The sequence below is a fragment of the Undibacterium paludis genome, assembly GCF_022568815.1.
Classification (GTDB): Bacteria; Pseudomonadota; Gammaproteobacteria; order Burkholderiales; family Burkholderiaceae_D; genus Undibacterium.
The window spans coordinates 56630-113524 of the sequence record NZ_JAKZHX010000011.1; the positions used below are offsets into that span (position 1 = coordinate 56630).

Below are 56895 nucleotides of genomic sequence, written 5' to 3' on the forward strand. Positions count from 1 at the left end.
CATCTTCTGTCGCCAGCAAGGCCTGATATTGCCGTGTCAGACAGGCATCAGTACTGGTCAGTATGCGTTCAAAATCGGCAATCGACAGCGACTCCAGCTCTACCCGTATGGGGAAGCGGCCTTGCAGTTCTGGTATCAGGTCCGATGGTTTGGCCAGGTGGAAAGCGCCGGAAGCAATGAACAGGATGTGGTCAGTCTTGATCATGCCGTACTTGGTATTGACCGTCGTACCTTCTACCAGCGGCAGCAGATCACGTTGTACACCGGCGCGTGAGACTTCGGCGCCACCTGTCTCTGAGCGCGAGGCAATCTTGTCAATTTCGTCAAGGAAGACGATACCATTCTGTTCTACGTTGCGAATCGCATCCTGCTTCAGTTCTTCTTCATTGACCAGTTTGCCTGCTTCTTCTTCGATCAACAGCTTCATGGCTTCCTTGATCTTGAGTTTGCGTGCCTTCTTGCGACCATTGCCCATGCCTGAGAACATGGTCTTGATCTGTTCAGTCATCTCCTCCATGCCGGGTGGCGCCATGATTTCCATATGGGTCACGCCTTCGGCAACTTCAATTTCTATTTCCTTGTCATCGAGCGCACCTTCGCGCAGACGCTTGCGGAATGTCTGACGAGTAGTGTTGTCATTCGGTGCTGTTTCAGTTTCGTGCGGTTGGAAACCAAAATCACGCGCCGGCGGCAGCAGGATATCGAGTACCCGGTCTTCAGCCGCATCTTCGGCGCGGGCACGCACCTTGCGGGTTGCGGTTTCGCGGGTTTGCTTGATTCCGATATCCACCAGGTCACGGATGATGGTGTCGACATCACGGCCGACATAGCCGACTTCAGTGAACTTGGTCGCCTCTATCTTGATGAAGGGGGCATCGGCCAGCTTGGCCAGGCGGCGGGCGATTTCGGTCTTGCCTACACCGGTCGGGCCTATCATCAGGATGTTCTTGGGTGTGATTTCATGGCGCAGCGGTTCCTGCACCTGCTGACGGCGCCAGCGGTTGCGCAGGGCGATGGCGACGGCACGCTTGGCCCTGGCTTGGCCCACCACATGTTTATCCAGTTCCGAAACGATTTCTTGTGGGGTCATGTTCATTGCTTATTCCAATTCATTCCAGGGTTTCTATGGTGTGCGACAAGTTGGTATAAATACACAACTCGCCAGCTATTGTCAGCGACTTTTTGACAATATCAACCGGTGAGAGATCCGTATTTTCAAACAGGGCGATAGCGGCAGACTGGGCATAAGTACCCCCAGAGCCTATCGCGCCTATGCCCTGGTTGGGTTCGAGTACGTCACCATTGCCGGTAATGACCAGGGTAGTTTCTTTATCCGCCACCAGCAACATCGCTTCCAGGCGGCGCAACATGCGGTCAGTGCGCCAGTCCTTGGCCAGTTCAACCGATGCACGCATCAGGTGTCCCTGGTGTTTTTCCAGCTTGGCTTCAAAACGTTCGATCAGGGTGAACGCATCGGCCGTACCGCCGGCAAAACCTGCCAGCACCTTGTTGTGATACAGCTTGCGCACCTTGCGGGCAGTTCCCTTCATGACGATGTTACCCAGCGTAACCTGGCCATCGCCGCCCAGGGCAACCTGGTTGCCGCGTCGCACCGTCAATATTGTGGTGCCGTGAAATTGTTCCATATATACCTCTGAAAATGGGGCCATGGCTGTCACTTTCCTTCAAAGAAGGTGACCAGCCCACGACAGGCCAGATTGCCTGTTTTTTAGAAAATGGGGTGTTTCTTCTGAATTGCAAGCGTCATGCGACAAGCCCTGAAGGGCTTGCACAGCTGTCTTATCAGTCTAGTGCTTGCGGGGGACGATGCTGGCAATGTTTTTCAAGCCCATGGCATTGAATAACATCAGGATCAGGTAGTTGACACCTTCAAAGCGTATGCTCATGCCCGGCTTGCTGGCGATGGGCGCCAGGCCATTGAGCAATTGTGCCGATGCACCGAATTCCACACGTTCCAGACGTGTGCAATCAAGGATCAGTGGATTGTGCTGCTCTGCCTGCGTGGCAATATTGGAAATCAGGAATTCTGTTTTACCTTCAACCACTTTTGGCATCATATAGCGATCAGATACCTCTTCCTGTGCCTGAGCTTCAGGGAGGGCGCTGGTCACGTTGTTCTTTGGCGCTTCAAAAGACGGGGGGGAGACTTCGAAAGTAATGCAGTAATCCATACTGACTTCTTCGAAGGCTTGCTCAAAATGCAATAATTGCAGGATTTCCAGCAACAGCAGCCAGGGGGCTTCGGTTTCATCGCGACGGCCAACCAACAAGATGGATCGGATTTTGTCAGCGAGGTCCTTGGCACCAACCAGTAACAGGTCGTGGCCGGATTTTTTCAAGCCTTTCAGGGCGCGCAGCAACAGGCCGCAGCCTATGGGGTCGACTTCCTTGACGCGAGAAAAATCCAGACGCAGGCTCTTGCTCTTGCCTGCCGCTGTCTGCAATTTTTCCAGTGACTTGATGGTGCCGCTATCGAGCTTGGCCGGGAAGCTGACATTGGCAACAGTGGTATCGCCCTGAGATTCTGCATCATTGTCATTGCTCGCCTGGTTTTCTGGCCACAACGGCGGCGAGGTTTCAAACTTGTTGGCATAGTCCAGCGACAGACTTTCAAACCTGTGCTGATCATTGGTGATGCGATACAGGTCAAACAGCATCTGCCAGCCGATTTCAGTCGCACCGCCAAGTTCCTGATTATGTACTGCAGCGGAGAGCATTTGCTCGGCGACTTCGTTCTGGCCGCTGGCGAACAGGATCGCGGCTTCTTCCAGTACCGGTACCGTTTCACTATAGGCCAGTGCCGACCCCGACATTTCCGAATTCTGCCCGAGCAGGTAATCGGTCGGCATCATCATCGGCAGGGTGGTCTGGAATTCTACCGGTGGATTTTTTCTTTCCATCGGCTCGGTATGGGCGCCAAGATCGGTCTTGGTCACAGTCGGCGGGCGGGTCTTGACGATGTCGCGCGACATCTCGAATTCTATGGCGTCGATTTTTCTTTCGGTAGCGCGGGCAATATGACGCTGAGCAATGATGGAATTGCTAAAGATCTCACTATCCTGGAAACCGCCAATGACGGTATTACCATTCTTGGAGCGCGTCTTTCTCGAAGAAGATTTCTCGGTGGAGCGATCTTCTTGCTTGACACCTTTTTTACCGAAAAGAGAAAAAATCCCCACTTTGTTCCCGAATTAGAATTGAAGCGCTGACAGCCGGGCAGCGAATTAGACGAGTGCTTAGTATATTCTGAATTCAGACTGAATGGTTGACTGGGCTCAACTTCGGGAAACAGTTTTTTTTGAAATGTTCTTTTAATTGCTAGGGAAGATCGCGCAAAACCTTTCAAATAAGCAGCTTTTTTGCAGAAAATGGAGGTGGATACCACCTCCTATGCAAACAGGTTATGAATTAATAACTTAAACGTCAATTACATCTGCTTACATTTTTCTTGCAATTCTTAGCTGACTTTTTAACATTAAAAGCTGACTCTGAGTCCGGCCATCACATTTCTGCCCGGCTGGGGCACGGTTTCCCGCAGGACAGAAGTGGACAGGCGTATGTCTTGATTCAGTAGATTCTTCGCCATCAGGAACCAGGTCAACTGGGCATTCTGGTAGGGATGGGTGTATGTCAGACTGGCGTCCACCTTGGTATAAGCCGGCGTGACAAAATTCTCGAAACTGGCCAGACTATCCTGACGCAGGGCATGCAGGATATTGAGGTTGCCACGCCAGGCACCGCTACGGTAGCCAAGATCAATACCGGTACGGGTGGCCGGTTGCAGCGGCAGGTTGCCAAGATTGTCGAGCTTGCCGCGCGAGTGATCAACAAAGGCGCGAGTGGACCAGCCTTCGCCCAGCAGGTTGTAACTGATCTCCGCTTCGCCGCCGCGTATGGTAGCGGCGGCCTGCGACCAGTTACGCAGCAGGAATTCTGCATCGGCGTCGGGCAAGCCCCCTTCATCTACCCGGGTGCCATTGGTATGGCCATAGATATAGTTATTGACCTTGTTGATGAAGGCATTGACCTTCCAGCGCACCAGGCCATGGTTTTTTTGCAGGCTCAGTTCCAGGTTGCGTGAAGACTCTTTCTTCATATTGGCGTCGCCTATGTCGAAAGTGGCAGTCGACTCATGCGGTCCGGCTGAATACAGCTCTTCCGTCGCCGGCGCCCGCTGCGCCCAGGACAGGCTGAGTCCGGCGCCATAGGATTTATCAAACTGCCAGAGGCCGCCGAGCGAGGCAGAAAACAGGTTGAATTCACGCTCTTTCAGGCCGGTACTGGCGTCGGGTGTCCGTTTGACGTTTTCAAAACGCATGCCGGTACTGGCCATGACATCATCAAACTGCTTCTGTTCAACAAAGAAGGCTGCCAGTGAGGTTGATTTGGTGCTGGGTACTGTATCGGCACGACCAGTAGTCGCCGACAGGGCAGAAAATTTCACCTGCTCGGTTTGCAGACCCCAGCTGCCTTGCCAGCCAGCCCAGGATGGATGGGACAACAGGATGCGGCTTTCCAGCATGCGGTTCTTGAAATTGGTGATGGGGCTGCCGTTTTCCGATTTCTCGGTATGCTGATAGTCCGTTGCACTGAGTTTGTATTTGAGGCTGTCAAATCCACTGAAAGGGCGATTGAGCAAGCCATCGAGATCGAAACGGTTCTGGCGCAGGTCAATAAAAGAGCGTTCCGCCGTGGGAATGCCGTAATGGTCATTCAGGGTTTGTACTGCTGCGCCGACGTAGCCCCAGGGCTGTATGACCGACGCACCAAAAGCCAGCGTCGATTCGCGGGTAAAACTTGATGGCAGACGACCACTGGCTGAAGCCGGGTTATCCAGCCCGGCATTGCCGGGAATCTTGTAGTTGCCGGTATCGCGGCTGCTGCCATCGGTATGCAGGCCTATCACACCGCTTGAGCCATCTAGCGAGAAAGACAGGCTCTTTTCCTGATTGACCGTCCCCAGCCTGATTTCGGCTTCACCGGTGACTTTTTTATTCAATACAGTGGGGATGCGGTTGTCGATCACATTGACCAGGCCGCCAATGGCGCCGCTGCCATATAGCAGTGCAGCCGGGCCACGCAGCACCTCAATTTGCTGGGCAGTTGCACTTTCACTGGCGACTGCATGGTCATTCGACAGGCTGGAGACGTCGGCAACGCCCATGCCATTTTGCAATATCTTGACGCGCGGTCCTTCCAGTCCACGGATGATGGGGCGCGATGCGCCGGCGCCAAAACCGGATGCTGATACGCCAAGTTCACTACCCAGGGTATCGCCAAGCGAAGTGCCAATCTTGGCGCGTAATTCAGGACCCGCCAGCACTTTGGCCGGGGTGAGCACTTGCATGCTCTCGTCGTTGCTGATCGGGTTTGATGTGACAGTGACGGTGTTGATGGGGGCGCTTTCAGCCATTGCCTGATGGACAGGCGTCAAAAGTACCAGCACAGCGCTGGTGATCAGAGTGCGTTGAAAAACCATGTTTATTCCTGTTTGCGAGATGGTGCAGTTTCAGTCCCCGCCATTTTTTGCAGCGCGACTGAAAATGAATGGGCCAGACTTGCCCGGCTATTTCAGATGCAAAACGGGCAGAGTCAGCGGAAAATCAGGCAAACAGGGAAGGTGGGGCGCGTGAAGAGAAGGGCAGGCGCAGCAATGCCAGCCAGCTCAGTATGATCTGGCTGTCGGCGATGATGGCTTTGCCGTCGATAAGATGAATGATGTCCGGAATGTGGTGCAGATATTCGCTGCCGGTGGCAGCGTCATACAGGGCGCAAGAGTGCAGACTGCTGTCATCCTGACTGCCAAACAGGAAGGAACTGACAGGGCTACCATGCTGTATCAGACTGGCAGGGGCTGTGACGCCAGTCCAGCCGCCATGTGAAAGACGATGTGCCAGCCCCATCCATTGCGCAAATATCAGCGCAGGCAACAGGAAACACAGCAACCATCGTTTGCCGTTGTGACTGTTGAATGAAAAAGGACCAGGCATTTTGCTTAAGGTAAATTGTTTAGCTTGTTTGGTTTCAATATTGTGAAACGCGGTTGTTCAAAAATGTCGTAAAAAACCGACAGTAACACGCCGGCATGACACCCAAATGAAATACGCCCCCGCGCTTTGAGCCAGTAGGTGCATGAAAGTTCAAGATTTTGCAACTATGTTGCATGCGGTTGCAACAAAAAAGCGCGCAGTCGATAACCGCACGCTTTTGACCTCCAGAAGCGTTACAGGGAGAGTTGCTGCTCAGTCACCGTACAATTTTTGCTTCATTTCACGTCTTTGCTGTGCTTCCAGCGACAGGGTTGCTGTCGGACGCGCCAGCAGACGTGGGACGCCTATGGGTTCACCGGTTTCTTCGCACCAGCCGTAATCACCTTCGTCAATACTGACGATGGCTTGCTGCACTTTCTTCAGCAACTTGCGTTCACGATCGCGGGTGCGCAGTTCAAGCGCATGTTCTTCCTCTATCGTGGCGCGGTCTGCCGGGTCTGGTACCAATACGGTTTCACGAAGATGCTCGGTGGTTTCGTCGGCGTTCTTCAATAAATCCTTCTCAAGCTGCTGCAAACGGGCCTTGAAAAATGCCAGTTGTGCAGCGTTCATATAGTCCTTCTCGCCCATCTTGAGGATTTCTTCCTCGGTGAGCAGAGCTTCGGGTGCGCTGACTGTAGCAGTCGATTTAGGTGATTTAGTTGCCACTTCGCTTACTTTCGATACGACGGGTTAATACATAGAACAAATCTGAAGCAATTTGCTCCCAGATAATTATCCTCCCCTTATTGATAAAGTAAATGACATTTGCATGAATGCCACTTGCACGACAGACAAGGTCTGACTTCAATAGCCCGCTAGTTTATACCAAACAATGCTCCAAACCTTGAATAAATATGTCTTTAGGTAGATTTTTACCAATAAATACCATCTTGCTTTCACGCAATTCATTTTCCCCCCATTTGGCGCCGATGTCTGTTCCCATGATCTGGTGGACACCCTGGAAGATCACTTTACGGTCTGCACCCTCCATCAGCAAGACGCCCTTATAGCGCAACATGCGCGGCCCAAACACTTGTACCAGGCCACCAAGGAATTCATCAAGCTGGCCGGTATTGAAGGGGCGGGTACTCTTGAAGACGAAGGCAGCAATGTCGTCAGAATGATGGGCATGGTGATGGTTGTGCGCATGCTTGTCACCATGATGGCCGTCATGATGATGGTGCTCATGTGTGCAATGTTCATCGCAATGCCCTTCTTCGTGGTGATGTTCTTCTTCCTCAGCACGTAAAAAATCCGGGTCCAGATCCAGCTTAGCATTCAGGTTGAAACCTTTCAAATCCAGCACTTCGCTGATGGCTATCTTGCCAAAGTCCACTGGCGAAATTGGCGCGCGCGGGTTCATGCGGGCCAGGCGGGTGCGCAGCATGGCTATTTGCTCGGCATCGACCAGATCGGTTTTGGAGAGCAATATCTTGTCGGCAAAACCAACCTGGCGCTGGGCTTCTTCATGCTCGTCAAGCTGCTGCATGCCATGGCGGGCATCGACAACGGTGACCACGGCATCAAGCATATAGTAGGTGCCGATTTCTTCATCGACAAAGAAAGTCTGGGCTACCGGGCCAGGATTGGCCAGGCCCGTGGTTTCTATGATGACGCGGTCAAAGCTGAGCTTGCCGGCATTTTTCTGTTCTATCAGTTTGGAGAGGGCAACGATAAGATCGCCGCGTACCGTGCAACAGACGCAGCCATTATTCATCTCCACGATCTGCTCATTACTGTCCTGTACCAGGATTTCATTGTCGATGTTCTCCTGGCCGAATTCATTTTCGATGACAGCGATCTTGTGGCCGTGATCTTCTTGCAGGATGCGGTTGAGCAGGGTAGTTTTGCCGGCACCCAAAAAACCGGTCAGTATGGTGGTGGGGATCAATGCCATGATGCTTTCTCTTTCGTTTACTTGCTACAGTCTGCACACCAACCCTTGATGGTCAGTTCTATGTCGTGACTTTGAAAACCGCGCCCCAGGGTTGCCTGCAAGGTGGCTTGCAATTGTTCGCCGAGGGTGGCTGGCTGCTGCGCATCATCGAGGCAAAAGACCCGGGCGCAACGTGTACATTTGAAATGCCCATGCTGGTGCTGCACGGCCTTTTCTTTACTGGTGACAGCATCACTGCCTGTGCTATAGCGAAATACCCTGTCATCACCAGAAATCTTGTGTGCCAGACCGGCATCGGTCAGGCAGTCAAGTGCCCTGTACAGTGTCACCCTGTCCATATCGGGCAGGGCGTCGTGCACTTCCAGGTGGGACAGTGCACGCTGGCTGAACAACAGCTCCGACAACACGCTGAGACGGGCATCGGTTGCACGAATGCCTGCTTCGGACAGCATGACAGATGCTTGATGGCGGCTCTGGCTGGCAGGCAATTTTGCGATAGCTGACTGAGATTTCATAAATCCTTGCTGAATCCTTCTATGGTGGTCTGGCACGGGTTTGCACGGGCAGCGCACAGATACAGACATTATTATGCCTCAAAAATGCAATTCAGTTGCAAAATGGCTCTGTGCACAATTCGCTGACAAATACAGAGAAATGCGTCGTGTCTGTGGATTGTTTGCTGCGTTTCACTTGCCTGTCATATTCGCTTTTTATACTCCTGCCCGAACTTGCCTTGCGTGGCAAGCGCTCAGGCAGGCTGTAAACCCATTACCCCAGCGGCGTAATTGCTCCTCTAACTGGCGCATTTTGTTGCAATCAACTATTGGAATTAGAATCATGTCAGATCAACCTCAACTCGGTCGCCGTCAGGCACTTAAATTCCTGGCTGGCGCTCCTTTGCTGCCGCTGGGCGCGATGTCCACAGCGTCATTATTGTCTGCCTGCGGCGGCAGCAGCAATACCGCGGTGACACCACAAGTGCCGGTTGCCGTCAATTTTACCAGTGCTGAATTTACCGCAATGCCTGCGCCATCACTGGCAAATGCTGCAGCAATGGCGACCACTTCGGTCGGCTCCAGCCTGAGTGTGAATTTCAGTGACAATAGCTCGCAGGCGTTCAAGCTTGCTTATCAGCCTTTCTTTACGACAGGCGATATGGTTTCCAATGGCAATGGCGGTACTATCCTGGCCGGTGGTTATGTCGACATTAATAACAAGCCGATTATTGATAAAACTGTTGCAGGTAAAGAGCGTCAATTCTTCTCTGATTCGCCTGACGGTACTTCGCTGCTGTCGGTTGCCAATCCCACTGTTGCCGGCATCAAGGGCAAGGCAGTTTTCGCCGTTGTGCAATTTGAATATACGACCTGGGCACAGGATGAAAAGACCGATATGTATGGCAAACTGCCTTCACCTATCGCTGTCCTGACCCTGGACCAGGACCAGACTACCGGCAAGCTGAGCCTCGTGAAATACCACAATGTCGATACCTCCAAGGTCAATGGCCTGTGGATTACCTGCGGCGCCAGCCTGTCGCCATGGGGTACGCACCTGTCCAGCGAAGAATACGAGCCAGACGCCTACACGATTTCCAGCAACACACAGTTCAAGGCTTATAGCACCAATCTGTTTGGCGATGAGAACAAGGCCAATCCTTACCACTATGGCCATCTGCCTGAAGTGACAGTCAACCCTGACGGTACAGGTACCATCAAGAAGCACTACTGCATGGGGCGTATCTCGCATGAACTGATACAGGTCATGCCCGACAACCGCACCGCCCTGATGGGTGATGATGCAACCAATGGCGGTATCTTCATTTTCGTTGCTGACAAAGAAAAAGACCTGTCTTCCGGTTCCCTGTATGTCGCCAAGATCGGTTCTGGCTTCTCCATTGATCCTGCCGCTGCAGGTGCTTCGCTGACCTGGATCAAGCTCGGTTCCGCTACCAGTGCAGAAATCGAAAACATGGCGAATACCATCAAGCCTGCCGACATCATGGAAGTGGCGACAACCGATCCTAAAGACGCCAGCTTCACCAAGATTTTCTACAGCGGCAAACCGCAGTGGATCAAGATCAAGCCAGGAATGGAAAAAGCAGCAGCCTTCCTGGAAACACATCGTTACGCATCTTACGTCGGAGGCAGCATGGCCTTGACCAAACTGGAAGGTACAACGGTTAATGCCAAGGACAAGATTGCCTATTCTGCCTTGCAGAACATGCAGGCATCCATGGTACGCGGCAATGCAGGCTGGAACGAAGCCTATGGTGTGACGTTAGAAAAAGTCGTGACAGCCGGTGCCGTGCTGGCCCACACCCTGACTGGCGGGCAAAAAGACACCAGCGGCGGCGCCATCAATAGTGAATGGGTGCCAACACAAACCAAGGTACTGTTGATTGGTGAGGACTATCTGGATGCCAGTGGCAAGCTTGCTCCGGATACGCTGGGCAATACCGCCAATCCTGATAAGGTTGCCAATCCTGATAATCTGAAGTTCTCGGAAAAACTGCGCACCTTGTTCATCGGTGAAGACAGCAGCCAGCACGTGAATAATTTCTTGTGGGCCTATAACGTCGATACGAAAAAACTGTCACGCCTGGCATCCATGCCTGCCGGTGCAGAATCGACAGGCCTGTCCGTTGTCGATGACCTCAATGGCTGGACTTACATCACAAGTAATTTCCAGCATGCGGGTGACTGGTTGTCACCTCTGCACAGCAACGTGCAGTCCACACTGGACCCTCTGGTACGTGCCAACTACAAAAACCGCTTCGCAGCTGCGGTTGGCTATCTGACTGCCGATGCCACCAGCCTGAAACTGGTCAAAGCATAAAGAAATCAAATACAGTACAAAAAAGCAGCGAATTCGCTGCTTTTTTTGTTTTTTTATGGGGCAAATCAAGGAAAGCAATTACTTGTATTTGTAAGCAAATATGGAAATTGCTGAACTCCTTTGTGCTTATGCTACATTAACTGGCTGTTGTAAAAAACTATATTCTCCAGGGAGGCCGGTGTCGTGATGCGTACATTAATGAAACCTTTGCTGTTGAGCCTGATCGTGGCAAGTGCCCAGTTCGCGCAGGCTGCCGTCAACCCGGCTTATGAAAAAGTCCTGACCACGGATGCGCCCAATGCCAAAGACCATCCTCTGACCGGCCGTTACCAGGGTTCCACCATATTGCTGCAGACACAAAAAGCCTTTGATGAAATCAGTTTTCCGGCTGGTCCGGCAACTGAACCCGATTACAGCAGCAACAAGAAATTTTCCAAAGTGCAAAAAGCCGAGGGAACGCTGACACGTACCGTTTATGTGGCGCCCAAAGGCCGCTCTTCGCTGGAAGTGTTTCGTAACTTCACGGACAGTCTGGGCAGCAAAGGTTTCAAGCCGGCATTCCAGTGCGACAACGAAAGTTGCGGTCCTTCTTTCAAAAGCCTGAAATATAACTGGAATGAAAAGCGTACCCATGTCCAGGGTGAAGGTTACGATGTTAACCGTAACCGTTTTGTCTCTGGCGTCTTCGATGGCGCCAAGGACTTGCGCTATGCCTTGCTGCAAAAGGGCAGCGGCGCCGCCACGACCTATGTGGGTGTGTATGCGGCACTGAATTCCGGCGGTACCATGGGCGACCTGACCGACAGCCTCAGTGATCGTGTCACCGTCTTGGTGGAAGTGCTTGAACCCAGGGCCATGGAACAGAATATTGTCACCGTTGATGCCGACGCCATCAGCAAGGAACTGGCGGCCAATGGCGCAGTCAGTTTTTATGGCCTGTACTTTGACACTGACAAGGCCGTCATCAAGCCGGAATCCAAACCGCAGCTTGATGAAATGGCGAAATACCTGAAAGCCAATAGTGCTGCAGTCTATATCGTCGGCCATACCGACACCCAGGGTGTGCTTGACTACAACATGACTTTGTCAGGCAAGCGCGCCCAGGCTGTGGTCGATGCACTCAAAGGCTATGGCATTGCCGACGCGCGATTGATTGCCAAGGGTGTAGGCCCGCTGGCACCGCGGGCTTCGAATGCGGCTGAGGCAGGTCGTTCCAAGAACAGGCGTGTGGAAATGGTCTTGCGCTAAGAACCTGCTTACGATCTTACTGCGCGAACGTGATCGGGGCTCATTTGCTGCTCAAAATGCTCATGTACTTCAGTACACTCCGCTTTTTGCGCTGCTCTTCGCCCGCTGATGCTCGCTCGCTACAGATCGTAATCAGGTTCTAAATATTTTGCTGCTTATTTCTTGGCACGCGGATGTGCCTGGTCATACACCTTGGCCAGATGCTGGAAATCCAGAGAAGTGTAAACCTGGGTCGCTGCAATCGAGCTGTGACCAAGCATCTCCTGCACGGCACGCAGATCGCCGGATGATTGCAGAACATGGGAGGCAAAAGAATGCCGCAACATGTGCGGGTGCACATTGGCAGGTATGTCGAGACTCTGCGCATGTGCCTTTATGCGCAGCTGTATCAGCCGGGTAGAAATGCGGCTGCCGCGTCCACTGAGGAATAGGGGATGCGGATCGCTTTTCAGCAAGCTGCCACGGACAGCCAGCCAGTCCTGCAAGGCTTCCAGAGCTGGATTACCCACCGGGACGATGCGCTCTTTGCCACCCTTGCCGGTGACATGCACTTCGCCTTCCCGCATATCGACCCAGCCAGCCGAACTGTAGCCGGTTTCAGTCACCGGGGCGATATCCAGTCCGGCCAGTTCCGATACCCGCAAACCGCTGGAATACAAGAGTTCAAACATGGCGCGGTTGGCACGTGCAGTGGGTTGATCGCTGCCCTTGTGTGCGACCAGTCTTACCGCATCATCTGCGCCCAGAGCCTTGGGAAGTGGCTTGCCTTTCTTGGGCGCACGCACGCCTTCTACAGGATTGGCTGGCAGATCATGGTTTTCGACTAGCCAGCGGTAAAAACTGCGCCAGCTGGACAGTTTGCGTGCGATGGTGCGGGCGCTTTGCCCGGCACCGTGCATCTGTGCTGCAAAACGCCGAATCTGGTGGGTGTTCAGTGACTTCAATTCGGTAGGACCGGCCAGCCTGATCAGTTCCTGCAAGTCCAGCAGGTAGCTGTCCAGCGTATGTGGGGACAACTGTCGCTGGCTACGCAGTATCTCCAGATAGTCGCCGATATCGCTTTGCTGTCGCTGTCCTGGAGTATCCATGAGCGCGTCGTCTGCTTACATATCCACCAGGCAACTGAGTGCTGCACTGCTGGTGTCGGCGATCTTGCTCAGGAAGTCGGTCGCCATGTCCTTGGTGTAGCGGTTGGGGTCAGGTGAACCCAATACCAACAGGCCAAAGGTCGGCCCGGTTACAGACAGGCGCAGGGGCAGCATGGCCAGGGACTGTACTGGTTCAGCGGTCTCCAGCCAGCCAGCGGCTTCAAAATCATGGTTTTTGCCACAATATGGTGTACTCAACCCCTTGGCGAACAGGCGGGCATCATCAGATGTTGTTCTGGCAAACCAGGTGTGCGCAAAGTCCGGGGCTACATCCCACAGACGCAGGGTGGCATGCGGCAAATCAAAAATGTCCTGCAAGCCTTGTGTCAGTGCATGCGGCAGGTCAACATCATTGCGTGCCAGCAGGAGGGCGCGGGTCCAGCTCTGGAACTTCTGGCTGATGTCATGGTTTTCCTGGGCTATCCTGAGCAGGTCGGCCATACGCAGTTCCAGGCCACGGTATTTTTCGCGTACCACTTCCATCTGGCGTTCTTGCAAGGAAATGGCACGGCCCATGACGGGGCTGGTGAGTTTGATGCTACCCAGTAACTCAGCATGCTCTTCAAAAAAGTGCGGATGTTGTATCAGGTAGGTCGCGATGTCGTTGGAATTCATTGTATTTCTGAAAGATTAATTTCGCCTTCGAAGACGGTCACGGCAGGGCCGCTGAGGAAAACCGGATGGCCTTCACCTTTCCAGGCGATGGAGAGTTCTCCGCCACGCATGCTGACACGCACCGGGCTGTCAAGCAAGCCACGGTGTATGCCGGTTACGGCGGCGGCACAGGCGCCGGTGCCGCAAGCCAGGGTTTCACCTGCGCCGCGTTCAAAGACGCGCAAACGTATGTGGCGGCGATCAAGAATCTGCATGAACCCGGCATTGACCCGTTTGGGAAAGCGCGGATGGTTTTCTATCAGGGGACCATCAACCTGCACCGGATAGTCATCGACTGAGGCCACGACCTGCACAGCATGCGGGTTGCCCATGGATACGGCCGAAATCCAGGCCTGTTTGCCATTGATTTCGAGCGGCCACAGGCTGTCATCACCCTGATGACTGGCAGTCAGGCTTTCGCTGAGGAAAGGGACTCTGGACGGTTCCAGCACGGGTGCACCCATATTGACGGTGATCTTGCCATCGGCTTCCAGGCGCGGCTCGATGATGCCGGACATGGTCTCTACCCGTATGCTGGTCTTGTCTGTCAGGCCTTTTTCTATGACAAATTGAACAAACGCACGTGAGCCATTGCCGCATTGTTCGACTTCGCCGCCATCGGCATTGTAAATACGGTAACGAAAATCGACATCTGGCTGGACCGGGCGTTCTACCACCAGAATCTGGTCGGCGCCGATGCCAAAACGGCGGTCAGCGATGAAACGCCATTGTGCAGGCGTGAAATTGATGTGCTGGTTGATTGCATCAATGACGACAAAATCATTGCCTGCACCATGCATTTTGGTGAATTTGAGTTTCATACTTGCGATTATAGCCTCAGTCGAGGGCTGTCACGTGCTTCTGCTGCATTCAGCCAACCTGGTATACCCCACAACCGAGTACCAGATTGTCGTCAACCGCTTCTATGTAGGAAGTCTTGGCTTCGGTCTTTTTGGAGACAGGATTGACAATTTTGTAGTTGATCCAGCCACCGCTTGCCGGTAATTCAAAAGCATCTCTGACCAGTTTGCGGCCATCGAGGCCATCGACATGGAAGAGATTGACTTTCAGTTTGGCGGCATTGCCAGCAAAGGCAAGGTAATCGCCGTTTCTGTCAAAGGCAAATACATACATGTCGCGGTCGGCAAACAATTTGTCTGTATTGGCCGTGATGATCTGCAGTGCTCCACGCCCCTTGGCCTGGTAGACTGCCACGGCTTTTTTGACCATGGCGTAGGCTTCGTCTGCCGTACCTTGCAACAGGCGGAAAGTCGATACCGCCCGTGACAATGCCTGGGCTTTTTCTTCCAGACTGATGGAGGCATGTTTGGCCTGCTCTGCCATTTGTCCATTGCTTTGGGTGATACTGTCCAGATGGCGCAGGGCTTCAGATATCTGTGACAGGCCGTTGCTTTGCTCAGCCGATGCGGTGGAAATGGCATTAATGTTATTGGCCAGGCCACGTATTCCATCGACGATTTCTGTCAGTGTCTGGTTGACGTTACTGATCTGGGTCACTCCATCATCCACCCTGTGTACGGCATCATCGATCAGGTGCCTGATCTGGCGTGCAGAATCGGCACTGCGTTGCGCCAGGCTGCGCACTTCGCTGGCGACGACGGCAAAGCCGCGGCCATGCTCGCCTGCGCGTGAAGCCTCCACTGCGGCATTCAGGGCGAGGATGTCGGTCTGGAAAGAAATGCCATCGATCAGGCTGACTATCTCCTGTACCTTGCGTGCGCTCTGATGTATGCCATTCATGGAGTCCACTGCTGAGCGCATGGCGTCACCGGTGGATTCGGTAATGATGCGCAGATTGGCCGCCAGGTTATCAACGGCTTTGGCGCTGTCGGCGTTCTTTTTCACGGTATCGGCGAGGTCATCGACACTGGCCGAAGTCTGTTCCAGGCTTGATGCCTGTTGTTCTGTCCTGACGGTTAGGTCACTGATGCTGGTCGCCAGTCCCTCGCCAAGTTGCGCCACCATGCTGGCATTGCTGCGTACATTGGCAACCAGTCTGGATAGATTGCTGTTCATGCTTTCGAGCAAGTGACCGGTTTCTGCGAGTTCATCACGACCATTGATATGGACTTTATTGGTCAGGTCGCCGGCTGCCACGGCTTTGGCAGAGTTGCCAACCTCATTGAGGGCAAGCATGAAGCCCTGATTGAAGCCCAGCGCCAGGTAACAGCTAAGTATCACCATCAACAAGATGGCTGTGCTGACCACAGCCTGATATTGATCAAGCCGATTCGCTCTGTCCGTTAGCAATTGACCTAGTTTGCCATTCATCTGTGCTTGCAGGGCCAGGGCTTTCTCTATTGCCTGCGTGCCCTGGGCAAAGAAGGCACTGGCATCACCAGTGATGCTTTCACCGAGCAGGTTTTTCCTGGCCAGCTCAGAAAACGCCCTGGTGGCATCCAGGGTAGCCTGCTCTGCATCCCCCATGCTCAGGCTGGCGCGCTTGATGGCCTCATCCATGTCAGTGAGCGCAATACTGGCCGCCTGTATTGCATCAAGCCGAGAAACGATGCCGGCTTTTTCCGGAAATTCCATACTCCCGGTCTTGATATAGGTAGAGCCCAGGCCACGCAACAGGGCCAGGTGTTCTATCCACCCTGGCATCTTGCGCAATGAGATATCAAGCAGCAAGAAGCTGGCATTGTCGGTATCGGTCAGCAGGCCGGTTTTTTCGCTGGACAGGCTGGAAAACAACAAAGCCTGTCTGATCAGGCGGCTGTGCTGGGCAACATTGTCCTTGACGCTGGCGGCGGTCTGACCCGATGCCAGTTGCTGTAACTCGTCTCCGCTGGCTTGCCATGCTGTCTGCAAACTCAACTCAGGATGATCTGCCATGAATTTTGCCAATTGCTCAAGGCTGCTCTTGAGTTCGCCCCTGGTTTTGCCCAGTTCTTCATCAAGGTTCTGGCCGGACAGCTTGAGATTGACCTGGCCGCGGTGCTTCTGTGTCTGTATCACCACTTTCATGACAAGATTGTTGAGTTCTATGCCAACAAGACCGGCATGTGCACGTGCCGAATCTGCGTGGATTTGTTGTATGACTATGCTGGCTAAAAACAACATAGGGGCGAGCAGGATAATAAATATGCCCAGCAGTTTGGTGCGCAAACTGAGTTTACTCATCAAGGCCGTACAGGGGAGCATGATCTTTTCTGCAAAAGTCGATTTATTGCCAGACATGGTTATCCTTGCTAATAAATAGCTAATAAATAGCTGATCCTGAAGCTCACAAGCTATTTTCGCAGATTCTGCAACTTGATACGACAGAAATTAAATATATAAAAAACAAGTATGAGCAATCCCCCGTTCTTATGGGACCAGTACACTTTTGCAAAGTGTCAGTCATACTGTACTGGTCTTATTCTGAGACACTGTCCATTGGGTCGGCCAGTACAGCATGGTAATGTGCGAGCCGTATCTTGCTGGCTTGAGATCGCATACCCATTGCAATGCCAAGCTAGATTAATAAGTATATGATTCACTCACAAGGTGATTCTGTTTTGTTGCGCACACCATTGCCACACGATAAAAAGCACGGAGACCCCATGAATGCACCCCTGAAAGCCGAGCAGCAGGCGCTGATCGACAATAATATTTCCCTCGACGACAAATTCACGCTGGAGCGCGGCCGCGCCTTCATGACCGGCACCCAGGCCCTGATACGCCTGATGATGTTGCAGCGCCAGGCAGATGAAAAAGCAGGCCTCAATACCGGTGGCTACATCAGCGGCTATCGTGGCTCACCGTTGGGGAATGTCGATCTGACCGCCGCCAAGGCAAAAAAACACCTGGCCAAACACCATGTCAAATTCCACCCCGGTGTGAATGAAGACCTGGCGGCGACCACTGTGTGGGGTACGCAACAGGTCAACATGTTCCCTGGTGCGAAGTACGATGGCGTGTTCGCCATGTGGTATGGCAAGGGTCCGGGTGTAGATCGTTGCGGCGACGTATTCAAGCATGCCAATCTGGCAGGCACTTCAAAACATGGCGGTGTGCTGGTCGTGGCAGGTGACGATCATGCTGCCAAATCGTCTACTGCTGCGCATCAGAGTGAACATATACTCAAGGCTTGCGGCATCCCGGTTTTGTATCCATCCACAGTACAAGAGTATCTGGATTATGGTCTGCATGGCATCGCCATGTCGCGCTATACCGGCCTGTGGGTATCGATGAAATGCGTGACTGACATTGTGGAATCCGGTGCGGTCGTTGATATCGACCCTGAGCGTGTCCAACCAATTATTCCTGCCGATTTTGTCTTGCCTGCCGATGGCGTGAACATCCGCACACCAGACCCGGTACTGGCGCAAGAAATCCGCATGAATAACTACAAATGGTATGCGGCCCTGGCATATGCACGTGCCAACAAGCTCAATAAAATCATCTGGGACAGCCCACACGCCAAGATCGGTATCATCACAGCCGGTAAATCCTACCTTGATACCCGCCAGGCCTTGGCTGATCTCGGCATCGATGAACAGGTCGCAAGGGACATAGGCATACGGCTGTACAAGATAGGTCTGACCTGGCCGCTGGAATCTGAAGGTGTGCGTGAATTCGCCACTGGTCTCGAAGAAATCCTGGTCGTCGAAGAAAAACGTCAGATCCTTGAATACGCTTTAAAAGAAGAACTGTATAACTGGGAAGACAAAGTTCGCCCACGCGTGGTCGGCAAATTTGACGACAGTGGCGAATGGAGCAATCTGCATGGTTCAGGCCATGGTGAATGGCTGCTGCCCGCGACCTATGAACTGAGCCCGGCACAGATCGCCAGGGCGATTGCTTCCCGCATCAGCCGTTACTTCGCCGGTCATCCGGTAGAGCAGCGCGTGAAAGAGCGTGTGGCTTATCTGGAAGCCAAGGAAGCGATGCTCAACACCGTTTCCAAACCTGATCCCAACAAAGACCGCGTACCGCATTTCTGTTCCGGCTGCCCGCATAATACCTCCACCAAAGTACCAGAAGGCAGCCGTGCCCTGGCCGGTATCGGTTGCCACTACATGGTCACCTGGATGGACCGCGAAACCTCCACCTTTACCCACATGGGCGCAGAGGGCGTGACCTGGGTAGGCCAGGCACCGTTCACGACTGAGAACCATGTGTTCTGTAATCTCGGCGATGGTACTTACTATCACTCGGGTTTGCTGGCGATACGCGCTGCAGTATCGGGTGAAGTCAATATCACCTACAAGATTTTGTTCAATGATGCTGTTGCCATGACAGGTGGGCAGGAATTCGATGGCCCGCTGGACCCCGGCATGATTTCGCGCCAGATTGCTGCCGAAGGTGTATCACCAATCATCGTCGTTACCGACGAGCCAGAAAAATATGGAGCAGGCTATCCATGGGCTGCTGGCGTCACTGTACGTCACCGTAGCGAACTCGATGCCGTGCAGCGCGAACTGCGCCAGGCCAAGGGTGTGTCTGCGATGATCTATGACCAGACCTGTGCTTCTGAAAAACGCCGCCGCAGGAAAAAAATAGACAAGGATGGCAAACCTGGCTTCCCTGACCCGGCCAAACGCGCAGTCATCAATGAAGCTGTGTGTGAAGGCTGTGGCGATTGCTCGGTGCAATCGAACTGCCTGTCTGTCGAGCCGCTGGAAACCGAATTCGGTCGCAAGCGCCAGATCAACCAGTCTTCATGCAACAAGGATTTTTCTTGCGTTACAGGTTTCTGCCCCAGCTTTGTTACTGTTGAAGGCGGCAAACTCAAAAAACCGGCAAAAACAAAAATTGAGCCAGGCAATGCACTCGACGTGAATGCCCTGCCTTATCCAGCCCTGCCTGACACCAAGACACCTTTCGGTGTACTGGTGACTGGTGTTGGTGGTACTGGCGTCATCACCATAGGCCAGATCATGGCGATGGCGGCACATTTGCAGGGCAAAGCCTGTTCTGTGCTGGACATGACAGGTCTGGCGCAAAAAGGCGGCGCTGTGATGTCACATGTACGCCTGGCTGACAAGGCGGAAGACATACAATCTACACGCGTAGGCACAGGCATGGCTGACCTGGTCATAGGCTGTGACCTCATTGTGACGGCAGGCAAGGATGCCCTGTCACGCATGGGCGAAGGCCGTACCCACGCCGCCATCAATGCCAATGGTTCACCTACATCCACTTTCATCAAGAACCCGAACTGGCAATTCCCGGCTGAGTCAGCCGAAGGTGATATCCGCAAAGCCTGCGGTGCGGACCGTGTTGACCTGATCGACGCTGCTTCGATAGCCACGGCCTTGATGGGCGACAATATTGCCACCAACATGTTCATCCTTGGTTATTCCTGGCAAAAAGGCTGGGTGCCGCTGGAAGAAGTCGCCCTGATGCGTGCGATTGAACTCAATGGCGTCTCTATCGACTTCAACAAGCAGGCCTTTAACTGGGGCCGTCTGGCTGCGCATGACCTGGCAGCGGTACAACGCCTGGTGACACCGGCACAAGTCATAGAACTCAAACGTGCACCTACGCTGGATGACACCATCAACAAGCGCGTGGCTTTCCTGACAGATTACCAGGACGCCGCCTACGCCAGCCAGTACAGTGACTTTGTGGCCCAGGTCAAAGCCGCAGAAAGCAAACTCGTCGATGGCAACAAGCCCTTGCGCCTGACAGAAGCAGTTGCCAAATACCTGTTCAAACTGATGGCTTACAAAGATGAGTACGAAGTCGCGCGCCTGTACACCGATGGCAAATTCCAGAAGAAAATTGCCGACATGTTTGAAGGTGACTATGCCATCAACTTCCATCTCGCACCACCGCTGCTGGCCAAGCGCGATGACAAGGGCCATCTGATCAAGCAGCAGTTTGGTCCATGGATGATGAAGGCATTCGGTGTACTGGCCAAGTTCAAGTCCCTGCGTGGCGGTACTTTCGATATCTTCGGTTATACTGAAGAACGCAGGATGGAACGTGCCCTGCCAGTCGAGTACAAGCAAACCCTGAACAAGCTATTGCCTTTGCTTAATGCTGACAATCTGTCCAAGGCAGTCGCAATTGCCAGCATTCCTGAAGACATACGCGGTTATGGTCATGTCAAGGAAAGGCATTTCAAGGCAGCCAAAGCCAAGGAAGCAACGCTGATTGCTGAATTCAATACGGCACAGTCTGCGCAAAAAGCTGCTTAAAGTCATGTAAACCAGACTTTGGTATAAAAAACAGGTCGCTCATCGGCGACCTGTTTTGTTTCGCGTAATAGTCAGGTTTTTTGCTTGAATTTTCTCTCTACATCATCCAGATAGGTCCGCATGGTTTTTTCATGCGAAAACACATAAGTGGCAAAGAAACGCATCAGGGGATTGGGTACACTGCCGGTTTCCGTGATGCGCAACTGGCTGCTGCCGTGATTGCCGCTGATCTCAAAGGTCCAGGTGCCGGAAAACGGCAGCTCAGGGTCATCGATTCTTGACACCAGGCGTTTGTCAGGCTGGTCTTCTATGATTCTGTAGGGGATTTTTCCATGGCCCGATTCTTCTATGTAGCGCAGCTCACCATCCCTTTGCATGGATTTAATACCGGTGCGCCAGCCAGGGTAAGCCTCGTAATTGCGCACCAGTTGATACAGGGTGCTGGCCGGGACGGGGTAGTCCTGACTCAGGCTGAGCTGATGATCTTTTGGCGCCAGCATGCCCATGACGACGATCACGATACCCAGTAAGACAATGATGGCAAGGCTCAGCAAGGCAAACTTCATTCTGCATCCTTTCTTTTGTCGACTAGCCTGAAACAGGCTTGTGCCAATATTTCCAGACCCGCCAGGGCCTTGTTGATTTCTGCTGCACTCATTTCTGCCAGTAGTGCGGCAAGTTTGTCTGCTTCCAGTACTGAACTCCTGCTCATGATGTCCTGGCCCTGAGCTGTCAGCCGTAGCAGGCGGACCCGTTTGTCACTGGACAACTGTGCGTCGATCAGTTCCAGTCCGCTCAGGTATTTGATGGCCTCGGACATGGTGGATTTGGTGATACCCAGGTGCCTGGCCAGTTGTGCCTGCGTCATGGGCCTGCTCGTGCTCAGGTGAGCCAAGATCGTTGCATCACGCTGGGAGATAGCCACTGCTTTGTCAGGTGAAGGCTGGTGATCTGCATGACATGCATGGTAAATGCGCGGGTAAGCGGACTGTATGCGGTAAATGATGTCAAATGTATTCATGGTGCATAGTGTAGGCAACAGAATGCAGGTTCGTCAAAACGAACTACTTCATGATTATTTTCAACTGCTCAGGCAATTTGTCTTTTCTTGTTAGCTTGCTTGGCGCACGCGGAAAAGTTTCTTCAAACCCGACAGTATCACGGTCTTCTTTTGTAATGAAGGTTGTTCGATGATGTGCCAGGATGCTGCTGCGAACAGCAAGGTGATGAGTGTGGACCAGCAGGCCATATTCAGTATGGATATGCCCGGATACATGGCGACGAGTGCTTGCTGCACGGGAAAGGCGTAAATGTAGACGCCGTAAGAATAGTCGCCCAGTTTATTGATTGCGCGGATTTTTCCAGTGGGGACAAACGCCAGGTAAAGCAAAAGATAAGCTACAAACAGGTAATAGGCAAGCGCAAACCAGCGTGCACTGAGCAGCCCGGCGATGATCAACGCGGTCGTGCCAGCCAGAAACAGGCCATGACTGAAGACGATACGTCCTTTCATCAGGTAAAAGAAGGTGCCGCTAAAAAACATGAAAATAAATTGTGTCAAATGACTCCTTGCTGTGCCCTGGCCGATGGCAAGGTAAATCGCAGCGCCTGTTACCAGGCAGATAACCAGCTGGGGCATGCCCAGGTGTTTATCCGGGGATTTTTCGTCACCTGCTTTTGGCCGGGGTTTGCACAGCCACCAGATAAACAGCAAAAGCCAATACATTTTTAATTCGTAGAGTAAAGTCCACAATGAACCATTCACGGCTTTCTTATAAGGGTTGGTTTCAAATACACCGGGCAAGACATAGTCTATGCCAAACAGCAAGCTGGAGTTCCTGAGCAGGTAAGTGTAGGTGCTACTGTCGAGCAGATAAGCCTGACACGATAATGCAGTGAAGAATGGCCCGAGCAAAAAGACAGAAAGAAACGTCATCACGATCAGACCGGGGAAAATGCGCAGTCCACGGCAGACCAGATATTCCATAACGTTGTCGCACCTGATCAGGCTGCCGGTAACCAGAAAGCCACTGGCAATAAAGAAGACATCGACGGCGATACTACCGATGGTCATACCCAGATTGTGATGAAACGGTTCTGTTTGTCCGGTCAAGGGGAAGCAATGATTGATCATGACGGCCATGGCCGCAGTGATCCGTATCAGATTGAAGTTATTATCCCGGCTTGCGGTGAAATCCGATAAACGCATCAATTTATTTTTGCCTAAGGAATAAGCAAGGGATTCTCTTGCCTTAGCCAGGACAAGTAAATCGTGTTTTATGAAGCATTCTTATGTGGTACCGCAGGTCCAGCAAGAAAGCACTTTGCTTTAAAAACCCTGCCCATGTCAGGTATGGTCTGGATCTGATGCCGCTTTTCTTTTTCTCTTGCCTGCTTCAAGTGAACCGGTATGCCAACGCCAGCGTGAGTACATCAGCTTGTACAGCGTCTGGTATTCCTCAGCCTCAGCCGTGCTTCGCTGTCCAAGTTCATGTAATTGCACGAAACGGGCAGAGAGGGCATTGGGATTGGCCGCAGTTTTGACATGAGCAATTTCCTTTGATATGAATTCTTCAGGTGTCATGACGGAGATCAGTTGGGTACCTGGTCGCTGGGGAATTGCACGATGGCGCGCAACATCTGGCCCATGGGCATGTTCATGTTGATATTGCCGGGGGTGATAGCCTGCCTGAACCATTTGTCGTAGAGCGGGTATATTTCGCGGTCTAGCATGACCCTGGCAATTTCACGGTCCACCATGGATTTGAATGCAGGATCATCCTTGCGTAATATCAGCGCATAGGGTTCAGCCGACAGCGGATCGCCAACGATACGAAATGCGTCCGGATTGCTGTCTTTGGCACGCAAGCCTGACAGCAGGACGTCATCCATGGCAAAAGCATCTGCCCGCCGGTCCTTGACCATGGCAAAGGCTTCAGCATGATCTTTGCTTTCCAGCATGGTGATGTGCAATGAACGTATCTTGTCGCGACTGGCCAGTGTCTGGGCATTGGTGGTTCCCCTGGTCGTGACGATAGTTTTGCCTTGCAGGTCAGGCCAGTTCTTGATTGCAGAATCATCACGTACCAGCATCCTGGCGTAAGCAACAAAATAGGGAATGGAAAAAGCCACCTGAAGGCGCCTTTCCTGTGTGTTGGTGGTGGAGCCACATTCGATGTCTGCGCGCCCTTCAGCAATGGCCTGTATCCGCGTGAACGGGGTGATGGGCAGGTACTGTATGTCAAGCCGGGGCAGATGCAGTTCACGCTTGATTGCTTGTGCGACTTTCATGCAGAGATCGATGGCGTAACCCATGGGTTTGCCCTTGTCGTCGGTATACGAGAAAGGGATGGACGATGCGCGATAGGCGATCGTCAGGGTTTGCGTCTCCCTGATTTTATCCAGCGTAGCGGCAGTTGAAGCGGGGGAGAATGTGATCAGCATGCCGCATACAAGGTAACAGCAAAGGCAGCAAAGACATTGAATCATCATGGTATAGAACCTGGTTGCGTACATGTGAGACTCCTTTTGCACTGTTGTAGTGCTGCTGTTGATGGACAGGGTTTTCATCGCAGGTACTGGAACATCCCTGCTGTCAGTCAAGATAGCAAGCTGTCTGCGCAGGTTTATGCAAATACACACTGGAGCTATGCCGCAACGGAATACCTGATTTTCCTGTCTGTGGGAAACAGCAAACAAAGAGGGGGAGCAGAAGCTTCTGTGAGGCATGGCAGCAACGCCGTCACGGCAAGCCAGGCTTTGGGCCTATACTGTCGATGCTAATGAATCAGCTTTTCAGGATGTAGGGGGCAGGTATGGATATCAAATGGATAGAAGATTTTCTCAATCTCGCGCATACGCGCAATTTTTCGCGCTCCGCTGATCATCGCAATGTGACGCAGTCTGCATTGAGCCGTCGCATACGTGCGCTGGAAGCCTGGGTAGGCACTGACCTGATAGACCGCAGCACTTATCCGCTGACGCTGACAGCCGCCGGCAAGATGTTCAGCGAATCCGCACGGGAATCTCTGCGCATACTCGACGATACGCGGGCCGTGTTGCGTGGCCAGAATGACGAAAAAAATATCCTCAGAATATCGGCAGGGCATACGTTGTCGCTGAATTTCCTGCCCATGTGGATAGACAGCATACAAAAGGTGCATGGCGAGTTCAAGACTAAAATCGTGCCGGCCAATGTACACGAATCTGTGCTGTCGCTCGTGGAAGGCAATTGTGATTTACTGCTGTGCTACCACCATCATTCCCTGCCCATAGACCTGGACCCGGACCGTTATGAATACATCAGCCTGGGGACGGAAAATGTGATACCGGTGTCCATACCCGGCCGCGATGGCGGGCCAGCGTTTTCGCTGCCAGGCAGCAAAAGCAAGCCTGTGCCGCGACTGAAATATTCTTCTGTCTCTTTTTTTGGCCGTGTTGTTGACCTCATACAATTAAAGACGGAGCAAAAAAGCTATTTTGTCGACACGTATGAATCCGACATGGCTGAGCTATTGAAAAAAATGGCATTGGCTGGCAGGGGTATTGCCTGGTTGCCGGAAAGCTGCATCGTCAAAGAGCTGGCAGAGGGGAAATTGATCTGGGCCGGCTCAGAGCGCTGGTCGCTGACCATAGACATACGCCTGTTCCGCGCGATAGAAGGACAGAATCCCCTGCTCAACGACATCTGGAAAACCCTGACCAACCAAATAAAAAAGCGCTGAGCATCCGTTACAGGATATGCTCAGCGCTAAGCTCATAGACCAGTCTTGTCGTCGTCAGGCTGCCATGCGCTTGACTTGTACAGTCTCAACTTCTGGCTCTGGAACTGTGCTCAATTCACCTTCCCATTTCGCGATGACGCTGGTGGCAATGCCGTTGCCGACGATATTGGTGGCGGTACGACCCATGTCCAGGAACTGGTCTATGCCCATGATCAGCAGCAGACCTGCCTCTGGCAAACCAAACATGGGCAGTACTGCAGCAACCACCACCAGCGAGCCGCGCGGCACACCCGCCATGCCCTTGCTACTGACCATCAGCACCAGCAGCATGGTGATTTGCTGGGTAAGCGACATATCGATGTTATAAGCCTGGGCGATGAACAGGGCGGCAAAAGCCTGGAACATCATGGAGCCATCAAGATTGAAAGAATAACCGAGCGGCAGTACGAAGCTGGTGATTTTTTCATTGATGCCAAATTTACCGAGTTGTTCCATCATCTTGGGATAAGCAGCTTCACTGCTGGCAGTGGAAAACGCCAGCAAGAGCGGTTCGCGCAACAGTTTGAGCAGTGTAAATACCGCGCTGCCAAGAAAGACAAAACCCACCATTATCAGGATGCTCCACAAAGCACCCAGACCCAGGAAGAAGCTGCCAAGGAATTTGCCGTAGATAGCCAGTACGCCAAAACCCTGTACCGTAATCGCCGCGGCCATCGAGGCAAACACACCTATAGGAGCAAAACGCATGACATAGCCGGTCAGTTTCAGCATGATGTGAACGACTTCATCAATGGTTTTTGTCAGCGTACTGACTGTATCCCCTTTGAAGGAGGCGATAGCAAAGCCAAAGAAGAGTGAGAACACCAGGATCTGCAAAATCTCGTTCTGTCCCATGGCTTCGAAGATGCTCTTCGGCACCAGGTGCGTGGTGAAATCTTTCAGGTTAAAGGCTGCCGTATTGAGCTTTGTGGCTGTGCCCAGTTCCGGCAAAGGCAGGCTCAGGGCATGGCCCGGCGCCAGCAGGTTGCAGAACAGCAGGCCGAGGAACAGTGACAGAAAAGACGCCGTGACAAACCAGGCGAAAGCGCGAAAACCTATGCGCCCCATGACTTTGCCGTCTTTCATCCCGGCGATGCCAGACACCAGGGTACAGAAAACCAGGGGAGCGATAATCATCTTGATCAGGCGCAGGAAGATGTCGCTGAGGATGGAAAAATAGCCTGCTACATTTTTTGCATCCGCTGCATTCGGGAATTGCTGATGACAAATGGCGCCGACGATGACACCTAGTAACATGCCGGTGATGATCCAGATGGTCAGTTTGTTTTTCTGCATTGTTGTCTCCTCGTTCAAGATAAGGGTTTTGATTGATAAGGGGTCAGGCCTGGCGCGAGCGTGGCGAAGTCAGTGCTTCGGGATCAAGAATGCTGTCCAGTTGAGCTTTGCTCAGCAGATTTTTTTTCAGCACCAGTTGGTACACGCTTTGCCCGGTTTCCAGTGCCTCCTGCGCGACCTCCGTGGCGTTGGTGTAGCCTATATAGGGATTGAGGGCGGTGACCATGCCTATGGAGTTATCCATGATGAACCTGAGCCGCTCACGATTGGCCGTGATGCCGGAGACGCATTTGTCAGCCAGGGTGATGCAGGCTGCACGCAGATGTTTGACACTTTTGAACAGGCTGTGGGCGATGATGGGTTCAAAGGCATTCAATTGCAACTGGCCAGCCTCTGCCGCCATGGTGATGGTCATGTCATTGCCGATGACTTCAAAGGCGACCTGGTTGACGACTTCAGGTATGACAGGATTGACTTTGCCCGGCATGATGCTGGAGCCAGCCTGCACTGGCGGCAAATTGATTTCGCCAAAACCCGCACGCGGGCCACTTGATAACAGACGCAAATCATTGCAGGTCTTGGATAATTTGACGGCGACACGTTTCAGTACACCAGACAATTGCACGAAAGAGCCGACATCCTGGGTTGCTTCTATCAGGTTCGGTGCTGTCAGCAAGGGGATGCCGGTAATCCGGGCCAGATGGCGGCAAACCAGCGCCGCATAATCGGGGTGGGCATTGATGCCCGTTCCTATGGCGGTGGCGCCCAGGTTGATTTCGCAGATCAGTTGCGCTGCTTCGCGCAGTCTGTCCTGGTCTTCCGACAGCATCACTGCATAGACAGCAAATTCCTGTCCCAGGGTCATTGGTACTGCATCCTGCAACTGGGTGCGCCCCATCTTCAGGTCAGCCTTGAATTCCGCTGCCTTGGCTTCGAAAGATTTTTGCAGATACGCCATGGCATCGACCAAGGGGAAGATGCTCATATAGGTAGCTATCTTCAGGGCCGTCGGATAGACGTCATTGGTGCTCTGGCTCAGGTTGACATGCTCGTTCGGATGCAGGTGAGCATACTCGCCTGGTGCGTGTCCCAGATAGCTGAGCGCCATGTTGGCAATGACTTCATTGGCGTTCATATTGGTTGACGTACCGGCGCCTCCCTGTATGACGTCAACGACGAACTGATCATGCTTTTCGCCATTACGTATCTGTTTGCACGCATGGACGATGGCTTGCATGTGTTCTGAACTCAGCAGGCCCAGTTCAAAATTGGCCATGGCGGCAGCTTCTTTCACACTCGCCAGCGCATTCACCAGTTCCGTATAGGCAGAAATTGCCACGCCCGAGATAGGAAAATTTTCTATCGCACGCAAAGTATGCACGCCGTAGTATGCATCACCCGGGACATGACGGTCGCCGAGCAAGTCGTGTTCTGTTCTTGGAGAAAGGGATGACATGATTAATCCTTATCGGTGGTTGAGATCAGATGAGCTGATTCCATCAAATTGCTATTGCCCGAGCGGAGTCTAGGTGAAGATGGTGGCGGCTTGATGCAAGTTCGGTATGCAGGTATTCCCAAAACGCATAGATCAACTGTTATGCGTCTGCTGCATGAAGTCAGGCCAAATATGCATAAACCTGGACCTGTATTTCTGTATGATCTGGCTCTATACGGACAAGGCATGCTTTCACGCATCCGGTTTGAACATGACAGCAAGGAGAAGACGGGATGACTGGCAATGCTGGTAAGAAGAATCTGGGTATCGTTGGTGGCCTGGGAGCAATAGGTGGCGCCGATATCTTTTTCAAGATTGCCGAATCAGTATCAAAGGAGGGCAAGAGCGATCAGTTCAATATCGTGCTGGAGCAGCATCCCTTCAATGAGGGCCCGACGCCCGGGGCAGAAAATGCCCTGTGCAATGCCCGCAAGCTTTACATCTTTGACATGATCCGCCGTTTTGAAAAATCACAGGTGGAAAGCGTCTTGCTACCCTGCTTCATCAGCCATACCTTCATCGATGAGTTGAAATCAGAAGTCAGTCTGCCCATACTCGATATCATGCAAGCCCTGCGTCTTCATCTGGAACGCAATTACCCAACAGCGGGCAAACTCGGTGTGTTGACATCTGACTATGTCAAGAAAAATGCCTTGTTCGAAAGATACTTCAAGCCACCGGCATATGCATTGATCTACCCCGGTCAGGCAGTGCAGGAAAACTGCGTCATGCAAGCCATTTATGGTGAGCGCGGCATCAAGGCCGGTCATATCCGCGGTGAAGCGGTTGAGTTGATGCACCAGGCCTGTCTGGATCTGCTGAACCAGGGCGCAGAAGTCATCGTCCCCGGCACCACTGAGGTGTCCATCGTCACGGAAGTCTTGCGTGAGCGTGGCATACCCATACTTGACGCCAACCGCATCTATGCGCAATACGCCACGGTAGCGCAGGGACAAGCCAGCGAGAAAGCCTACAAGATAGGTATCGTCGGCGGTGTCGGCCCGGCTGCGACGGTTGATTTCATGAACAAGATAGTCAGGCATACCGCGGCCGAGCGCGATCAGGATCATATCAAGATCGTTGTCGAACATAATCCGAATATTCCTGACCGCACTGCCAGCCTGACAGGTAACGGCACCGACCCTACCATTGCACTGTATTCGGCCTGCAAGAAACTGGAAGAAAGCGATGCCAGTATCATTGCCATTCCCTGCAATACGGCCCACGCCTTTGTTGAACGCATACAGTCGCATTTGCAGATTCCCATCGTCAATATGCTCAATGAGACGGTAGACTATATTGTCCGCCATTACAGTGACAGAACGACGATAGGCTTGCTGGCAACCTCAGGTACGATCAGCAGCCGGGTCTATCATGAAGCAGTGGCGGGTACGGCGTTTCAGATGATCACCCCCGAACCAGCCTGTCAGCAAAAAGTCATGGATGCGATCTATGGTGAACATGGTGTGAAATCCAGTGGCGTTACAGAACAGGCTTATCAGAATTTGTTGTGTGCGCTCGAGCATCTGGTAGCGCGAGGCGCAGAAGTCATTATTCTGGGCTGTACAGAATTGCCGCTATTGCTGGAGCAGACAGAACATTTTGCCGTGCAGGGCAAAGAGGTGGCCGTGCTTGATCCCACCACTATCCTGGCAAAAAAATGCGTGCAACTATCTGGTCGCGCACGACCAGAAGCGTGAATGAAACGTCCTGGTTTACAATGGCAGGATATCTAATTCATGGGTGACCTATGCAAGCACGTTCCCTGGCAGCTGCCGGTGCCATCAATATGTTCATTGCCGTTGCCGCCGGCGCCTTTGGTGCGCATGGCCTCAAGCAAGTCCTGAGTCCCGAGATGCTGGCGATCTGGCAAACGGCGGTGCTGTACCAGATGGTGCATGCACTGGGCTTGCTGATGCTGGGAGCCTTGCAGCAGCAATGGAACAGCGCACTGCTGCGTCGTGCCGGCTGGGCCATGCTGGCAGGCATCGTGATTTTCAGCGGCAGCCTGTATGCACTGGCATTGAGCGGTGTGCGCATGCTGGGGGCGATCACACCTGTTGGCGGTGTGGCATTCCTGGTCGCCTGGGCCATGCTGGCCTGGGACGCTATACGTCGACCACGTTGAAGGCTGCGAATTATTCCGGCTTTGCGGGCCAGTTGATCTGCTCAAAAATCGTTTGCAGTTTTGTTGCACGTGCGGCATTGATCATGTGCAAATGCGCAAGTTTTCCTGCAAGGTGGACGCGGAAGTCAGCGTGATGATCACGATTTTGCGTAGCCGGACCATTGCGGACACAGTTGGTCAGGATAGCTTTCATCCTGTCAAATTCGCTGCGGCGTATATTGCAATGACGATTGATCACAATACCTGTTACTTGCTGCCTGCCAGTGGCACGCATGATGCGTGTTTTCTTATGGTTCAGACTGAAACCTTCTTCAATCGCGATGGCGCCAGCCTGGATGATGAAGCGCTGCAAAGCCCGCGCAAGCTCTTCATCACCTGAGAACGTCAGGTCATCCGCATAACGGCTATACGTGGCTTGCATGCTGGCCGCCAGGGTATGCAGCCGCATATCGAGCCTGAAGGCACACAGATTGGCCAGGGCCGGTGAAGTCGGTGCGCCTTGCGGCAAATGCCGGCTGCGCAACATGTGTCGCACTTGCCATGGCGCCCCCTGACGTGCCATGATTTCATCAAGTACAGTGTTGGGTGTGCGGTGCGTGCACAGGCGTGCCAGGATTGCAGCCACAGACTGAGGATAGCCAAGTTTGGCAAACAGGCTGTGGATACGTGAACCGGGTATGCTGGAAAAAAAATCTTTCAAGTCCAGGCGTAGCACGACTTGTTTTCCGGTATGTAGTGAAGCATGCGACAGGCAGGAATGTCGTTTCCGAAAAGCCTGTGCCGCAGCATGGGGCGGCACGCGATCCAGTATCTGGCGCAGTATTTTTCTTTGTATATTACGCAGGCGCTGTTTGGGCATTTCCAGCAAACGCACGCCACCTGTTGGTTTATCCAGCCAGCGATAACGGTAATGCCGCAAGCCTGTTGATTCAGGTGCGCTGTCGCGCCATTGATCGGCGAACCAGGCCAGTTCACCATGGGGCAGGTTCAGGTAGTTTGCCAGTTCATCGGAATTAGCCAGTGATGGCAAGTTCAGCATCTCCAGCCACACAGGCCTGTCAGGTGCGACAGGAGGCAATAGGCAGTAATGCCTGATCACAGGTGGGGATTCACTACGGAACCAGGCATTGTCAAAGCCATTGTCTGCAAGAATCATGTCTGCCACCTCATGGCGGCTGTAATGATAAAAATGATCCCCGGTATGCCGATGTATCTTCTTGCATAAAGCAGGTATCCAGGGCCATTTCCTGCCCATTACCCAACGCATGTTTTTCATCATGATCACAGGATCACATGGCCCCGCCAGCAAGGCATCAGCCAAGGCAAGTGCGACCTGTTCGGGTTTGTCCATGGAAATATAGTGCAGGAAAAAAGGGGCGGCGCAGAGCCTTCAACCAGTCTTGTGAAGTGTGAGCCTGTTTGCACGTCAGTGCAAGGCGGCTCACGCGATGAAATACCAGGTCTGTCTGTCCTGCGGGGTAACCCCGCAGAGGTGCATTTGATTTGCGGTGAACTGCATCTGTGCACCAGGCTTGAAGGGTACGCCGCGTTGCGACAATAAGCCAGACTGCAACGGCTGTCAATTAGCAATATAGAGAGTAGTGCAGCAAATACCTACTCGCCGTTCTTTGCAACCGCTTTTTGATACGCCGGGCGCGCTTCGACCATGGCGACAAAACGGCTCAGGTTGGGAAATGCATCCGGTCCGGCGCCGCGTACGCCAGCCTGGGCAACGAAGGACAGTTGAATATCTGCACCGGTCAGGCTGTTGCCGACGAAATAATCACGGCCTTCGAGTTCCCTGTTCAGGTAACCAAGATGATTGGCGATCTCGCCATTGATGCGTGGGTGCAAAGGTGCACCGGCTTCGCCAAGGCGGCTGACATACAGCTTCAACAGCAAAGGCAGCATGGCCGAACCTTCGGCATAGTGCAGGAATTGTACGTAGCGGTTGTAATCTGTGCTGTCAGTGGCAGGTGCAAAGCGGCCTTTGCCGTAAGTGCGCAACAGGTAGTCAATAATTGCGCCCGACTCTATCAGCACCTGCTCACCATCACGGACGACCGGGGCCTTGCCCAGCGGGTGGATTTTTTGCAGTTCAGGCGGCGCCAGGCGGGTTTTGGGGTCGCGATCGTAAGAGATGACGGTGTAATCCAACTCTAGTTCTTCCAGTAACCAGGTGATGCGACGTGAGCGTGATTCTTTTAAGTGGTGGACTTCTATCATGATAATACCTCCGGTATTGTTAGCGGACTATTATGCCCATGTTCTGTAATTTTAGTTTTCTGCGCAGTTGACTAGACTATTGCGGCGCGGTGTCAAGAATGCATGCCGTTGTCTCGGTGGCACTAAATGGATATTTAAGCTCGGCTGCTTGTTCCATTTGTCTTTTTATACTATTGGAATCAATTGACTTGGATGCAAATTTTAGATTATCGAGTTCGTCCCGTACGATAAGGTAGTCGCGGTCATGCGAAGTATCATATTGTTTTCTGCAAATCGTTCTGCCTGATTTGAAGTGATAACGCAGTATGGTAGTGGTTTGATCCAAAGACCGACGTTTTGCCCTGGTCTTGACACGTATGTCATGCGACGCTACTAACTCCTTCAATTTGTCAGTGTCAGCTGTATCAAGAATGCCTATAACTTCAAAGCGCTTTCCTGAGTTCATTTGATCAAAACGAAAACGATAGAAATGACCATCATCCATTGATAACAGGGTGTCAGTACGTTCTCCGTAAGGAAAAAATGGATTGGAATAACTTATTTCTATTGCATCCACCACGTCGCCAGGTGCTAACTGTAGCGCTTTTGGATGCCAATGGCTGGTGTACCACGGCTCTTCACATTGCCAAATTGCGCCCATGAAATAGGCAATGCTACAGATGAAGAGCGTCATGAACCACAAAGACATGCCTGCATGACTGCAAAATGGCGTATGAAAGTCTTGGTTAGTCGCGGAAGTCAAAGGGTTCTCAATATTTTTGTCGTCGACCACGTGCTAGTGGCTGGTGTGCGGATTTGTCTCAGTCTTTAACAATATAGGGATGAATTAGAGTGGTGCTACTAAATTAGGTGCATGCAAATTCTCTTGCCGTCACACCAATGACACATCAAATCAATAGACTCATCGATTTTTGGGGAAGATGGCATATGGAAAAGAAAGATAGAAGCGAGCAATTGATGGACTCACCCACGCCTGCCAATACAGGTCGCCGTGGTTTTGTCATCAAGATGTCCTCCGTTGCTGCCGTCATGGCATCGGGTGGTGTGCTGACTGCTTGCGGTGGATCATCCCCAGTCTTGAATGGTGAGATGGCAGCTTTCAATTATGGTGTCGCCAGCGGTGATCCTTTATCTGATCGCATTATTTTGTGGACCCATGCCAAGATTTCGACCGATGCCAGTGTCGACCTGACCTGGCAAATGGCGGCGGATGCGAGTTTTGCCAGCGTGCTGTTCTCAGGCAAGGTGACGACCAGCGCGGCGACAGGTTTTACCGCCAAGGTCGATGCTACGGGCTTGGCCGCCAATACCGAATATTATTATCGCTTTGTCGCGCCCAATAACAGCATTTCACCTGTGGGGCGCACCCGTACCCTGCCCGTTGGCAACGTGGACCAGGTCAAGCTGGCGGTATTTTCTTGTAGTGATTATCCGGCCGGTTACTTCAATGCCTATGACAGTGCGGTGTCATCCGGCGCGCAGTTTGCCCTGCATCTGGGTGACTATATCTATGAATACAAAGATGGCGTCTTCCCTCCGGTGGCTGCACAGGTGGCGGGCCGGGTGTCTGCACCTGCCAGCGAAATCGTCACCGTCGCCGATTATCGTGCGCGCCATGCCCTGCACAAGGCCGACCCTTACCTGAAAGCCCTGCATGCCCGCATGCCCATGATCGCCATCTGGGATGATCATGAATTTGCCAATAATGCCTGGATGGACAATGCTGAAAATCATAATCCGGCGACCCAGGGTACATGGGCAGCGCGCAAGGCTGCAGCCAGCCAGGTCTATCATGAATGGATGCCGATACGTACACCGGATACCAGCAACCTGCTGAAGATTTACCGTTCGTTTGACTTTGGCAATCTGCTGTCACTGCACATGCTTGACACCCGCATCATCGGTCGTGAACAGGCGCCGGACCGCACGCTTGATGCGCAGGGCCGTGACATTGCCGATCCCAAATTCCTGCCGTATGCCTTCAACAAGAACAAGCAATTGCTCGGTACTACCCAGCAGGCATGGCTGGATGCGCAGATGACGACATCAAAAGCGACCTGGCAGGTCCTGGGCAACCAGACCGTGATGGGGCGTGTGCAATTACCTGTATCTGTGCTGTCCACCAATCTGAGTGCAGAATCGGTGACTGCCTACCTGACAGCCAAGGCCACGCCGGCAGCTGCACAAACACAGACACAAAAAGATTTGCTCGATCCAGCCAAAAATCCAAAAATATCGTACAACTTCGATAACTGGGAAGGCTATCCGAATGCCCGCGATGCCGTGTTCAATTCCGCGGCTAAACTGAAAGCGGCGGGCAAGAAATTCCTGGTCCTGTCCGGCGACAGCCATAATGCCTGGTTCAACAAACTGACACTGCCAGATGGCACGCAGGTTGGTGCAGAATTTGCCGGCATGTCGGTGACCTCCGGCGGTTTTGAAAGCGTTTTCCCGCCTGCTGTCGTGCCACCGGCAACACTGGCCGGCACCATCAAGGCCCTGGTCGATGACATCATGTATATTGACACTTACCGCCGTGGCTATATGCTGATCACCGTGACGCCGGCGCAGGCCAAGGGCGAGTATGTGTACGTCAGCACCGTGACCAGTTCCAGCTATACCACCAGTACGGATACCTTCAGCTACGCAGGATAATGTGTTTGAGTGTGTGGTGCCTTATTACTACACACTACCTGTTGTTACTGGTGACGGTGTATTCCATTGCCAGCACGTTCTGGTCAGAGTCAGACGCTACTTCAACAAAGCCCATCTGGCGGTACAGATTCTGTGCCGCCGGGTTGTCGCGATAGACACGCAGGCTGGCAATGGACCGGCCAGTATGACTCAGTGCTGTGCTGAGCAGGCCTTCGCATAAAATCCTGCCATAACCCATGCCGCGTGATGAAGGGGAAACAATGATGCGGCCAAGGTGCACACGTTGTGCATCGCGTTGCCAGTATTGTGCAAAACCCAGCGTTGCGTCAGTAGCATCTGTCAGCACCATTGCGTTTGAACCAGGTTTTTCCAGCAGGTGCGGCAGCGCCCGAATATCGAAAGGATAGGCCAGTTGCGGCCCTGCCCAGCGGGCACAGGACGCGGCATCGCTGATCCAGGAAGCGATGACCGCATAATCGCCGGCTCTTGCCAGTCGCAGTGTCGTGTTCATATAAAAACCTCGTGAAATGACACGCATCATTATGGCATGAGCCACAGCGAATATCTGCAGCGATTCATCGTCAGCCAGGCGACGGTAGTTTTTTGTGCAGACATGTGGTGCTGGCATTTTCCGTGTAAAATTACCGCGGAAATTTCAATTATGAAGCACTTCACTTGTCCGTATTGCTGAATCCATGTCCACTCTGGTCGTTGCCGTCGTCCTGTTTGCCGCCTTTTTGCATGCCGCATGGAATGCGGTCGTCAAGGTTGGCGAGAACAAGTTTTTTAATACGGTGCTGGTGACCAGTGGAGCCGGTCTGGTGTGTGCACTGTTACTACCCTTCGTGCCACAGCCTCATGGCAGCAGCTATGTGTATCTGCTGGGCTCGGTGGCTTTACAGGTCGTCTATTTCTACCTGCTGGCTGCAGCTTACCGGCATGGTGACATGAGTCAGGCTTATCCGCTCATGCGTGGTACGGCGCCCCTGCTGGTTGCCCTTGCCAGCGGCAGCCTGATCGGCGAAAGCCTGCCCCTGTTGCGCTGGGTGGGGCTGGCGATGCTGGTTGGCGGCATCGCCGGTATCAGCCTGTTTGATCAGACGACACGGCAAGCACAGGGCAGAGGTTTGTCCAGCCGTGGCTTTGCCTTGCTCAATGCCTGTTTTATTGCTGGCTATACGGTGGTTGATGGCATAGGCGTACGCAAGTCAGGTGCGCCTGCTGCCTATACCATGTGGATATTCCTGTTGACGGCAATAGTCTTGTTACTGGCCATCCTCTTCACTGACAGACAGGTGTTTTTCCGCTATATCAAAGGCAAGTATATGCTGGGTGTGGCTGGCGGCACAGCTTCTGTCGCTTCCTATGGTCTGGCATTATGGGCGATGACGCTGGCGCCCGTGGCGACGGTGGCGGCATTGCGCGAAACGTCCATCCTGTTTGCAACAGCGATTGCTGCCTGGCTTTTGCATGAAAAAATATCTGCCCGTCGCATGCTGGCGATTCTGCTTGCAGTGGCAGGTGCTGTCGTCATACGCTATACCTGATTTGGATTCTGGCTTATTCCTTGATCGCTTCGACACTGAAGGACAGGGTCACTTCATCGCTGACAAAGGGTACATAGCGTCCCACGCCAAAGTCACTGCGCAATATCTTTGTTGAACCGTTCGCACCGCAGGCACGTTTCAGGTACAGGATCATGAAGCGGCATTCAAACTGGGTGATATCGACAGTCACCTTGCGCGTGACATCCTTGATGGTCAAATCACCTTCCACCTGTACCAGTTTATCTTCATTGAAAACCATCCTGTTCGACTGAAAAGAAATCTTCGGGTATTTCTCTACATTGAAAAAATTTGCCGAGCGCAAGATGTTGTTAAACGTATCTGAACCGGTATTGATGGATTCAGCCTCAATAGAAATCTGCAGGCTGCCGCTCTTGTTGTCCATGTCTAGCTCTATCACGCCGCTATTCTTGTCGAAGCGGCCGCGTTGCAAGGACAGACCCCAGTGCCTGTATTCAAAATTGCTGTAAGTATGTTCCTGGTCAACGATATAACGGTCTGCCGCCTGTGCCGAGAAGGGCAGGGATGATAACAGGAACAGCAGGCAGATAAGAATTCTTGGCATGGTAATGCTCACAATGCAAATGGCGGTAAAGCATCTTATGCTGTTACCGCCATTTGTACCAGTACTGCTGGCTTCAGTGGTCAGGATTTGACGAACTTCAGTGTCATCCTGTCGCTTTCCCCTATGGCTTCATACTTTGCCTTGTCCTTATCCTTGTTGGCGTATGTCGGCGGCAGTGCCCAGACGCCGTTTTCATGATCGGCTGTGTCCTTGGGGTTGGCATTGATTTCAGATTTTGCCGCCAGCTTGAAGCCCACGCTTTCTGCCAGCTTGATGACATAGCTTTCATGGACATAGCCAGTGCTGGCTTTTTCATCCTGTGTCTTCGATGCGGGCAGGCGATGTTCAACCACACCGAATACGCCGCCTGGTTTCAGGGTGTCATACACGTTCTGGAACAGGGCTTTCATGGCCGGTTCGCCGTTACCCATCCAGTTATGGATGTTCCTGAAAGTCAGCACCATGTCGGCACTACCTTTGGCCGCATAGCTGAGCTTGGCAGGTGGTTCAAACACACCCATCTGCACTTTGCCATAGACCGCTGGCGTAGCGTCCAGTTTTTGCTTGAAACGCTCGGCTCCCTTGCTGGTGGCCGGATCAGGCAGGGCCGCGATCAATTTGCCGTTGTCGCGCAGGTAGGGGGCAAGCACTTCCGTGTACCAGCCGCCGCCGGGGGACAGCTCAACCACGGTCATCGTTGGTTTGATGCCAAAGAAACTCAGGGTTTCATAGGGGTGGCGGGCGCCGTCGCGGGCTACATTGGCCGGGGTGCGCTGTGCACCGGCCAGTGCCGCCTTCAGGGCGTCATCGGCCAGGGCAGCCTGGCTGGCAGCGATACCGGTGATCAAACTCATGGCGAGCAATATTTTTTTCATACCGAGTCTCCTTGGAAAAAACGATTTGACTGGCTGGTTTTGATAACGTTCCCGCCAGACTGGATTTGTTTATCATGCAGCGCATCATAAAGGTTTTTGTGTTTTCCTGTTTTTGGACTGTGACGGGTATGACTACTCCATGGCTTCATCGTCGATGCTTTGGCCATCGTTGACCCACTCCATGATGTCGCCGGGCTGGCATGCCAGGTATTCGCAGATTTTTTCCAGTGTGGAAAAACGTATGCCTTTGACCTTGCCTGATTTGAGCAGGGACAGGTTTTGTTCGGTAATGCCGACAAACTGCGCCAGTTCCTTGGATTTGACTTTGCGTCTGGCCAGCATGACGTCGAGATTGATCATGATGGACATCAGATGAAGCCCTCATTCTCTTCTGCCAGTTTGCGGCCTTCATGCATCATGCCTGTCAGCAGGTAAAACACCAGGCAGACCAGCAGCAGGATGAACTCTTCAGAATTGACAGAAAAGCTGATTTTCTGTCCCTGGCTGCCCGGCAGGATGGAAAACAGCAGGCCACGGACCGGCAATTCGATGATGCCCAGCAAGCCGGACAGCGCCAGGCCACCGGCAAAACCTTGCAGACGGCTGATGTTCTCAAAAGAAAAGATTGCCCTGGGTGTCTCTGCCCTGATCATGGCTGCCAGCAGGCGATCAAGCCGCCACAGGCCATACAGCATGGCACATACCGCTGGCAGGCTCAATAGCGCACCTGCCAGCCATTGCTGCGCAGACAAATCCTGCAAATGATGGCCTTCCATACCCCTGGCGCTGAAATGCATGACGACAGGACCAAACTGTGGTGTGAGATCACTCCAGGCCAGGACAAAATACAGGACTTGCAATACAGCACATGGCAAAAGCAGCAGCCGCAACAGGCGGCACAGGGCAACTATCTTCATAAATGTTTATTTAAGGATGATAAATTATCGTTTTACAGTAAGTTATTTCTGTTATAGTTGAATTGTAATTGATCTTTGCGAGAAGTTTGTGTGAAGTTTTATGAATACTGGACGGGGGAAAGTATGCGTAGCAAATGGAATTTATTATTGATTGCTCTGATGTCAACCTGCCTGACAGCCTGTGTCAGCATGCAGGTGGATGAGGCCAATTTCATTCATCCTGACAGCAAATCAGGCTATAAAGTCGCACACCGTTTTGATGAGGCGGCATTGCAGCGTGTCACTCCCGGCGCGGTCTTGCAGGAGCAACTGATCAGCATAGACAAGGATCTTGAATTGCATGGTGTTTCTGTACGGCAGAACGGGGCTGCCATAACGGTATTGTATTTTGGTGGCAATATGTATCATCTCGATGATGGTGCCCCTTACCTTGTAAAAGCGATTACTTCCTGCGGCGCCAATTTGATCAGCTTTGATTATCGTGGCTATGGCCGCAGCAGCGGCAAGCCATCGGTCAGCAATATGCAGGAAGACGCCCTGCGTATCTATGATGCCGTCAGGGAACAGGTCAGTGGCAAGCTGATTGTGCATGGACAATCGCTTGGTAGTTTCATTGCCGGCTACGTGGCGCAGCAACGCAAGCTTGATGGCCTGGTGCTGGAATCAACCGCCACCAATGCCTATGACTGGGCAGTAGCAAATACCCCCTGGTATGCCAAACCTTTCATCGACATAGAATTGAGCCCTGCACTGCAGAATATCGATAATGCCAAAGCCGTATCAGATTACCGTGGCCATGGCCTGGTGTTGGCTGGTGACCGTGACAAGGTCACGCCGATGGAGCTGGGGCAAAAAGTCTATCAGTCCATTCCTTCAGCCAGCAAGCACCTGTTTGTCAGTAGTGGCGGTGACCACAATGGCCTGTTGCGACGTCCGGACATCATGGATGCCTACTGCGCTTTTGTGAAGAGTGTGAAATAAGGTAAGTTTCGCCTGGATGAACGCCTGTTTCTCTGGAGAGCATACCTCGGTATGCTTGCAATTGAGTGGCCAAAGCCTCAGACTTGTCGGGATCAGAGTGCCTGATCTTGTAAGGTTTTAAAACTTGCGTTCGGGTTATTTTTCCTTAAAGGTAATAGGACTTACGCAAAATTGCCCCAGCAAGGCGCTGCGACGAAGACAGTACTATATAGTACGGCTAGGAGCCGCAACGCAGCTGGGGCGGTTTTGCGTAAGTCCTAGGTAAATTACCATTACTACCAGGCAGTCCTTCAGCCGACTCACACCGACATTTCATGAAAAAAATCTCAATACTGGCATTTGCCTTGATGCTCCCTCTTGTCAGTAACGCACAAACCTCGGTTTTTCGCTGCGAAGTTGATGGCCGCGTCGTCTGGTCTGATCAGCCCTGCAAAACCAAGGGCAAGGTGGTCAAGGTGCGGAAGTTGAGCACAGATTCTGCCAGCACACCCAAATCAGAACCGGCAAAACCCAAATCATGATGGCTTACAGCAATTTGTACATAAAGCAGTTTTTTTATGCAAATAGTGCAGTCTGACTGACATTTTGTACAAAATGGCTTTGAGGCGGATCGTGGATTCGGTTACATTTTCTGATGTGTACTGAGTTCCTGTCTGCCCATTATGAATGATACTGATCGCCAACTCCTTTCCCTGCTCAGGGATGATGCACGCATATCGGTGACCGAGTTGGCGCGCATATTGCGACTGTCACGTGCCACGGTACAGAGCCGCATCAGCAAACTCGAAGAAACAGGTGTGATCACAGGTTACACTGTCAAACTCAAACCCTCCAGCGAGGCGCACAGAATACGTGCGTGGACCAGCATTGCCGTGGAAGGCAACAAGGCTGCTGCCGTGATCAAGGCCCTGCGTGGTGAGCCCGGTGTCGCGGCTTTGCATACTACTAATGGCAGATGGGATATTGCAGCAGAATTGCGCGCCGATAACCTGGAATTGTTTGACCAGGTGCTGGGGCGCATACGCAAGATAGATGGTATCGCCAATACTGAAACCAGTATCCTGCTGTCTACCCATAAGGTTTGAAACATTTTCTGTTTTTTCAGGTTGGCTGGACGCGCTGTCTGGCTGCTTTTTCAGGTAGAAAGATTTCTGCCAGCATGCAACGGGCACTGCCCCCGCCGGAATACTCTATATTCTCTATCGGCGCCAGCACGACTTCAGCATAGGCTGCAATCGTCTCTTGCTGGAAGCGCGTCAATGCAGCCCAGGCGCTGCGCGACATGGCAAACACGGGTGCACCCACAACAGACTTCAGTTCCAGCATATTGCCGGCAAAGGCTTCCATTTGTTGCCAGCTGATGCTGATGAGCTGTTTGCCGGATGCGGTCAGCGTTGCACATAAGGCGGTTCTTTCCTGTCTGTCTTGGATTGCTTCAGTACAGACGATGGCCAGGGTTTTGCCCACGCACATCATGACATTGGTGTGGTAAATCGCCCGTCCATAACGATCGCAGGCATGAAACCATACCGGCCGGTAACCGGTATGGCGTACAAATTCCTGCATGGCGGCCGGATGGCTGCGTGAAGAATGACAGACATAGGCAAGGCGCTGTTCATGATCGAATACCATGGAACCCGTTCCTTCGAGAAAACATGCCTGGGCTTCAAGATGGCCGAGGTTGATGATGTCCTGCACCATGAAATCTTTCGTCAGTCTAGCCAGGATGGCTTCGCGCTTTTCCTGTCGTCGGTTTGGCGCTTCCATCGGATAGAGAAAAATCCTGCCATCGGCATGACAACTGATCCAGTTATTCGGAAAGATGGAATCCGGTGTATGTGGTAGTGGCTGGTCGTCGATCACCATGACACTGATGCCAGCCCGGCGCAATGCCAGCACATAGCTGTCAAACTCCAGCAGGGCCTTGGCCTGCGCAAGCTGTTCATCGTCAACTGCATTCTGGAAGGTATTGCTGGTAGCTGTTTGTGGATTGGACATGAATCTGGTCGGACGTATCATCATTACCTGGTTAGTGGTTTGCATTGCATTTCTCCTGCGGCGTCAGTGATGGAGAAATTATGAATCCAGAGGCTGTTGATCATCACTGTGCACTTTGCCAGGTTCGTCCTTGAAATCTTCAAAACGAAGATGGACATTGACGGTTTTGATCAAATGCCAGTCTGTCAGGGGGCAACTGCAAATTTAATCCCGGAACTTGTCTTCCTGAACATGGTCATAAGCTCACTAATAATTAAGGAGATGATCTTGAAAAAAATGATTACACGTCGTTATGTACTGGGCGCCATGTTCGCTCTGGCCACCCTGCCCGCAACTGCAGGCTGGTCTGATGGCTGGTTCAAGGGCAAGGCCGTTGACGGATCGGGTAATATCCAGAAGCAGGACCGTGATGTCAGCGGTTTTACAGGTGTAGACCTGGCCCTGCCGGCGAAGCTGGAGTTGCGCCAGGGTGACAAGGAAGGCGTGCAGGTGGAAACTGACGACAATCTGCAAGCGCTGGTTGAAACCGTGGTTGAACGCGGCCAGTTGAAAATCCGCAATGCTGAAAAAAATACTTACCCGCGCAGCAAAACCATGAATATCGTGGTCATGGTAAAAAGCCTGGATCATGTTTCTGTCAGCAGTAGTGGCAAGGTATGGTCAGACAAGATCATGGCCAAAGAACTGCAGGCCAAGATAGGTGGTTCCGGCGATATACAACTCAAGAATCTGCAGGCTGACAGCCTTAACGTCAGCATTGGTGGCAGCGGCAGTTTCATTGCTGCTGGCAATGCCGCCGAATTTGCTGCCGCCATAGGGGGTTCAGGCGACCTCAAGCTCAGCAAGCTGGAAACAAAAAATGCCAGGATCAAGATAGGTGGTTCAGGCACGGCTACCTTGTGGGTCAGGGACAACCTCGATGTCAGTATCGGTGGTTCCGGCGATATCAGTTATTACGGTGACCCTACAGTCAAAAAATCCATAGGCGGTTCTGGCAGCGTGGTCCGCAAAGGCACCTCACCTGTATGAAATGCCTGTCGTTTGCTGCAATAGTGATCTGAAGTCCGGGGACTGACGTCTATCTTCTCTCGATCGAAGCGCTGTCAGATTCCCGCCAGAACCTCGCCAAAATCGCGACCAGTCAAGTCAACGTAGCGGCATGTAAATATTCGTCAATAAATCTGCGGGCGCAGTGTCACGTGGATTATTCAGGTATTCTTCAAATGGCGGTGCATCATCGATTTCTTCACCGGATGCCGGTAGCCAGACACCAAAGAACCAGCGATAGACGGGCTGCATGTCCGAGTAAGGCCCCTTGTAGGTCAGCACGGCATATTTGCCACCGCGCAGTTCAGTCAGTGACAGGGGTGTTCGCAGTGCCTGTTCAGGCAAGGGTTGTGGCGCACTGATGCATGCTCTGGAGCGCAGCTTGTCTTCTTCCACTGTCATCGCATCATCATAGTAAATCCCTATCCAGCGGGTATTGTCCCTGAACAGTTGCCGTGACGCCGCGCAACCGGTGAGGATGTCGAAGGTCTTGCTGATACCCATGTAGCTGCCGAGATTGTCTATACCCAGCAATTGCACAGGTGCGACGCTGGTGATACTGACCGGGAAGTGCAGGTCGGCACTGAGTTCGTCGGGCAGAGGAAATTGTTGATGGCTGCCTTCCTTGCGGTAACGTGCCGGTGGCTGCCCATAGACAGATGCAAAGATACGGGTGAAGGATTGCAGATTCGGGTAACCGGAAAACTCGGCAATCTTGTCTATCGCCATGTCGCTGCGCGCCAGCAGGGTGGCGGCTCTTTGCAGGCGCAGGCGCTTGACCGTCGCCACCACACTCTCACCATGAATGGCGCGGTAGATGCGGTGCCAGTGACAAGGTGACATGCAGGCGATTTCGGCCAGCTTGTTCAAATCCAGATCTTCATCAAGATGGGCATGCAGGTAATTGGTGACGCGGGACAGGCGGCGTTCATAACTGACTTGCAGGGCTGGATTTGTAGACATACTGGCCTTGGCGGGAATGTAATTGGCGCTTATTTTATACCTATGTAAATGGTAGCCTGCTGCGGTCCCTGATATTCTTCAAAGTCCGTCAGGTAGCAACGTTGATATTCTGTGCTATTGGAAAAATAAGACCAGACCTTGCCCCAGCCTTCTATGATGGCGGCCGGCATGTCGCCTACGCATTCAAACACCATGTAACGCCCTGCAGCAATCGTGATGTTGGCCAATTCTGCCGAGGCTGCCATGACGGCGACACCGGCAGTCACATCAAACAAGCCACTGGCATCACTTTCATAATGGGAATAGACGCCGTAGATTTTTCCGTCGCCGGTTCTTGTTGGCAAGGTTTCGGGCAGATTTCTGGCAAAGAATTGCCCCCACAAAGGGCCTATCTTTCCCTTGGCATTGTCAGCTTCATCGGCATTGCGGGTGCGTACTTGCAGGCCGCTGATCTGGAAGCTGTTGATGTTGATGATTTTTGTCTGCATGGTTTCTCCTGTTCATTGTTGGTGAATATTATTTTGTGAATGGTTGACGTATGATGGTTTTCCAGTTCACAGGGGCCGCCTTGCGTATGTCACTGAGATAAATCTCATGATGCTTGCCGGTAAGCTGACCATGCGCATCGATATACTGGTGCAGGCGGTCTATGGTTGGTCCTTCTTCACTGAATGGTCCCTTGTGCAGTATCTGTGCGCACGGCCCTTCCTGGAAACTTTCAAAACGTAGCTGATCCAAAGCTGACAAAGGTTTTTTCCTGCCCGCCGTCGCGATGGCGTCTGCGACCATGCCAGCAGTGATAAAGTCGGGCTGCATGATCATCATGGTCCAGCGCCATTCGTTTTTACGGTCTGCCACAAACGCCGCCATGTCATCAGCCCACCACAGGCCTTCCAGCGGCATGACAGCATAATCAATCGCTGTGCTGCTCTTCTTGACCATGAACTTCAGGGTGTAAGCTACGGTGAACAAAGCTTCCACCGCTGCGGCATAATGGCTGGAGGAATTCGGATCGCCGTGGCCGTCTATCATGAGAAAGTACAATGCAGGGACATCGACTTCAGTTACGGCAGTAGCTGAGGCGTGATAGACAGATTTCAGTTGTTTCTTCAAATCCAGCTTTTCCATGATAAAGATGTACTCTTGTCAGCGAGGTGTACACCTTAGCATGAAGGGATTTGACAAATCTTGCGGACTTGGAGACTGTTATGAAATTAACCTGGCGTTGTTGCACCTTCTTGCCCTACTAAAGTACTGTCTGCATCGGTGTGCCTGGCCGGGGGCGCCTAGCCGGGGGGGCGTAGCCACCTTAATTTCGTAACAGTCTCTCGACGATACGGGAAGGGATGAATGATGAACAAGGATTTGATCATACGCTGTGCGACGGAAGCGGATATCAGCGCCATGCAGGCACTGATCGCGCGCTCGGCGATACAGCTCAGCGCAGGCTTTTACACAGAACAACAGGCACAGGCTCTACTGACGCATGTGTTTGGTGTCGATACCCAGCTTATCTTCGACCAGACTTATTTTGTCATCGAAGAGCAGGGCAGCATGCTGGCCTGCGGTGGCTGGAGCAAGCGCAAGACTCTGTTTGGAGGCGACCAGGCCAAGCAGGGCGTGGATAATCTGCTGGACCCGGCGACTGATGCTGCACGCATACGGGCATTTTTTGTTGAACCGGCCGCGGCGCGCCGTGGCCTGGGCCGTCTTTTGCTTGAGCATTGCAGCGCTCAGGCAAGGGCGGCAGGTTTTACCGCGATGGAACTGGCGGCCACCATGCCAGGGGTGCCGCTGTACCTGGCTTGCGGTTTCAGCGTAACTGAGCGTTTTGAGCTTGATCTGCCTGATGGTGTGAAAGCACCGCTCAGCCGCATGCGCAAACAGCTTATTGGCGTTTGACAGATTGCCTGAGAATGCGCTCCCATGCACCCAGACGGTGATGTTCTGGCATGGGCCGTGCATCCATATAAACGTTAAGCCTGTCGATCCAGGCACGTAAGACCGCCAGCAAACTGCCAGGGCTGTCTGCTGCACCATGGCAGGAGGTACTTTTGGTTTTACTGGTCATGTTGTTTCCCCGTGCATTGCTGTTCACCTGGGGCAGTATAGGTGCTAAGCTACGCACAGAAAATCGATAAATTTGCGTTTTTACTTCGCATAAATGCACAAGCCTCCTACATCTCACATCCCCACCCCGGAAGGGCCGGATACGGCTCGCCTGGATTGGGATGACCTGCGCTATATCCTCGCGGTGGCCAGGGGCAACTCGCTGTCAGCGGCCGCCAGGGCATTGAAAGTCACCCATTCCACCGTATTGCGCCGCGTAGAAGCCATAGAGGCGAAAATGGCAGTACGCCTGTTTGAGCGCCTGCGTACAGGCTATGTCTGTACGCAAGCCGGTGAAAGTCTCAGGCACACGGCAGAGCAATGCGAGTCCCTGATAGCGCAGGCAGAAAGAGAAATCATCGGCGGCGATACCCGTCTGACCGGCCATGTGCGTGTCACCACTGCCCATGTCGTCGCCATGTACTTATTGCCTGCGGCGCTGGCAAAATTTCATGCGTTACATGATCAGATTGAAGTTGAAGTCCGCACTGCCCGTGAAAGAGTTGACCTGGCCAGGCGCGAAGCCGATGTGGCCATACGCATGTCTGCCGATGTGCCGGACACCCTGGTCGGCCGGCAACTCGGGCAGGTAAAAATACGTGTGTATGGCTGGCATGATGCCCCCTGTCTGGCCAGACTCAAGCCACAGACACTGTTGCCACTGGATGTATTGACGCAAGACTTTCCCTGGATAGGTTTCGATGGACAGGACAGAAGTTATGACCGCTGGGTCGATGCCCATGTGCCGTCGCGGGTCGTGGTTGCGCGTGCTGATCATTTCCCCAGTGCTACAGCCCTGATCAGGACCGGCATGGGTATCACTATCTTGCCCGAATTTGTGGCTAAGGATGTGCCCGGTCTGCGTGCCCTGTCTGAACCGGTGGCAGCCTTGCAATCGCCTTTATGGATGCTGACACATGTGGATTTGCGCAATACCGCCAGAGTGCGCGCCTTCATGCAGATTGCAGGCAATGCACTGGAAGCAGCCTTGAAGTAAGAATCTTTGAGAGATAAACATGCAAAATACCGTGAATCCCGGCAAGCGATTTTTCTTGAGGTTTTTCCTGTTTATTACCGGTTTGTGTCTGGTCATGCTTTGCCTTGCGGGTATCGCCCTTGCCATGTTCTGGGCGCCAGATCAACCTGTGGATGAATTGAAAGCCCGTTGGGCTCCATCGCCATCACAGTTTATCAATGTGCGCGGCATGTCCGTCCATGTGCGTGATGAAGGCAGGCGCGATGATCCTGTTCCCATCGTGCTGATACATGGCACCTCAGCCAGTCTGCATACCTGGGAAGGCTGGGTCGCAGAACTGAAGCACCAGCACCGCGTCATCAGCATGGATATTCCCGCCTTTGGTCTGACCGGCCCCAGGCCTGATGCCGATTATCACAGTACTACCTATGCCAGATTCATACTCGATTTGCTTGATACCATGCAGGTCAGTCGCTGCATCATCGCAGGTAATTCACTTGGCGGCGAAGTCGCCTGGATGGTCACGGTGACAGCACCACAAAGGGTAGAGCGCCTGGTACTGGTGGATGCAGGCGGTTATGCTTTTAAAGCGGCCTCCATACCATTGGGATTTCGCATAGCACGCATGCCGCAACTGGCATGGATAGGTGAACACGTCCTGCCGCGCCACATGATGGAAACCAGTGTGAAAAATGTCTATGGTAGTCCGGATAAAGTCACGCCAGCCCTGGTGGACAGGTATACCGCCATGACCTTGCGCGAAGGTAATCGCCATGCCCTGGGTCAGCGTTTCCAGCAAACCAGTTCCGGCACCCACGCAGCCGACATCAAGAACATACATGTCCCCACACTGATTATCTGGGGTGGGCAGGACAGGTTGATACCGCAGGAATATGCGAAAAAATTCAATCAGGATATCGCCGGCAGCAAGCTGGTAATATTCGACAAGCTGGGTCATGTGCCACATGAAGAGGACCCGGTAGCTACGGTGGCAGTGGTGAAAGATTTTCTGAAGATGTAAACGCAAAAAGCCCACCAGAGGTGGGCATTCCATTCATTCGGGCAAACTGTCGGCAGCCCATGCTATCTGCGTGGTGCCACTGACTGGTGCATCACCCGTGCTATCTGCACGGTGCAATGTGGGTTTGTTTGCCTCTTCCTGCAGGTCCGCTATAGTTCGGTCCACGACAGGGTTACCACGAATGAGATCCTTCAACACTTCATTACACCATTTCCCGGGTTGCAAATACATGCAAACACAGCCGGTGAGAATAAAGGCGCTTTGGAGTAGGCTGAGCTTACTCTGCGGTCTTGTTGGCAGGATGCACTATGCATCCAGAGGGCTCATATTTATATAAGCCCTGATGACAATACCATTTCCCCTTGATCCATGCTATCTGCGTGGTACCAAAAGCCGGTAAGTATCATTCTGCGCATCAGCATTTCGTACAAGACAAAAACACTGACAGATGAAGGTGTGTCGCCATGCGATGGACTAATCCCCAGCAACCCATGCTATCTGCGTGGTGCCACTGGCCGGTAATGCTGAATTAGTCAAAAGCGCCGCGACTGGGCAAATTTGATTTGCCCTGTAAAGAGACTTGATTAAGACAGAATCTGGATATTGCTGGCCTTGTCGCCCTTAGGACTGGCTGTGCGCTCGAAAGACACACGCTGGTTTTCGCTCAGACTCTTGAAGCCGCTGGACTGTATGTCCTGGAAGTGGGCGAACAAATCAGCGCCACCTGCATCAGGAGCGATAAAGCCGAAGCCCTTGGAATCGTTGAACCATTTGACTATACCTGTTTGAGTACTCATGTTTTTTTCCTTTTTGATAAAACCATAGGCAAAATTGCCCGAGATGGACTTGTAAGCAAGTGATAAAACCAGTGGAAAAAAGACAGAACAGCCAGAGAGATAAAGCTATGCGGAATTGGGACCAACAAATTAAGGACTTGATGCAAGTACGGAACGGAATATACACGTATTTACCAGAAATGGCTAATTTTTTTCAAATAAATTTTCAACACCGTGCGTGATGGGAATACATGGGGAAATAATTAACATGGGAGTAACTACTCAATAAGACAGGTGCGTGACAGCGCGTATTGCCCGGTCCGCAGCCGGTGATTCCGGGGAAATCAAATGCTCAGATTTCCCCTTGTAACAATTGATGTTCTTGCTTGACAAGGTGGTAGGTGAAAGTAATTATCTAGCCTTAAAGATAAGGGTTAACGACAAGAATTTTGTACACTTACACTGCCAATTTCAATGGCTAACTGCATCTCTCAAGGCGCTCATCAATGAAACATTATTTTGAATACCAAGATTCCAAATCTTACAAATTCTGGCAAGTTGAAATCGAAGCTAATGCGCTGACGGTGAAGTACGGCAAGATAGGTACAGCCGGACAGGAAAAAATCAGCAGCTTTGATACGGAAGAAAAAGCGCAGAAGGAAATGGCAAAGCTCATCAGCGAAAAAAACAAAAAGGGCTATGTAGAAAAAGCTGACGCGAGTGCCAAAAAAATAGCGCGACGCCTAGGTGTCAGTTACGACGAAGCAGAAGAAGGTAAAACCCTGGCAGAAAAAATGGCAGCCTTTCTGGATTCGACCCAGGCGACAGAAGTGGAATCACTGGTGATCGCGGCCTGGGAAGAACCCTATGAAGGTGGTCCGCAAGAAGCGCTGGATTTGATGATTGCGCAAAGTGGCAAACTGACCAGCCTGAAAGAGTTATTCGTCGGTGACATGGATTCTGAAGAGTGCGAAATATCGTGGATCAAACAGGCTGATTATACGAACTTGCTGACAGCTTTTCCGGCGCTGGAGCGCCTGCATATCAAGGGTTCATCTGACCTGGTCTTGTCTTCGCAGGTATTGAAGCATGCGAACCTGAAAGCACTGACCATAGAATGTGGCGGTTTACCCAAGGCAGTAATAGAGACCATAACGACGGCGCACCTGCCTGAACTCGAATACCTGCAACTCTACCTCGGTGTCGATGATTATGGTTTTGACGCCAAACTTGCTGATCTGCGCCCCTTCATGCAAAAAGGATTGTTCCCCAAGCTGAAATACCTGGGCCTGACAGACAGCGAAATTGCCAATGAAATCGCGACTGAAATCGCCCAGGCGCCAATTCTGGAACAACTGGAAACACTGGACCTGTCCATGGGAACACTCAGTGATGATGGTGGTCGCGCCTTACTGGCAAGCCCAGTTATCAAAGGGCAGAGTGGCGGGCTGAAAAAACTGGATCTGCATTACCATTATTTGTCGAATGAGCTGATGAAAGAGTTCAAGAAACTGCCTGTTCTGGTTGATGTCAGTGATCAGCAAGATATCGATGATGAATGGCGTTACCCGGCCGTGACAGAATAAAGACAGATGTACAAGAGCCCTCGTTTTGTACTGATAGGTAATCCTGAAAACCGTCGTGCAAGTTTTTTCCAGCAGGCATTGCAACAGGCTGGTCAGGAACCAGCCCTGGTCATTTCTTATCTGGATATGCTTGACAATGCGGACTTGCTCAACAAGCTGACTGGCAATTTACCTGCGGATGACATCATCGTCAGGATAGAGTCACCAGGTGAAAATTTCGAGGTGGAAAAAAGAATACTCGCCCTCGGTGGTCTGGAAGATGCGCTGGATCTGGAAGACCAGCGTGGCAGGATTTATCATCCGCGATTATGGTTCAAGGGGTTTACCTGTTTGATGACATCGGTTGCAAAGCAGTTTGAACAAGACTGGCAGGGAAGACGAGGTGGGCAAGGTGGGCAACTAAGTTGGTTCAATCATCCTGCTGACATTGTCAGCATGTTTGATAAACCTGCATGCAAGAAAATCTTGCAACCTTATACTTTGCCTGTTTTTCCAGTGTTTTCATGTTACGAGGAATTCTTTTCTTTTGTCAGAGAACAGCAGTACTGCCGCTTTTTCATCAAACTCAATTCCAGCTCTTCTGCATCTGGCGTAGTGGCTTATGAATACAATAAAACAAACGGCAGGGAGCTGGCTTACTCCACGGTAGAAGTCGTATCTGGCATGGACGGCGATCGTTACTTCAATTCCCTGAAGGTAAAAAAATATACTTCGACAGGCATGATAGGAAATGTACTCGATTTTCTGTTTGAGCAAGGGGCCCTGGTTGAACGATGGATTCCCAAAGCCAGGCATGAAGACAGTTCCTATGATTTGCGAATAATGGGTATAGGCGGCCAGCGGCGGCACGCCATTGCCAGATTGAGTCGTGGACCGATGACCAATCTGCACCTTGGCAATCAGCGCTGCGCCGTCGATGAACTGGAACTGTCATCAGCCACCTGGGCAGAAATCGACACCCTGGTGGGGCAATGCATGCAGGCTTTCCCGCGATCCTTGTACGCCGGCCTGGATGTGCTGATACCCAGGGATGGGGGCTTGCCTGTTTTGCTGGAGGCGAATGCTTTTGGCGACCTGCTGCCCAATCTATTGCACCATGGAGAGAGCACCTATCTGGCAGAAATCAATGCTGTACTCAAGCGGCAGAAAGAAGCATATGCCTGCCACTAAAAGAGCCAGCCTGCTGTTTGATATCGACAATACCCTGATCGACAGGGATGCTGCTTTTCGTGACTACATACAGCATTTCATCGACAGACATCGAGATGCTTTCGGTGACGAAAACAGGGGGCAGGTAAGGGATGACATGCTTGCCATGGATGCACATGGCAGAAAAGACCGTCAGATTTTTTGCAGACAATTGCTTGAAACCTATCCACAATTGCCACATACAGAAGAAAGCTTGTGGCAAGATCACCTGTCATTGCCCGACTTCGTACAGGCAGACCATGTATTGCAAGAGATGCTGGCGCGACTGACAAGGGAGTACCAGTTGATGATCATCTCCAACGGATCGGCTAATATGCAGCGGCGCAAACTTCAGCAGGCCGGATTGACAGAAATTTTTGAGCACATCTTCATTTCTGCTGAAGTCGGTTATGCAAAACCTGATCAAAGGCTGTTCTCACATGCATTGCGTCATTGCGATCACGAAAAAATCATCATGATAGGGGATGACTACGTCAACGACATGCAACCGGCCATGGCCATGCAGTTGAAGACTTTTTTCATCAATCCCGAAAATGTCGATGTGCCGGCCAAACCTGATTCGCAACTGCGCAGTATCCATGCACTGGAGGAGGTATTGACATGCATGATATGAACCAGATCGTTGGCAAGAGCAATATACTCTTTATTACTTTTGATACCCTGCGCTACGATGTCGCGCAACAGGAGCATGCCGCCGGGCGCACACCTTTTCTGGCCCAGCTTTTGCCACAAGGCTGGCAAGAGCGCCATGCGCCAGGCTCTTTTACCTATGCATCGCATTGCGCCTTCTTTGCCGGTTTCCTGCCTACACCAGCACGGCCTGGCCTGCATGAGAGACTGTTTTCCCTCAGATTTGCAGGTAGCGAAACCACGGGGGCAACAAGCTATTGTTTTGACACGCCAGACATCGTGTCCGGTTTTGCCGGATTGGGGTACCGTACCATCTGCATAGGTGGAGTCGGGTTTTTCAAAAAACAAAATCCCTTGTCCTGCGTCTTGCCCAATCTTTTCCAGGAAAGTTACTGGCAACCGGAATTTGGTGTGACTGATATTGAATCGACCAGGCACCAGGTCGAATTTGCCATTCAGCTGCTGCAACAGCAACCTGATCAACAAGTTTTTTTATTCATGAATTTATCTGCATTGCATCAACCTAATTGTCATTACCTGCCAGGTGCGACAGGTGACAGCCTGGCCAGCCATGCTGCTGCCTTGCGTTATATAGACGGCCAGTTACCACCCTTGTTTGAGGCACTGAGCCTGCGTGGTGATACCTTTGTCATTCTCAGTTCCGACCATGGTACGACCTATGGCGAAGATGGTTATACCGGGCACCGCCTGGGGCATGAAAAAGTCTGGACGATTCCCTACGCTGATTTTCTGTTGCCGCAAAGGGGGTTGTCATGAGTGATGCAGTCCATGCGTTTCGCCAATACCTTGAAGAGACCAGCCGCTTTCAAAGTTACCTGTACTCTTATCCGCATAAAACTGCATACCGGCCATTTGAAGAAAAGCTGGACTTGAAAACCTTGTGGGCGCCAGAGAAGAAACATGCGCTATACCTGTACACGCATATTCCATTTTGCCGCATGAAGTGCTCGTTCTGTAACCTGTTCACCGTGTCGCATCCCAGGGAAGACCTGGTCAGCCTGTACCTGAAGAAAATTCAACTGGAAGCAGAAGTCGTACGCGATACCCTGGGAGATTTTCGCTTTGCCGGTTATGCGATCGGTGGTGGCACTCCCAGCCATCTTGATGTCGGTCAGCTGGAGCAGTTGTTTGCTGTGTATACCGATATCCTGGGCGTCGATTTGCGCAATACGCCAGGCTCGTTTGAAATTTCCCCCGATACCATCAATGATGAAAAACTGTCTTTCCTCTCGCAGCATGGTGTGCAGCGACTCAGTATAGGCATACAGAGTTTTATCGAAACCGAAGCCCGCTCAGTCGGCCGCGTGCAACCGGAGACAGTGATGGAACCACTGCTGGAAAAGATAGGCAGTTATCAATTCCCTGTTTTCAACCTGGACCTGATTTATGGCATACCGGGGCAAACCGCAGAAACCTGGCTGGCTTCGCTGAAAAAAGCCATACAGTTCCAGCCAACGGAAATATTCCTTTATCCCTTATATGTGAGGCCGCTGACTTCGCTGTTCAAGAAACGTGGCAATGCACAGGATGAAGATATACGTTCCACGCTATATCGCATAGGTCGCGATTTTTTACAGGCGAATGGCTATGTACAGGACTCCATGCGCCTGTTCCGCAAACCAGTGGCTGGCTTGCGTGAAAGCTCTGAATATTCATGCCAGGAAGATGGCATGATAGGCTTGGGCACCAATGCCCGTTCTTATACAACAGATGTGCATTACTCGACGGAATATGCGGTGGCCAAGCCCGCTGTGGCGTCCATCATCGACGATTATGTGGCAAAAGACCGTGCCGATTTCATGACCGTCAGCTATGGCATACGCCTGTCGCTAGATGACAGAAAGCGCCGTTACCTGATCAAGTCGCTGCTGAAGGCGCAGGGACTGGATAGTGCGCATTACCAGTCCTTGTACGGTGCAGCGGTGCATGATGATTTCCCGGAATTGCAGACATTACTCGACATGCAACTGGCCAAAGAAGAGAGTGGCCGCATGCAACTGCATGGTGAAGGCCTTGCTTATTCCGATCTTATCGGTCACTGGTTTATCTCGCCGACAGTCAGGGCGAAAATGCAGGAGTATGTACCACGATGAGCCTGAAAGTCATCTATCGCGGGCACCTGACTGACTGCAATTACAGTTGCGAATACTGCCCCTTCGCCAAAGAAAAAAACAGCCGTGAAATGCAGGCGCTCGACAGGAAAGACCTGGACAGGTTTGTTGCCTGGGTAGAGCAAAACAGCAGTGCCGCCAGACCCATGGAAATTTTTATTACACCTTATGGTGAGGCCCTGGTGCGCAAATGGTATCAGGAAGCAATGATACGCCTGTCGCATTTGCCGCATGTGAGCAAAGTGGCGGCGCAAACCAATCTGGCATGGAACACGCAATGGCTGTCGCGCTGCAATGTACAGACGACAGCACTGTGGACGACATATCACCCCGATTTTGTCAGTGAAGACAAATTTGCAGGCAAATGTGAAGAATTGAGAGCCATGCAGATACGTCACAGCGTTGGTGTGGTCGGACTGCAACAGCATTTTGCAAAAATTGCCTCGCTGCGCCAACGTTTGCCTGACAGCACCTATATGTGGGTCAATGCCTATAAGCGTGAAGCCAATTACTATACAGACCAGGACATCAGCTTCCTGGAAGGCATAGATCATCTGTTCAGGTTGAACCTGCCCTGGTATGAAAGCATGGGCAAGCCTTGCAAGGCCGGTGACGAGATTGTGTCCATAGAGGGGAATGGCGACCTGTTCCGCTGCCACTTCATCAAAACCCGCAAAGGCAATATTTTCACAGACCCGCTCGACAGCATGCTCAAAAAAGAAGTCTGTACCAAGGCCACCTGCCACTGTCATATTGGCTATATCCACCTCGATCACATGAAGTCAGAACAGGTGTACGGCAGCGGGCTGCTGGAAAGAATACCGGTGAAGTATGGCAATGCGCACCGGTTTGGCTGATCGCTGACGGCGGTGCGATTGCTTTGTTAGCAATAATTTGCATTGTCTTATATGATTCTCTTATGTTTTTAGCAGAAAACAATCGTTTACCGGTTATGTACTGGTACGTAACATAGGTTCAACCGGAGTTCGTTGTTACTCATTGTTCTTAGGGACTATGAGTGGAGCGAGTCCCACGCTCATACAAATCGAGAAAGAAACCATATGGACCATGCTTCAAACTATCCTTTACCTTTATCCTTGCCAAAGCGTCGCAATGCATTGCTGGTTGCCTCCCTGATTACCGCCTTTTCTGCCATGTCTGCCGAGGCGCAAGAGCTTGCTGCCTCACAGTCTGATACCGTCATCGTGACCGGCACCCGCAGCATCAAACGCACCGTTTCGGATTCAGAAGCACCTATCGATATACTGACATCCAAGGACCTGCAGTCCACCGGCTCAGGTGAACTGGCCGCCGTACTGAGCCGTTTGCTGCCTTCGCTGAATTTTCCGCGCCCTGCCGTAGCTGATGGCACGTCTGCCAGCCGTCCGGCGCAATTGCGCGGTCTGTCGCCAGACCAGACCCTGGTACTGGTGAATGGCAAGCGCTGGCATACTTCAGCCGTGGTCAATGTGAATGGTACGGCGGGGCGTGGTTCGTCGCCAGCCGATCTGAACACCATCCCCATCAGCGCCATCGACAAGATTGAAGTCCTGCGTGATGGTGCGGCGGCACAATATGGTTCTGACGCGATTGCCGGTGTCATCAATATCATCCTGAAAAAAGGCGCAGACGGTGGTGAAGTGCAGGCCGGCATAGGTCAGTACAGTCAACGTGATGGTACCCAGGGCAGTTTGAGCGCCAACTTTGGTACCGTATTGGGTGACAGGGGCTGGGCACGGTTTACTGCCGAGCAGCGCAACCAGAAAGAAACCAATCGTGCCGGTGCTGATTTCCGTAATCCGCTTGAACCTTTGTATGGCAAGGTCACTCAGGTGCAGGGTGATCCCAAGTTGCAACAAACCAATCTGGGTGTGAATGCCAGCCTGCCGCTGGCGGCTGACCTGGACCTGTATGGTTTTGCCAATTACAGCCGCCGCAATACCGATGCAGCCGCGACCTGGCGTACGGCTTACACGACGGGTACGACCTTGCGTAC

Annotated in this window: 56 protein-coding genes (2 of these 56 only partly in view); 22 read left to right on the forward strand and 34 right to left on the reverse strand. The window is 52.3% G+C overall.

All coding sequences use genetic code 11. The features are described from left to right. From hslU to LZ463_RS18965, 8 genes are all read right to left on the reverse strand, one after another. Positions 1-1096, reverse strand: the 5' portion of a protein-coding gene (gene hslU, locus LZ463_RS18930; protein ID WP_241457379.1) for an ATP-dependent protease ATPase subunit HslU. 242 nt of this gene lie to the left of the window's left edge; 1096 of the gene's 1338 nt are visible here — the first part of the coding sequence; its start codon is at positions 1094-1096; its stop codon lies off the left edge, out of view. 13 nt (positions 1097-1109) lie between these two features. Continuing rightward, positions 1110-1646 (reverse strand): ATP-dependent protease subunit HslV, encoded by a 537-nt coding sequence (gene hslV, locus LZ463_RS18935; protein ID WP_241457703.1) that lies wholly within the window; start codon positions 1644-1646, stop codon positions 1110-1112. Between the two features lie 162 nt (positions 1647-1808). Further along, the gene (locus LZ463_RS18940) at positions 1809-3200 is read right to left on the reverse strand and encodes an STAS domain-containing protein (protein WP_241457380.1); all 1392 of its coding nucleotides are present in this window, start codon (positions 3198-3200) and stop codon (positions 1809-1811) included. A 296-nt stretch (positions 3201-3496) separates the two neighbouring features. Further along, positions 3497-5500, reverse strand: coding sequence for a TonB-dependent receptor (locus LZ463_RS18945; RefSeq protein ID WP_241457381.1), 2004 nt, complete (start codon positions 5498-5500; stop codon positions 3497-3499). Between the two features lie 124 nt (positions 5501-5624). After that, the gene (locus LZ463_RS18950; protein ID WP_241457382.1) at positions 5625-6011 is read right to left on the reverse strand and encodes a hypothetical protein; all 387 of its coding nucleotides are present in this window, start codon (positions 6009-6011) and stop codon (positions 5625-5627) included. 252 nt (positions 6012-6263) lie between these two features. Continuing rightward, complete coding sequence (gene dksA / locus LZ463_RS18955; protein WP_241457705.1) at positions 6264-6668, reverse strand: RNA polymerase-binding protein DksA; 405 nt, start codon at positions 6666-6668, stop codon at positions 6264-6266. 205 nt (positions 6669-6873) lie between these two features. Then, on the reverse strand, positions 6874-7950 hold the full coding sequence (locus tag LZ463_RS18960; protein ID WP_241457383.1) for a CobW family GTP-binding protein: 1077 nt from the start codon (positions 7948-7950) through the stop codon (positions 6874-6876). A 17-nt stretch (positions 7951-7967) separates the two neighbouring features. Then, positions 7968-8465: a Fur family transcriptional regulator gene (locus tag LZ463_RS18965; protein WP_241457384.1), complete on the reverse strand. Its 498-nt coding sequence runs from the start codon at positions 8463-8465 to the stop codon at positions 7968-7970. A 322-nt stretch (positions 8466-8787) separates the two neighbouring features. On the opposite strand from LZ463_RS18965, the gene LZ463_RS18970 reads away from it, so the two are divergent. Continuing rightward, positions 8788-10785, forward strand: a complete 1998-nt coding sequence (locus LZ463_RS18970) for a PhoX family protein (protein ID WP_241457385.1) — start codon at positions 8788-8790, stop codon at positions 10783-10785. 186 nt (positions 10786-10971) lie between these two features. Beyond that, the gene (locus LZ463_RS18975; RefSeq protein ID WP_241457386.1) at positions 10972-12033 is read left to right on the forward strand and encodes an OmpA family protein; all 1062 of its coding nucleotides are present in this window, start codon (positions 10972-10974) and stop codon (positions 12031-12033) included. Positions 12034-12188: 155 nt separating this feature from the next. On the opposite strand, the gene xerC is transcribed toward LZ463_RS18975, so the two are convergent. From xerC to LZ463_RS18995, 4 genes are read right to left on the reverse strand one after another with little or no spacing between them, the layout of a single operon-like run. Beyond that, entirely contained in the window at positions 12189-13121 is a 933-nt protein-coding gene (gene xerC, locus LZ463_RS18980; RefSeq protein ID WP_241457387.1) for a tyrosine recombinase XerC, read from the reverse strand. 15 nt (positions 13122-13136) lie between these two features. Beyond that, the gene (locus tag LZ463_RS18985; protein ID WP_241457388.1) at positions 13137-13796 is read right to left on the reverse strand and encodes a DUF484 family protein; all 660 of its coding nucleotides are present in this window, start codon (positions 13794-13796) and stop codon (positions 13137-13139) included. Further along, on the reverse strand, positions 13793-14656 hold the full coding sequence (dapF, locus tag LZ463_RS18990; protein WP_241457389.1) for a diaminopimelate epimerase: 864 nt from the start codon (positions 14654-14656) through the stop codon (positions 13793-13795). Before dapF ends, LZ463_RS18985 begins: the two co-directional genes overlap by 4 nt. Positions 14657-14705: 49 nt before the next feature. Next, on the reverse strand, positions 14706-17036 hold the full coding sequence (locus LZ463_RS18995) for a methyl-accepting chemotaxis protein (RefSeq protein ID WP_241457390.1): 2331 nt from the start codon (positions 17034-17036) through the stop codon (positions 14706-14708). 365 nt (positions 17037-17401) lie between these two features. Between LZ463_RS18995 and LZ463_RS19000 the strand changes: the two genes are divergently transcribed. Further along, positions 17402-20986 carry an indolepyruvate ferredoxin oxidoreductase family protein gene (locus LZ463_RS19000; protein WP_241457391.1) on the forward strand — a complete coding sequence of 1195 codons (3585 nt, stop codon included), beginning with the start codon at positions 17402-17404 and terminating at the stop codon, positions 20984-20986. 71 nt (positions 20987-21057) lie between these two features. On the opposite strand, the gene LZ463_RS19005 is transcribed toward LZ463_RS19000, so the two are convergent. The 5 genes from LZ463_RS19005 to LZ463_RS19025 all read right to left on the reverse strand — a co-directional run bounded on the left by LZ463_RS19005 (position 21058) and on the right by LZ463_RS19025 (position 24430). Beyond that, positions 21058-21552 (reverse strand): SRPBCC family protein, encoded by a 495-nt coding sequence (locus tag LZ463_RS19005; RefSeq protein WP_241457392.1) that lies wholly within the window; start codon positions 21550-21552, stop codon positions 21058-21060. Then, positions 21549-22007: a MarR family winged helix-turn-helix transcriptional regulator gene (locus tag LZ463_RS19010; RefSeq protein ID WP_241457393.1), complete on the reverse strand. Its 459-nt coding sequence runs from the start codon at positions 22005-22007 to the stop codon at positions 21549-21551. The genes LZ463_RS19005 and LZ463_RS19010 overlap by 4 nt, the downstream gene beginning before the upstream one ends. A 90-nt stretch (positions 22008-22097) precedes the next feature. After that, a complete protein-coding gene (locus tag LZ463_RS19015) occupies positions 22098-23195 on the reverse strand; it encodes an acyltransferase family protein (protein ID WP_241457394.1) in 1098 nt (365 codons plus the stop codon). A gap of 138 nt (positions 23196-23333) precedes the next feature. Beyond that, positions 23334-23570 carry a hypothetical protein gene (locus LZ463_RS19020; protein ID WP_241457395.1) on the reverse strand — a complete coding sequence of 79 codons (237 nt, stop codon included), beginning with the start codon at positions 23568-23570 and terminating at the stop codon, positions 23334-23336. An 8-nt stretch (positions 23571-23578) separates the two neighbouring features. Beyond that, a complete protein-coding gene (locus tag LZ463_RS19025) occupies positions 23579-24430 on the reverse strand; it encodes an amino acid ABC transporter substrate-binding protein (protein WP_241457396.1) in 852 nt (283 codons plus the stop codon). A 371-nt stretch (positions 24431-24801) separates the two neighbouring features. Between LZ463_RS19025 and LZ463_RS19030 the strand changes: the two genes are divergently transcribed. Beyond that, the gene (locus LZ463_RS19030; protein ID WP_241457397.1) at positions 24802-25710 is read left to right on the forward strand and encodes a LysR family transcriptional regulator; all 909 of its coding nucleotides are present in this window, start codon (positions 24802-24804) and stop codon (positions 25708-25710) included. 54 nt (positions 25711-25764) lie between these two features. On the opposite strand, the gene LZ463_RS19035 is transcribed toward LZ463_RS19030, so the two are convergent. Further along, positions 25765-27045, reverse strand: a complete 1281-nt coding sequence (locus LZ463_RS19035) for a dicarboxylate/amino acid:cation symporter (protein ID WP_241457398.1) — start codon at positions 27043-27045, stop codon at positions 25765-25767. Positions 27046-27088: 43 nt separating this feature from the next. After that, positions 27089-28501 (reverse strand): aspartate ammonia-lyase, encoded by a 1413-nt coding sequence (gene aspA / locus LZ463_RS19040; protein WP_241457399.1) that lies wholly within the window; start codon positions 28499-28501, stop codon positions 27089-27091. 272 nt (positions 28502-28773) lie between these two features. On the opposite strand from aspA, the gene cuyB reads away from it, so the two are divergent. Both cuyB and LZ463_RS19050 read left to right on the forward strand, forming a co-directional pair. Continuing rightward, entirely contained in the window at positions 28774-30240 is a 1467-nt protein-coding gene (cuyB, locus tag LZ463_RS19045) for a cysteate racemase (RefSeq protein ID WP_241457400.1), read from the forward strand. A gap of 50 nt (positions 30241-30290) precedes the next feature. Continuing rightward, positions 30291-30668 carry a DUF423 domain-containing protein gene (locus tag LZ463_RS19050; protein ID WP_241457401.1) on the forward strand — a complete coding sequence of 126 codons (378 nt, stop codon included), beginning with the start codon at positions 30291-30293 and terminating at the stop codon, positions 30666-30668. Positions 30669-30678: 10 nt separating this feature from the next. On the opposite strand, the gene LZ463_RS19055 is transcribed toward LZ463_RS19050, so the two are convergent. The 3 genes from LZ463_RS19055 to LZ463_RS19065 form a co-directional block, all read right to left on the reverse strand. Next, a complete protein-coding gene (locus LZ463_RS19055; protein ID WP_241457402.1) occupies positions 30679-32019 on the reverse strand; it encodes a reverse transcriptase family protein in 1341 nt (446 codons plus the stop codon). 263 nt (positions 32020-32282) lie between these two features. Then, a complete protein-coding gene (locus LZ463_RS19060) occupies positions 32283-32894 on the reverse strand; it encodes a glutathione S-transferase family protein (RefSeq protein WP_241457403.1) in 612 nt (203 codons plus the stop codon). Positions 32895-32970: 76 nt separating this feature from the next. Further along, positions 32971-33636 (reverse strand): hypothetical protein, encoded by a 666-nt coding sequence (locus LZ463_RS19065; RefSeq protein ID WP_241457404.1) that lies wholly within the window; start codon positions 33634-33636, stop codon positions 32971-32973. Between the two features lie 185 nt (positions 33637-33821). Between LZ463_RS19065 and LZ463_RS19070 the strand changes: the two genes are divergently transcribed. Then, positions 33822-35549 (forward strand): alkaline phosphatase D family protein, encoded by a 1728-nt coding sequence (locus tag LZ463_RS19070; RefSeq protein WP_241457405.1) that lies wholly within the window; start codon positions 33822-33824, stop codon positions 35547-35549. Between the two features lie 34 nt (positions 35550-35583). Here the strand turns inward: LZ463_RS19070 and LZ463_RS19075 are convergent, their stop codons facing one another. Next, positions 35584-36060, reverse strand: coding sequence for a GNAT family N-acetyltransferase (locus LZ463_RS19075; protein ID WP_241457406.1), 477 nt, complete (start codon positions 36058-36060; stop codon positions 35584-35586). A gap of 184 nt (positions 36061-36244) precedes the next feature. Here LZ463_RS19075 and LZ463_RS19080 point away from each other — a divergent pair, with 184 nt between their 5' ends. Continuing rightward, positions 36245-37096, forward strand: coding sequence for a DMT family transporter (locus LZ463_RS19080; protein ID WP_241457407.1), 852 nt, complete (start codon positions 36245-36247; stop codon positions 37094-37096). 13 nt (positions 37097-37109) lie between these two features. Here LZ463_RS19080 and LZ463_RS19085 read toward each other — a convergent pair whose 3' ends face one another. The 4 genes from LZ463_RS19085 to LZ463_RS19100 form a co-directional block, all read right to left on the reverse strand. Then, on the reverse strand, positions 37110-37679 hold the full coding sequence (locus LZ463_RS19085; RefSeq protein ID WP_241457408.1) for a YceI family protein: 570 nt from the start codon (positions 37677-37679) through the stop codon (positions 37110-37112). Between the two features lie 80 nt (positions 37680-37759). Continuing rightward, on the reverse strand, positions 37760-38554 hold the full coding sequence (locus LZ463_RS19090; RefSeq protein WP_241457409.1) for a class I SAM-dependent methyltransferase: 795 nt from the start codon (positions 38552-38554) through the stop codon (positions 37760-37762). 132 nt (positions 38555-38686) lie between these two features. Continuing rightward, positions 38687-38923 (reverse strand): helix-turn-helix domain-containing protein, encoded by a 237-nt coding sequence (locus tag LZ463_RS19095; protein ID WP_241457410.1) that lies wholly within the window; start codon positions 38921-38923, stop codon positions 38687-38689. Further along, complete coding sequence (locus LZ463_RS19100; protein ID WP_241457411.1) at positions 38923-39471, reverse strand: DUF2975 domain-containing protein; 549 nt, start codon at positions 39469-39471, stop codon at positions 38923-38925. Before LZ463_RS19100 ends, LZ463_RS19095 begins: the two co-directional genes overlap by 1 nt. Before the next feature lie 123 nt (positions 39472-39594). Between LZ463_RS19100 and LZ463_RS19105 the strand changes: the two genes are divergently transcribed. The 3 genes from LZ463_RS19105 to LZ463_RS19115 all read left to right on the forward strand — a co-directional run bounded on the left by LZ463_RS19105 (position 39595) and on the right by LZ463_RS19115 (position 41537). Continuing rightward, entirely contained in the window at positions 39595-40452 is an 858-nt protein-coding gene (locus LZ463_RS19105; protein ID WP_241457412.1) for an alpha/beta hydrolase, read from the forward strand. 314 nt (positions 40453-40766) lie between these two features. Beyond that, positions 40767-40973 carry a DUF4124 domain-containing protein gene (locus tag LZ463_RS19110; protein ID WP_241457413.1) on the forward strand — a complete coding sequence of 69 codons (207 nt, stop codon included), beginning with the start codon at positions 40767-40769 and terminating at the stop codon, positions 40971-40973. A gap of 141 nt (positions 40974-41114) precedes the next feature. Then, positions 41115-41537 (forward strand): Lrp/AsnC family transcriptional regulator, encoded by a 423-nt coding sequence (locus LZ463_RS19115; RefSeq protein ID WP_241457414.1) that lies wholly within the window; start codon positions 41115-41117, stop codon positions 41535-41537. Positions 41538-41553: 16 nt separating this feature from the next. Here LZ463_RS19115 and ctlX read toward each other — a convergent pair whose 3' ends face one another. Continuing rightward, positions 41554-42495 (reverse strand): citrulline utilization hydrolase CtlX, encoded by a 942-nt coding sequence (gene ctlX / locus LZ463_RS19120; protein ID WP_241457415.1) that lies wholly within the window; start codon positions 42493-42495, stop codon positions 41554-41556. Between the two features lie 231 nt (positions 42496-42726). Here ctlX and LZ463_RS19125 point away from each other — a divergent pair, with 231 nt between their 5' ends. Then, positions 42727-43479 carry a head GIN domain-containing protein gene (locus tag LZ463_RS19125; RefSeq protein ID WP_241457707.1) on the forward strand — a complete coding sequence of 251 codons (753 nt, stop codon included), beginning with the start codon at positions 42727-42729 and terminating at the stop codon, positions 43477-43479. A 117-nt stretch (positions 43480-43596) separates the two neighbouring features. On the opposite strand, the gene LZ463_RS19130 is transcribed toward LZ463_RS19125, so the two are convergent. From LZ463_RS19130 to LZ463_RS19140, 3 genes are read right to left on the reverse strand one after another with little or no spacing between them, the layout of a single operon-like run. Beyond that, entirely contained in the window at positions 43597-44460 is an 864-nt protein-coding gene (locus tag LZ463_RS19130; RefSeq protein ID WP_241457416.1) for an AraC family transcriptional regulator, read from the reverse strand. A gap of 29 nt (positions 44461-44489) precedes the next feature. Then, positions 44490-44948, reverse strand: coding sequence for a GyrI-like domain-containing protein (locus tag LZ463_RS19135; RefSeq protein WP_241457417.1), 459 nt, complete (start codon positions 44946-44948; stop codon positions 44490-44492). Between the two features lie 28 nt (positions 44949-44976). Further along, a complete protein-coding gene (locus LZ463_RS19140; RefSeq protein WP_241457418.1) occupies positions 44977-45588 on the reverse strand; it encodes a GyrI-like domain-containing protein in 612 nt (203 codons plus the stop codon). Positions 45589-45810: 222 nt separating this feature from the next. On the opposite strand from LZ463_RS19140, the gene LZ463_RS19145 reads away from it, so the two are divergent. Beyond that, on the forward strand, positions 45811-46362 hold the full coding sequence (locus LZ463_RS19145) for a GNAT family N-acetyltransferase (RefSeq protein WP_241457419.1): 552 nt from the start codon (positions 45811-45813) through the stop codon (positions 46360-46362). On the opposite strand, the gene LZ463_RS19150 is transcribed toward LZ463_RS19145, so the two are convergent. Then, complete coding sequence (locus LZ463_RS19150; RefSeq protein WP_241457420.1) at positions 46349-46531, reverse strand: hypothetical protein; 183 nt, start codon at positions 46529-46531, stop codon at positions 46349-46351. The two genes, LZ463_RS19145 and LZ463_RS19150, sit on opposite strands and share 14 nt — an antisense overlap. Before the next feature lie 93 nt (positions 46532-46624). Between LZ463_RS19150 and LZ463_RS19155 the strand changes: the two genes are divergently transcribed. Further along, entirely contained in the window at positions 46625-47566 is a 942-nt protein-coding gene (locus LZ463_RS19155; protein WP_241457421.1) for a LysR family transcriptional regulator, read from the forward strand. 19 nt (positions 47567-47585) lie between these two features. Further along, positions 47586-48566: an alpha/beta fold hydrolase gene (locus LZ463_RS19160; protein WP_241457422.1), complete on the forward strand. Its 981-nt coding sequence runs from the start codon at positions 47586-47588 to the stop codon at positions 48564-48566. A gap of 33 nt (positions 48567-48599) precedes the next feature. On the opposite strand, the gene LZ463_RS29135 is transcribed toward LZ463_RS19160, so the two are convergent. Both LZ463_RS29135 and LZ463_RS19165 read right to left on the reverse strand, forming a co-directional pair. Next, positions 48600-48731, reverse strand: a complete 132-nt coding sequence (locus LZ463_RS29135) for a hypothetical protein (protein ID WP_277624109.1) — start codon at positions 48729-48731, stop codon at positions 48600-48602. A gap of 419 nt (positions 48732-49150) precedes the next feature. Beyond that, on the reverse strand, positions 49151-49363 hold the full coding sequence (locus LZ463_RS19165; protein WP_241457423.1) for a cold-shock protein: 213 nt from the start codon (positions 49361-49363) through the stop codon (positions 49151-49153). 485 nt (positions 49364-49848) lie between these two features. Between LZ463_RS19165 and LZ463_RS19170 the strand changes: the two genes are divergently transcribed. The 7 genes from LZ463_RS19170 to LZ463_RS19200 all read left to right on the forward strand — a co-directional run. Further along, positions 49849-50928, forward strand: coding sequence for an STM4015 family protein (locus LZ463_RS19170; RefSeq protein WP_241457424.1), 1080 nt, complete (start codon positions 49849-49851; stop codon positions 50926-50928). A gap of 6 nt (positions 50929-50934) precedes the next feature. Then, on the forward strand, positions 50935-52098 hold the full coding sequence (locus LZ463_RS19175; RefSeq protein WP_241457425.1) for an STM4014 family protein: 1164 nt from the start codon (positions 50935-50937) through the stop codon (positions 52096-52098). Then, a complete protein-coding gene (locus LZ463_RS19180) occupies positions 52085-52750 on the forward strand; it encodes an HAD family hydrolase (protein WP_241457426.1) in 666 nt (221 codons plus the stop codon). Before LZ463_RS19175 ends, LZ463_RS19180 begins: the two co-directional genes overlap by 14 nt. Beyond that, positions 52738-53544 (forward strand): STM4013/SEN3800 family hydrolase, encoded by an 807-nt coding sequence (locus LZ463_RS19185; protein WP_241457427.1) that lies wholly within the window; start codon positions 52738-52740, stop codon positions 53542-53544. Before LZ463_RS19180 ends, LZ463_RS19185 begins: the two co-directional genes overlap by 13 nt. After that, complete coding sequence (locus LZ463_RS19190; RefSeq protein ID WP_241457428.1) at positions 53541-54881, forward strand: STM4012 family radical SAM protein; 1341 nt, start codon at positions 53541-53543, stop codon at positions 54879-54881. The genes LZ463_RS19185 and LZ463_RS19190 overlap by 4 nt, the downstream gene beginning before the upstream one ends. Further along, complete coding sequence (locus LZ463_RS19195) at positions 54878-55756, forward strand: STM4011 family radical SAM protein (RefSeq protein ID WP_241457429.1); 879 nt, start codon at positions 54878-54880, stop codon at positions 55754-55756. The genes LZ463_RS19190 and LZ463_RS19195 overlap by 4 nt, the downstream gene beginning before the upstream one ends. 204 nt (positions 55757-55960) lie before the next feature. After that, positions 55961-56895, forward strand: partial view of a TonB-dependent receptor plug domain-containing protein gene (locus LZ463_RS19200; RefSeq protein ID WP_241457430.1) — the 5' end (the start) only. It continues 1465 nt past the right edge of the window; only the first 935 of its 2400 coding nucleotides appear in the window; it begins with the start codon at positions 55961-55963; its stop codon lies beyond the right edge, outside the window.

What these genes read in the sequence shown, in the direction of transcription:
- hslV (WP_241457703.1), bottom strand. Translation starts at nt 1,646, where the DNA reads ATGGAACAATTTCACGGCACCACAATATTGACGGTGCGACGCGGCAAC.
- LZ463_RS18945 (WP_241457381.1), bottom strand. Translation starts at nt 5,500, where the DNA reads ATGGTTTTTCAACGCACTCTGATCACCAGCGCTGTGCTGGTACTTTTG.
- LZ463_RS18950 (WP_241457382.1), bottom strand. Translation starts at nt 6,011, where the DNA reads ATGCCTGGTCCTTTTTCATTCAACAGTCACAACGGCAAACGATGGTTG.
- LZ463_RS18960 (WP_241457383.1), bottom strand. Translation starts at nt 7,950, where the DNA reads ATGGCATTGATCCCCACCACCATACTGACCGGTTTTTTGGGTGCCGGC.
- LZ463_RS18965 (WP_241457384.1), bottom strand. Translation starts at nt 8,465, where the DNA reads ATGAAATCTCAGTCAGCTATCGCAAAATTGCCTGCCAGCCAGAGCCGC.
- LZ463_RS18970 (WP_241457385.1), top strand. Translation starts at nt 8,788, where the DNA reads ATGTCAGATCAACCTCAACTCGGTCGCCGTCAGGCACTTAAATTCCTG.
- LZ463_RS18975 (WP_241457386.1), top strand. Translation starts at nt 10,972, where the DNA reads ATGCGTACATTAATGAAACCTTTGCTGTTGAGCCTGATCGTGGCAAGT.
- xerC (WP_241457387.1), bottom strand. Translation starts at nt 13,121, where the DNA reads ATGGATACTCCAGGACAGCGACAGCAAAGCGATATCGGCGACTATCTG.
- LZ463_RS18985 (WP_241457388.1), bottom strand. Translation starts at nt 13,796, where the DNA reads ATGAATTCCAACGACATCGCGACCTACCTGATACAACATCCGCACTTT.
- dapF (WP_241457389.1), bottom strand. Translation starts at nt 14,656, where the DNA reads ATGAAACTCAAATTCACCAAAATGCATGGTGCAGGCAATGATTTTGTC.
- LZ463_RS18995 (WP_241457390.1), bottom strand. Translation starts at nt 17,036, where the DNA reads ATGTCTGGCAATAAATCGACTTTTGCAGAAAAGATCATGCTCCCCTGT.
- LZ463_RS19000 (WP_241457391.1), top strand. Translation starts at nt 17,402, where the DNA reads ATGAATGCACCCCTGAAAGCCGAGCAGCAGGCGCTGATCGACAATAAT.
- LZ463_RS19005 (WP_241457392.1), bottom strand. Translation starts at nt 21,552, where the DNA reads ATGAAGTTTGCCTTGCTGAGCCTTGCCATCATTGTCTTACTGGGTATC.
- LZ463_RS19010 (WP_241457393.1), bottom strand. Translation starts at nt 22,007, where the DNA reads ATGAATACATTTGACATCATTTACCGCATACAGTCCGCTTACCCGCGC.
- LZ463_RS19015 (WP_241457394.1), bottom strand. Translation starts at nt 23,195, where the DNA reads ATGCGTTTATCGGATTTCACCGCAAGCCGGGATAATAACTTCAATCTG.
- LZ463_RS19020 (WP_241457395.1), bottom strand. Translation starts at nt 23,570, where the DNA reads ATGACACCTGAAGAATTCATATCAAAGGAAATTGCTCATGTCAAAACT.
- LZ463_RS19025 (WP_241457396.1), bottom strand. Translation starts at nt 24,430, where the DNA reads ATGCTGATCACATTCTCCCCCGCTTCAACTGCCGCTACGCTGGATAAA.
- LZ463_RS19030 (WP_241457397.1), top strand. Translation starts at nt 24,802, where the DNA reads ATGGATATCAAATGGATAGAAGATTTTCTCAATCTCGCGCATACGCGC.
- LZ463_RS19035 (WP_241457398.1), bottom strand. Translation starts at nt 27,045, where the DNA reads ATGCAGAAAAACAAACTGACCATCTGGATCATCACCGGCATGTTACTA.
- aspA (WP_241457399.1), bottom strand. Translation starts at nt 28,501, where the DNA reads ATGTCATCCCTTTCTCCAAGAACAGAACACGACTTGCTCGGCGACCGT.
- cuyB (WP_241457400.1), top strand. Translation starts at nt 28,774, where the DNA reads ATGACTGGCAATGCTGGTAAGAAGAATCTGGGTATCGTTGGTGGCCTG.
- LZ463_RS19050 (WP_241457401.1), top strand. Translation starts at nt 30,291, where the DNA reads ATGCAAGCACGTTCCCTGGCAGCTGCCGGTGCCATCAATATGTTCATT.
- LZ463_RS19055 (WP_241457402.1), bottom strand. Translation starts at nt 32,019, where the DNA reads ATGGACAAACCCGAACAGGTCGCACTTGCCTTGGCTGATGCCTTGCTG.
- LZ463_RS19060 (WP_241457403.1), bottom strand. Translation starts at nt 32,894, where the DNA reads ATGATAGAAGTCCACCACTTAAAAGAATCACGCTCACGTCGCATCACC.
- LZ463_RS19070 (WP_241457405.1), top strand. Translation starts at nt 33,822, where the DNA reads ATGGAAAAGAAAGATAGAAGCGAGCAATTGATGGACTCACCCACGCCT.
- LZ463_RS19075 (WP_241457406.1), bottom strand. Translation starts at nt 36,060, where the DNA reads ATGAACACGACACTGCGACTGGCAAGAGCCGGCGATTATGCGGTCATC.
- LZ463_RS19080 (WP_241457407.1), top strand. Translation starts at nt 36,245, where the DNA reads ATGTCCACTCTGGTCGTTGCCGTCGTCCTGTTTGCCGCCTTTTTGCAT.
- LZ463_RS19085 (WP_241457408.1), bottom strand. Translation starts at nt 37,679, where the DNA reads ATGCCAAGAATTCTTATCTGCCTGCTGTTCCTGTTATCATCCCTGCCC.
- LZ463_RS19090 (WP_241457409.1), bottom strand. Translation starts at nt 38,554, where the DNA reads ATGAAAAAAATATTGCTCGCCATGAGTTTGATCACCGGTATCGCTGCC.
- LZ463_RS19095 (WP_241457410.1), bottom strand. Translation starts at nt 38,923, where the DNA reads ATGTCCATCATGATCAATCTCGACGTCATGCTGGCCAGACGCAAAGTC.
- LZ463_RS19100 (WP_241457411.1), bottom strand. Translation starts at nt 39,471, where the DNA reads ATGAAGATAGTTGCCCTGTGCCGCCTGTTGCGGCTGCTGCTTTTGCCA.
- LZ463_RS19105 (WP_241457412.1), top strand. Translation starts at nt 39,595, where the DNA reads ATGCGTAGCAAATGGAATTTATTATTGATTGCTCTGATGTCAACCTGC.
- LZ463_RS19110 (WP_241457413.1), top strand. Translation starts at nt 40,767, where the DNA reads ATGAAAAAAATCTCAATACTGGCATTTGCCTTGATGCTCCCTCTTGTC.
- LZ463_RS19115 (WP_241457414.1), top strand. Translation starts at nt 41,115, where the DNA reads ATGAATGATACTGATCGCCAACTCCTTTCCCTGCTCAGGGATGATGCA.
- ctlX (WP_241457415.1), bottom strand. Translation starts at nt 42,495, where the DNA reads ATGCAAACCACTAACCAGGTAATGATGATACGTCCGACCAGATTCATG.
- LZ463_RS19125 (WP_241457707.1), top strand. Translation starts at nt 42,727, where the DNA reads ATGATTACACGTCGTTATGTACTGGGCGCCATGTTCGCTCTGGCCACC.
- LZ463_RS19130 (WP_241457416.1), bottom strand. Translation starts at nt 44,460, where the DNA reads ATGTCTACAAATCCAGCCCTGCAAGTCAGTTATGAACGCCGCCTGTCC.
- LZ463_RS19135 (WP_241457417.1), bottom strand. Translation starts at nt 44,948, where the DNA reads ATGCAGACAAAAATCATCAACATCAACAGCTTCCAGATCAGCGGCCTG.
- LZ463_RS19140 (WP_241457418.1), bottom strand. Translation starts at nt 45,588, where the DNA reads ATGGAAAAGCTGGATTTGAAGAAACAACTGAAATCTGTCTATCACGCC.
- LZ463_RS19145 (WP_241457419.1), top strand. Translation starts at nt 45,811, where the DNA reads ATGATGAACAAGGATTTGATCATACGCTGTGCGACGGAAGCGGATATC.
- LZ463_RS19150 (WP_241457420.1), bottom strand. Translation starts at nt 46,531, where the DNA reads ATGACCAGTAAAACCAAAAGTACCTCCTGCCATGGTGCAGCAGACAGC.
- LZ463_RS19155 (WP_241457421.1), top strand. Translation starts at nt 46,625, where the DNA reads ATGCACAAGCCTCCTACATCTCACATCCCCACCCCGGAAGGGCCGGAT.
- LZ463_RS19160 (WP_241457422.1), top strand. Translation starts at nt 47,586, where the DNA reads ATGCAAAATACCGTGAATCCCGGCAAGCGATTTTTCTTGAGGTTTTTC.
- LZ463_RS19165 (WP_241457423.1), bottom strand. Translation starts at nt 49,363, where the DNA reads ATGAGTACTCAAACAGGTATAGTCAAATGGTTCAACGATTCCAAGGGC.
- LZ463_RS19170 (WP_241457424.1), top strand. Translation starts at nt 49,849, where the DNA reads ATGAAACATTATTTTGAATACCAAGATTCCAAATCTTACAAATTCTGG.
- LZ463_RS19175 (WP_241457425.1), top strand. Translation starts at nt 50,935, where the DNA reads ATGTACAAGAGCCCTCGTTTTGTACTGATAGGTAATCCTGAAAACCGT.
- LZ463_RS19180 (WP_241457426.1), top strand. Translation starts at nt 52,085, where the DNA reads ATGCCTGCCACTAAAAGAGCCAGCCTGCTGTTTGATATCGACAATACC.
- LZ463_RS19185 (WP_241457427.1), top strand. Translation starts at nt 52,738, where the DNA reads ATGCATGATATGAACCAGATCGTTGGCAAGAGCAATATACTCTTTATT.
- LZ463_RS19190 (WP_241457428.1), top strand. Translation starts at nt 53,541, where the DNA reads ATGAGTGATGCAGTCCATGCGTTTCGCCAATACCTTGAAGAGACCAGC.
- LZ463_RS19195 (WP_241457429.1), top strand. Translation starts at nt 54,878, where the DNA reads ATGAGCCTGAAAGTCATCTATCGCGGGCACCTGACTGACTGCAATTAC.